This is a genomic window from Clostridium sp. J1101437_171009_A5, from assembly GCF_015547905.1.
GTDB lineage: Bacteria > Bacillota > Clostridia > Oscillospirales > Oscillospiraceae > Pseudoflavonifractor_A > Pseudoflavonifractor_A gallinarum.
In genome coordinates, this window is the sequence record NZ_JADMVY010000010.1 from 55,339 (window position 1) to 111,518 (window position 56,180).

55 protein-coding genes and 1 pseudogene (2 of these 56 only partly in view) are annotated in these 56,180 nt (G+C 60.3%); 34 read left to right on the top strand and 22 right to left on the bottom strand.

All coding sequences use genetic code 11. The annotated features are described in order from the left end of the window. The 4 genes from I2C21_RS13125 to I2C21_RS13140 form a co-directional block, all read left to right on the top strand. Nucleotides 1-1,252 carry the 3' portion of a tripartite tricarboxylate transporter permease gene (locus I2C21_RS13125; RefSeq protein ID WP_101691524.1) on the top strand. It extends 278 nt beyond the left edge of the window, so the window shows 1,252 of its 1,530 coding nt (coding positions 279-1,530); the start codon falls outside the window, past its left edge; its stop codon occupies nt 1,250-1,252. 53 nt (nt 1,253-1,305) lie between these two features. Then, entirely contained in the window at nt 1,306-2,331 is a 1,026-nt protein-coding gene (locus tag I2C21_RS13130) for a Bug family tripartite tricarboxylate transporter substrate binding protein (protein ID WP_235964303.1), read from the top strand. A 127-nt stretch (nt 2,332-2,458) separates the two neighbouring features. After that, complete coding sequence (locus I2C21_RS13135; protein ID WP_193538249.1) at nt 2,459-4,369, top strand: sigma 54-interacting transcriptional regulator; 1,911 nt, start codon at nt 2,459-2,461, stop codon at nt 4,367-4,369. A gap of 196 nt (nt 4,370-4,565) precedes the next feature. Continuing rightward, nucleotides 4,566-4,967, top strand: a complete 402-nt coding sequence (locus tag I2C21_RS13140; protein WP_215655065.1) for a hypothetical protein — start codon at nt 4,566-4,568, stop codon at nt 4,965-4,967. A 45-nt stretch (nt 4,968-5,012) separates the two neighbouring features. Here I2C21_RS13140 and I2C21_RS13145 read toward each other — a convergent pair whose 3' ends face one another. Beyond that, the gene (locus I2C21_RS13145; RefSeq protein WP_193538253.1) at nt 5,013-5,276 is read right to left on the bottom strand and encodes a putative Se/S carrier protein; all 264 of its coding nucleotides are present in this window, start codon (nt 5,274-5,276) and stop codon (nt 5,013-5,015) included. Nucleotides 5,277-5,279: 3 nt separating this feature from the next. Beyond that, entirely contained in the window at nt 5,280-5,879 is a 600-nt protein-coding gene (yedF, locus tag I2C21_RS13150; protein ID WP_195279467.1) for a sulfurtransferase-like selenium metabolism protein YedF, read from the bottom strand. A gap of 30 nt (nt 5,880-5,909) precedes the next feature. Here yedF and I2C21_RS13155 point away from each other — a divergent pair, with 30 nt between their 5' ends. From I2C21_RS13155 to I2C21_RS13205, 11 genes are all read left to right on the top strand, one after another. Then, on the top strand, nt 5,910-6,083 hold the full coding sequence (locus I2C21_RS13155) for a hypothetical protein (protein WP_195279468.1): 174 nt from the start codon (nt 5,910-5,912) through the stop codon (nt 6,081-6,083). A 219-nt stretch (nt 6,084-6,302) separates the two neighbouring features. Beyond that, nucleotides 6,303-7,847: a ribonuclease Y gene (gene rny / locus I2C21_RS13160; protein ID WP_101691518.1), complete on the top strand. Its 1,545-nt coding sequence runs from the start codon at nt 6,303-6,305 to the stop codon at nt 7,845-7,847. Nucleotides 7,848-7,933: 86 nt separating this feature from the next. After that, entirely contained in the window at nt 7,934-8,512 is a 579-nt protein-coding gene (lepB, locus tag I2C21_RS13165; protein WP_101691517.1) for a signal peptidase I, read from the top strand. Nucleotides 8,513-8,658: 146 nt separating this feature from the next. Then, nucleotides 8,659-11,316: a response regulator gene (locus tag I2C21_RS13170; protein ID WP_195279469.1), complete on the top strand. Its 2,658-nt coding sequence runs from the start codon at nt 8,659-8,661 to the stop codon at nt 11,314-11,316. Between the two features lie 125 nt (nt 11,317-11,441). Beyond that, nucleotides 11,442-11,834 carry a hypothetical protein gene (locus I2C21_RS13175; RefSeq protein ID WP_101691515.1) on the top strand — a complete coding sequence of 131 codons (393 nt, stop codon included), beginning with the start codon at nt 11,442-11,444 and terminating at the stop codon, nt 11,832-11,834. 90 nt (nt 11,835-11,924) lie between these two features. Next, nucleotides 11,925-12,749, top strand: coding sequence for a purine-nucleoside phosphorylase (locus I2C21_RS13180; RefSeq protein ID WP_101691514.1), 825 nt, complete (start codon nt 11,925-11,927; stop codon nt 12,747-12,749). An 11-nt stretch (nt 12,750-12,760) separates the two neighbouring features. Further along, nucleotides 12,761-14,062 carry an amidohydrolase family protein gene (locus I2C21_RS13185; protein ID WP_195279470.1) on the top strand — a complete coding sequence of 434 codons (1,302 nt, stop codon included), beginning with the start codon at nt 12,761-12,763 and terminating at the stop codon, nt 14,060-14,062. A 12-nt stretch (nt 14,063-14,074) separates the two neighbouring features. After that, on the top strand, nt 14,075-15,835 hold the full coding sequence (locus tag I2C21_RS13190) for a putative polysaccharide biosynthesis protein (protein ID WP_101691512.1): 1,761 nt from the start codon (nt 14,075-14,077) through the stop codon (nt 15,833-15,835). 37 nt (nt 15,836-15,872) lie between these two features. Continuing rightward, entirely contained in the window at nt 15,873-16,661 is a 789-nt protein-coding gene (gene mazG, locus I2C21_RS13195; RefSeq protein WP_186963935.1) for a nucleoside triphosphate pyrophosphohydrolase, read from the top strand. 72 nt (nt 16,662-16,733) lie between these two features. Then, nucleotides 16,734-17,048, top strand: coding sequence for a non-specific DNA-binding protein Hbs (hbs, locus tag I2C21_RS13200; protein ID WP_328821073.1), 315 nt, complete (start codon nt 16,734-16,736; stop codon nt 17,046-17,048). 70 nt (nt 17,049-17,118) lie between these two features. Next, nucleotides 17,119-17,358 carry an RNA-binding S4 domain-containing protein gene (locus tag I2C21_RS13205; RefSeq protein WP_101691509.1) on the top strand — a complete coding sequence of 80 codons (240 nt, stop codon included), beginning with the start codon at nt 17,119-17,121 and terminating at the stop codon, nt 17,356-17,358. Between the two features lie 58 nt (nt 17,359-17,416). Here I2C21_RS13205 and I2C21_RS13210 read toward each other — a convergent pair whose 3' ends face one another. The 4 genes and pseudogenes from I2C21_RS13210 to yabP form a co-directional block, all read right to left on the bottom strand. Further along, on the bottom strand, nt 17,417-17,878 hold the full coding sequence (locus I2C21_RS13210) for a S1 RNA-binding domain-containing protein (protein ID WP_502709460.1): 462 nt from the start codon (nt 17,876-17,878) through the stop codon (nt 17,417-17,419). A 38-nt stretch (nt 17,879-17,916) separates the two neighbouring features. Beyond that, entirely contained in the window at nt 17,917-18,192 is a 276-nt protein-coding gene (locus I2C21_RS13215) for a septum formation initiator family protein (RefSeq protein ID WP_180956719.1), read from the bottom strand. A gap of 235 nt (nt 18,193-18,427) precedes the next feature. Further along, a pseudogene (yabQ, locus tag I2C21_RS17825) lies at nt 18,428-18,685 on the bottom strand (spore cortex biosynthesis protein YabQ); the annotation flags it as partial. Nucleotides 18,686-18,688: 3 nt separating this feature from the next. Then, nucleotides 18,689-18,976, bottom strand: coding sequence for a sporulation protein YabP (yabP, locus tag I2C21_RS13220; RefSeq protein WP_101691506.1), 288 nt, complete (start codon nt 18,974-18,976; stop codon nt 18,689-18,691). A gap of 135 nt (nt 18,977-19,111) precedes the next feature. Between yabP and I2C21_RS13225 the strand changes: the two genes are divergently transcribed. Next, complete coding sequence (locus I2C21_RS13225) at nt 19,112-20,101, top strand: biotin--[acetyl-CoA-carboxylase] ligase (protein WP_195279471.1); 990 nt, start codon at nt 19,112-19,114, stop codon at nt 20,099-20,101. 67 nt (nt 20,102-20,168) lie between these two features. Here the strand turns inward: I2C21_RS13225 and I2C21_RS13230 are convergent, their stop codons facing one another. The 3 genes from I2C21_RS13230 to rplM all read right to left on the bottom strand — a co-directional run bounded on the left by I2C21_RS13230 (nt 20,169) and on the right by rplM (nt 22,606). Next, on the bottom strand, nt 20,169-21,524 hold the full coding sequence (locus tag I2C21_RS13230) for a diguanylate cyclase domain-containing protein (protein ID WP_195279472.1): 1,356 nt from the start codon (nt 21,522-21,524) through the stop codon (nt 20,169-20,171). Between the two features lie 228 nt (nt 21,525-21,752). Next, nucleotides 21,753-22,157 carry a 30S ribosomal protein S9 gene (gene rpsI / locus I2C21_RS13235; protein WP_101691503.1) on the bottom strand — a complete coding sequence of 135 codons (405 nt, stop codon included), beginning with the start codon at nt 22,155-22,157 and terminating at the stop codon, nt 21,753-21,755. 17 nt (nt 22,158-22,174) lie between these two features. Continuing rightward, on the bottom strand, nt 22,175-22,606 hold the full coding sequence (gene rplM / locus I2C21_RS13240) for a 50S ribosomal protein L13 (protein WP_101691502.1): 432 nt from the start codon (nt 22,604-22,606) through the stop codon (nt 22,175-22,177). Nucleotides 22,607-22,876: 270 nt separating this feature from the next. Between rplM and I2C21_RS13245 the strand changes: the two genes are divergently transcribed. The 4 genes from I2C21_RS13245 to lepB (I2C21_RS13260) are packed head-to-tail and all read left to right on the top strand — an operon-like array spanning nt 22,877 to nt 27,585. Continuing rightward, nucleotides 22,877-23,626 carry a tRNA lysidine(34) synthetase gene (locus I2C21_RS13245; RefSeq protein WP_193538265.1) on the top strand — a complete coding sequence of 250 codons (750 nt, stop codon included), beginning with the start codon at nt 22,877-22,879 and terminating at the stop codon, nt 23,624-23,626. A gap of 1 nt (nt 23,627) precedes the next feature. After that, the gene (locus I2C21_RS13250) at nt 23,628-24,722 is read left to right on the top strand and encodes a metallophosphoesterase family protein (protein ID WP_193538267.1); all 1,095 of its coding nucleotides are present in this window, start codon (nt 23,628-23,630) and stop codon (nt 24,720-24,722) included. Beyond that, nucleotides 24,719-26,980 carry an ATP-binding protein gene (locus tag I2C21_RS13255; protein WP_186963979.1) on the top strand — a complete coding sequence of 754 codons (2,262 nt, stop codon included), beginning with the start codon at nt 24,719-24,721 and terminating at the stop codon, nt 26,978-26,980. The genes I2C21_RS13250 and I2C21_RS13255 overlap by 4 nt, the downstream gene beginning before the upstream one ends. Continuing rightward, nucleotides 26,977-27,585 (top strand): signal peptidase I, encoded by a 609-nt coding sequence (lepB, locus tag I2C21_RS13260; protein ID WP_286167299.1) that lies wholly within the window; start codon nt 26,977-26,979, stop codon nt 27,583-27,585. The genes I2C21_RS13255 and lepB (I2C21_RS13260) overlap by 4 nt, the downstream gene beginning before the upstream one ends. A gap of 72 nt (nt 27,586-27,657) precedes the next feature. Here the strand turns inward: lepB (I2C21_RS13260) and I2C21_RS13265 are convergent, their stop codons facing one another. Further along, nucleotides 27,658-28,311, bottom strand: a complete 654-nt coding sequence (locus I2C21_RS13265; protein ID WP_101691497.1) for a TetR/AcrR family transcriptional regulator — start codon at nt 28,309-28,311, stop codon at nt 27,658-27,660. A gap of 411 nt (nt 28,312-28,722) precedes the next feature. On the opposite strand from I2C21_RS13265, the gene trxB reads away from it, so the two are divergent. The 7 genes from trxB (at nt 28,723) to I2C21_RS13300 (ending at nt 36,760) form a co-directional block, all read left to right on the top strand. Further along, on the top strand, nt 28,723-29,658 hold the full coding sequence (gene trxB / locus I2C21_RS13270; protein ID WP_101691496.1) for a thioredoxin-disulfide reductase: 936 nt from the start codon (nt 28,723-28,725) through the stop codon (nt 29,656-29,658). A 50-nt stretch (nt 29,659-29,708) separates the two neighbouring features. Then, a complete protein-coding gene (gene trxA, locus I2C21_RS13275; RefSeq protein WP_101691495.1) occupies nt 29,709-30,026 on the top strand; it encodes a thioredoxin TrxA in 318 nt (105 codons plus the stop codon). A gap of 63 nt (nt 30,027-30,089) precedes the next feature. After that, entirely contained in the window at nt 30,090-30,560 is a 471-nt protein-coding gene (gene grdA / locus I2C21_RS13280) for a glycine/sarcosine/betaine reductase complex selenoprotein A (RefSeq protein ID WP_101691494.1), read from the top strand. A gap of 167 nt (nt 30,561-30,727) precedes the next feature. After that, nucleotides 30,728-32,266, top strand: coding sequence for a glycine/sarcosine/betaine reductase complex component C subunit beta (grdC, locus tag I2C21_RS13285; protein WP_195279473.1), 1,539 nt, complete (start codon nt 30,728-30,730; stop codon nt 32,264-32,266). A gap of 13 nt (nt 32,267-32,279) precedes the next feature. Continuing rightward, nucleotides 32,280-33,437, top strand: coding sequence for a glycine/sarcosine/betaine reductase complex component C subunit alpha (gene grdD / locus I2C21_RS13290; RefSeq protein WP_101691492.1), 1,158 nt, complete (start codon nt 32,280-32,282; stop codon nt 33,435-33,437). 220 nt (nt 33,438-33,657) lie between these two features. Continuing rightward, a complete protein-coding gene (locus I2C21_RS13295) occupies nt 33,658-35,517 on the top strand; it encodes a purple acid phosphatase family protein (protein WP_193538270.1) in 1,860 nt (619 codons plus the stop codon). An 88-nt stretch (nt 35,518-35,605) separates the two neighbouring features. After that, nucleotides 35,606-36,760: a YibE/F family protein gene (locus tag I2C21_RS13300; protein ID WP_193538272.1), complete on the top strand. Its 1,155-nt coding sequence runs from the start codon at nt 35,606-35,608 to the stop codon at nt 36,758-36,760. Nucleotides 36,761-36,962: 202 nt separating this feature from the next. Here the strand turns inward: I2C21_RS13300 and pyk are convergent, their stop codons facing one another. From pyk to I2C21_RS13340, 8 genes are all read right to left on the bottom strand, one after another. Then, nucleotides 36,963-38,381 carry a pyruvate kinase gene (pyk, locus tag I2C21_RS13305; protein WP_235964306.1) on the bottom strand — a complete coding sequence of 473 codons (1,419 nt, stop codon included), beginning with the start codon at nt 38,379-38,381 and terminating at the stop codon, nt 36,963-36,965. A gap of 180 nt (nt 38,382-38,561) precedes the next feature. After that, on the bottom strand, nt 38,562-39,776 hold the full coding sequence (locus tag I2C21_RS13310) for an alginate O-acetyltransferase AlgX-related protein (RefSeq protein WP_195279474.1): 1,215 nt from the start codon (nt 39,774-39,776) through the stop codon (nt 38,562-38,564). Between the two features lie 12 nt (nt 39,777-39,788). Beyond that, the gene (locus tag I2C21_RS13315; RefSeq protein WP_195279475.1) at nt 39,789-41,216 is read right to left on the bottom strand and encodes an MBOAT family O-acyltransferase; all 1,428 of its coding nucleotides are present in this window, start codon (nt 41,214-41,216) and stop codon (nt 39,789-39,791) included. 28 nt (nt 41,217-41,244) lie between these two features. Further along, nucleotides 41,245-42,309 (bottom strand): acyltransferase, encoded by a 1,065-nt coding sequence (locus I2C21_RS13320; RefSeq protein WP_193538278.1) that lies wholly within the window; start codon nt 42,307-42,309, stop codon nt 41,245-41,247. A 3-nt stretch (nt 42,310-42,312) separates the two neighbouring features. After that, a complete protein-coding gene (locus I2C21_RS13325) occupies nt 42,313-42,681 on the bottom strand; it encodes a VOC family protein (RefSeq protein WP_195279499.1) in 369 nt (122 codons plus the stop codon). A 100-nt stretch (nt 42,682-42,781) separates the two neighbouring features. Then, nucleotides 42,782-43,651 carry an L-serine ammonia-lyase, iron-sulfur-dependent, subunit alpha gene (sdaAA, locus tag I2C21_RS13330; protein ID WP_101691484.1) on the bottom strand — a complete coding sequence of 290 codons (870 nt, stop codon included), beginning with the start codon at nt 43,649-43,651 and terminating at the stop codon, nt 42,782-42,784. 2 nt (nt 43,652-43,653) lie between these two features. Next, nucleotides 43,654-44,325: an L-serine ammonia-lyase, iron-sulfur-dependent subunit beta gene (gene sdaAB / locus I2C21_RS13335; RefSeq protein WP_101691483.1), complete on the bottom strand. Its 672-nt coding sequence runs from the start codon at nt 44,323-44,325 to the stop codon at nt 43,654-43,656. A 62-nt stretch (nt 44,326-44,387) separates the two neighbouring features. Next, complete coding sequence (locus tag I2C21_RS13340) at nt 44,388-45,683, bottom strand: chloride channel protein (protein WP_195279476.1); 1,296 nt, start codon at nt 45,681-45,683, stop codon at nt 44,388-44,390. A 367-nt stretch (nt 45,684-46,050) separates the two neighbouring features. Here I2C21_RS13340 and I2C21_RS13345 point away from each other — a divergent pair, with 367 nt between their 5' ends. After that, complete coding sequence (locus tag I2C21_RS13345) at nt 46,051-47,328, top strand: hemolysin family protein (RefSeq protein WP_195279477.1); 1,278 nt, start codon at nt 46,051-46,053, stop codon at nt 47,326-47,328. A 60-nt stretch (nt 47,329-47,388) separates the two neighbouring features. On the opposite strand, the gene I2C21_RS13350 is transcribed toward I2C21_RS13345, so the two are convergent. The 3 genes from I2C21_RS13350 to I2C21_RS13360 all read right to left on the bottom strand — a co-directional run bounded on the left by I2C21_RS13350 (nt 47,389) and on the right by I2C21_RS13360 (nt 49,575). Next, entirely contained in the window at nt 47,389-48,747 is a 1,359-nt protein-coding gene (locus I2C21_RS13350; protein ID WP_193538283.1) for a PFL family protein, read from the bottom strand. A 16-nt stretch (nt 48,748-48,763) separates the two neighbouring features. Beyond that, the gene (locus tag I2C21_RS13355) at nt 48,764-49,033 is read right to left on the bottom strand and encodes an ACT domain-containing protein (RefSeq protein ID WP_101691479.1); all 270 of its coding nucleotides are present in this window, start codon (nt 49,031-49,033) and stop codon (nt 48,764-48,766) included. Between the two features lie 299 nt (nt 49,034-49,332). Next, a complete protein-coding gene (locus tag I2C21_RS13360) occupies nt 49,333-49,575 on the bottom strand; it encodes an HPr family phosphocarrier protein (protein ID WP_101691478.1) in 243 nt (80 codons plus the stop codon). A gap of 201 nt (nt 49,576-49,776) precedes the next feature. On the opposite strand from I2C21_RS13360, the gene mtaB reads away from it, so the two are divergent. Both mtaB and I2C21_RS13370 read left to right on the top strand, forming a co-directional pair. Beyond that, complete coding sequence (gene mtaB, locus I2C21_RS13365; protein WP_195279478.1) at nt 49,777-51,087, top strand: tRNA (N(6)-L-threonylcarbamoyladenosine(37)-C(2))-methylthiotransferase MtaB; 1,311 nt, start codon at nt 49,777-49,779, stop codon at nt 51,085-51,087. Beyond that, nucleotides 51,088-52,512, top strand: coding sequence for a S41 family peptidase (locus I2C21_RS13370; RefSeq protein WP_195279479.1), 1,425 nt, complete (start codon nt 51,088-51,090; stop codon nt 52,510-52,512). It begins immediately after the preceding gene. A 47-nt stretch (nt 52,513-52,559) separates the two neighbouring features. Here I2C21_RS13370 and I2C21_RS13375 read toward each other — a convergent pair whose 3' ends face one another. Further along, the gene (locus tag I2C21_RS13375) at nt 52,560-53,105 is read right to left on the bottom strand and encodes an FUSC family protein (protein WP_195279480.1); all 546 of its coding nucleotides are present in this window, start codon (nt 53,103-53,105) and stop codon (nt 52,560-52,562) included. A gap of 195 nt (nt 53,106-53,300) precedes the next feature. Between I2C21_RS13375 and thyA the strand changes: the two genes are divergently transcribed. The 4 genes from thyA to I2C21_RS13395 all read left to right on the top strand — a co-directional run. After that, nucleotides 53,301-54,131: a thymidylate synthase gene (thyA, locus tag I2C21_RS13380; protein ID WP_186963985.1), complete on the top strand. Its 831-nt coding sequence runs from the start codon at nt 53,301-53,303 to the stop codon at nt 54,129-54,131. 30 nt (nt 54,132-54,161) lie between these two features. Continuing rightward, nucleotides 54,162-54,638: a dihydrofolate reductase gene (locus tag I2C21_RS13385; protein ID WP_195279481.1), complete on the top strand. Its 477-nt coding sequence runs from the start codon at nt 54,162-54,164 to the stop codon at nt 54,636-54,638. A 2-nt stretch (nt 54,639-54,640) separates the two neighbouring features. Then, nucleotides 54,641-55,207 carry an NUDIX hydrolase gene (locus tag I2C21_RS13390; protein ID WP_101691472.1) on the top strand — a complete coding sequence of 189 codons (567 nt, stop codon included), beginning with the start codon at nt 54,641-54,643 and terminating at the stop codon, nt 55,205-55,207. Between the two features lie 106 nt (nt 55,208-55,313). Then, nucleotides 55,314-56,180 carry the 5' portion of a glucose-6-phosphate isomerase gene (locus tag I2C21_RS13395; protein ID WP_195279482.1) on the top strand. It continues 468 nt past the right edge of the window, so only the first 867 of its 1,335 coding nucleotides appear in the window; it begins with the start codon at nt 55,314-55,316; its stop codon lies off the right edge, out of view.

A 56,180-nucleotide genomic window follows, 5' to 3' on the forward strand; every position in this document is an offset into this window, starting at 1 on the left:
TGCCCTGGACGGCTACCCCATGGCCAAGAAGGGCCGTCCCGGCCAGGCTCTGGTGGCCGCCAACCTCTCCAGCTTCATCGGCGGCACCATCGGCATCCTGATCCTGACCATTACCGCCTCCGGTCTTGCCCAGGTGGGCCTGATGTTCGGCTATGCCGAGATGACCGTGGTGCTGCTCATCGCCATGACCAGCATCAGCTGGCTCATCGGTGAGAACCCCATCAAGGGCATCGTCATCACCATGCTGGGCATTCTGGTGGCCAGCATCGGTATGGACACCCTCTCCGGCGTGCCCCGCTACGACTTCGGCAACATCTACCTGCTGGGCGGCATTACCTTTACTCCCTTTGTCATCGGCTGCGTAGGCTTTGCCCAGGTCATCAAGCTGGTCAATGAGCGCAAGGCTGACGAGGAAAAGCGTCATAGTGAGGAGCAGAAGGTGAAGCTCTCCATCCGTGGCAGCCTCCTCAAGGGCCATGATTTCCGCCGCATCCTGCCCCCCATCCTCCGTTCCGGTGTGCTGGGTACCTTTGTGGGCGTTCTGCCCGGCTCCGGTGCCACCACCGGCTCCATGGTGGGCTATGCCATGCAGAAGAAGTTTAAGAGCGAGGAGCCCATGGGCACCGGTGCCATTGAGGGTATCGCCGCCTCTGAGGCCGGCAACAACGCCGCTGCCGCCGGCGCCTTTGCTCCCCTGCTGGCTCTGGGCATCCCCGGTTCCGGCACCGGCGCCGTTCTACTGGGCGGCCTGATGATGTGGGGCCTGAATCCCGGTCCCCTGCTCTTCGATACCAACCCTGAGTTCTGCTGGAGCCTGATCTCCTCCCTGTATCTGGCCAACGTGTTCACCCTGCTGGTGGCCATCCTGATCATCCCTGTGCTCATCAACATCCTGAGCGTGCCCGTCAAGTACATGATCCCCATCATCACCTGCGTGTGCATCGTGGGCGCTTACAGCACCTCTTACTCCATGTACGGCGTGGTCATCATGTTTATCTCCGGTATCATCGGTTACCTGCTGGAGAAGAATGGCTTCCCCACCGCCCCCATGCTGCTGGCCTTTGTTCTGGCCCCCATGCTGGAGGAGAACATGCGCAAGGCCTTTATCGCCTCTCAGGGCAAACTGGGTATCTTTGTCAACAGCCCCCTGAAGCTGGTCCTGCTGGCCATCTTCCTGGTGCTGGTTCTGACTCCCGTGGTCAAGAGCATCCTGCGCAAGGTCAAGGGCAGCAACACCAAGGCTGCGGTCTGATATTCTCTGGACGTATCCTATATCTATAAGAATTCATAAGGAGAAGATGAATCATGAATATGAAGAAGAAACTGCTCTCCCTGTCTCTGGCGGCCATGATGACCGTCTCTCTGGCGGCCTGCGGCGGTGCCTCCGACATCAATGAAAACGGCGAGTTCAACCCCACCAAGAACATCACCTGGATCTGCACCTCTTCCGCGGGCGGCGGCTCTGACCTCTTTACCCGCAAGCTCAGTGAGATTATGACCAACGAGAAGTTGGTCAATGACCAGACCATCGTGGTCTCCAATGAGACCGACGGCGCCGGTGAGGTGGGCCGCAACAAGATCGCCACCATGAAGAGCGGCGCGGACTACAATCTGCTGACCTTCAACTCCGGCGACCTGATGCCCATGGTGGACAACACCAAGAACCGCGCGGAGAACTTCCGGATCCTGGCCATCATGGCGGTGGATAAGCAGCTGCTCTTCACCAGCGAGACTGCGGCCGAGCACAAGACCGACTATGCCAAGGCTGGCGGCGATCTGACCGACTTTGGCGCTGCCATTGAGGCCGCCAAGAACGGCACCTATGTGGTCATCGGCGGATCCAAGGGCGACGATATCGCCACCTACAACGCCCTCCTGGAGGAGCTGGGCCTGACCCAGGATCAGATGGGCTACATCACCTATGACTCCACCGGCGACGCCATCACCGCTGCTCTGGGCGGCAACCTGGACTTCGTCATCTCCAAGCCCGCCGCCGCCTCCCAGTATGTGGAGTCCGGCGACCTGACCCCCACCCTGGCCCTGTCCACCGAGCGCTTCACCGGCAATCTGGCCGACGCCCCCACTCTCTCTGAGATCGGCGACTATGAGAACGTAGAGAAGCCCGTGTGGCGCGGCGTGGCTGCCCCTGCTGCTATGAGCGATGAGGCAGCGACCTACTGGAGCAACGTTCTGGGCCAGTGCGCCGAGAGCGAGGCCTGGAAGGAGTACCTGGAGCTCAACCAGCTCATCGACGAGTACAAGGCCACCGAGGAGGCCACCCAGTATGTGGCTGACTTCCAGGCTGACTACCTGGCTTCCAAGGAAGGTTGAGCCGAAGGCTAAAATATAGTATCATGGGAGCGGACCTGCGAGATCAGAGGGTTCGCTCCCTATTTTCTGTGAGTGCCTCGGTCGGTGGACCGGGGGGAATCAAAACGGATGGGAAAGGAGAGGTCTGATGGTCAATGTCATCGTATTTGTCCCTGCGCCGGAGATGCTCAAGCCGGTAGAACGCCTGGTGGAACGGATGCAGAGCGATGAGGTCCACATTGACGCCGTCCATTGCTTCGGCACGCCGGAGATCCTGCACCATCTGGAGCGCTATGACGTCATTGTAGCCCGAGGGATCACCTATGGAAAGGTCCAGGAACTCTATCCGGAAAAGCATGTGACCCACCTCAGCTTTGACGGGATGGACATCATGGGCGCGCTGCTCCAATGCCGGGAGGACTTTCACCCGAACCGGATCGGCCTGTGCCTCAAACGGGAAGAGGTACAGAGTATTCTGGGCGGTCTGGAGGAATTGTGCCGGGCAAAGATCCGCATTTATGAGGTGACGGATGAGCAGAGTGCCATTCAGGCGGTGGACGCCTGTCAGAGCGACGGGATGGACGCCGTGGTCTGCGGCGGCACCGTCGGGCACATCTGCCAGGGCAGAGGGATGCCATATACCTATATCCACATTCGCTCCGAGACGCTGGAACATGCTCTGGTGGAGGCCAAGAATACGGCGATCAGCATCAATACAGAGCGGACTAAGAGCAATATCATCCGCATGATCCTGGATGGGAATGAAGACGCTGTGCTGGCCGTGGATGAATCCGGCCGTATTCTGGAGGCCAATGACCAGGCCTACCAGCTCTACCATCTGGCCTTTGTGGCGGACTGGAAGGGCCGGCGGGTGAGCGATATCCACCCGGACCTCACCTTTATTGGAAACCGGGAAAATCCCTGCCGGGACGGCGATGAAAATTTCCTCAATCTGTACGGGCAGCGCTTTCTCGTCAAATACAAGCTCATTTCCGGCGAGACCTCCGGTCTGGGAACGCTGATCACCACCCAGGCAGCGGATAAGATCTTGCAGGAAGAGCGCAAGATCCGCCGGGGCCTGCTCCAGAAGGGACTGAGCGCCAAGTACTCCTTCCGGGACATCATCGCGGTCAGTCCCGCCATGCAGCACAAGGTGGAGATGGCAAAAAAATTCAGCCAGGCCCCATCCAACGTGCTAATCACCGGGGAGACCGGCACCGGAAAGGAGCTCTTTGCCCACAGCATCCATGCCGCCAGCAGCCGGGCGGGCCAGCCCTTTGTGGCGGTCAACTGCGCCACCCTGCCCGAGACCTTGCTGGAGAGCGAGTTGTTCGGCTATGAGCCGGGGGCCTTCTCCGGGGCGTCCCGGGAGGGAAAGACGGGCCTCTTTGAGCTGGCCCACCACGGGACCATTTTCCTGGATGAGATTGGGGAGATCCCCGTCACCCTCCAGGCCAAACTCCTGCGTGTGCTCCAGGAGCGGGAGATCCGTCGTGTGGGAAGTACGGCGGTCATCCCGGTGGATGTGCGGGTCATTGCCGCGACCAATGTCAATATCCAGAGCCAGATCGCCCAGGGGAAGTTCCGCAGCGACCTGCTGCACCGGCTCAACACCCTGGAGATCTATATTCCACCCCTACGGGAGCGGCCGGACGATATTTTGCCTCTGGTAGAGAGCCAGATCCGTGTGTTGGCTGCCGAGCAGGGAAAAAGTCCGCCTCTGCTGACGCCGCAGGCCCGGGACCTGCTGCGCCGCTACGCCTGGCCGGGTAATGTGCGGGAGCTGCGCAATGTCTGTGAGCGGCTGGTGGTGCTCAGCAGCGCCCAGGCGGTGGATGAGGAGGCCCTGCGGGATCTTCACCTCTTTTTCCCGGAGCGGGAGAGTCCGCGGACGGTGGAAGTGGAGCGGCCCATGCAGGAACCCATCACCTTCCAGATTCCAGTCACCATGAAGAAAAAGGACCTTGCCAAGGAGTTGGGGATCAGCCGTACCACCCTCTGGCGTATGACCAAGCGGCAGGAGGCCCTTCGAAAGCAGCAGGAGGAAAAGACACCCTGAGCCCTCCGGCGGCATACCCTGAGGCAGGAGGGGATGCCATATGCCGCCACAGAGACCGCCCGGATGCTGCCTGTGCTGTGTCCCGGGCCCGCCGGGTCCACAGGGGCCAGCAGGCCCGCCGGGTCCAATCGGCCCGACCGGCCCCATCGGGGCAACCGGACCGGCTGGCGCTGCCGGCCCCACCGGCCCCCAGGGGTTGTCTGCCTTTACGGACTATGCCCAGTTTTTGGTCAACCAGGGCAGCTACAGCGATGGGACCTATGTGCGCTTCCATGATTTTTTACCTGGTCAAGGCACCTTTACACTCCAGAACGGAGATACTGTGCTGACTCAGCCCCGGCGGATTGCCTACTGCGCCTGTCATCTGGTGGCGCAGCTGCCGGCCGGGGGAAGCTGTGCGGTGATTCCGGTGACCGGTCTGGCGGAGGAGGATATGCTGCGTGCCGTGATACATGCTGCGGATGAGCAGCCGCTGTCCATGGGAACACAGTTTCTCTTTGTGGTGCCGGTCCAGACCGGACTGCGGTTTCTGGTCCGCAGCAGCGGGCCCGTGACCCTGGATGGCGCACTTTCTCTTTTTTCGGTCACAGAGTACTGAAAATCCCCCGGAGGTATCCTCCGGGGGATTTCAAATGAACATACGTTATCCAAACAGGGGCTGTGCGGTAAGCGTGGGGCCGTGCCCGCTTATGCCATAAAAGGCGTACTCATCTGCCCGCAGCTCCGAATGGGAGAGGAGCGAGCGGGCTTCGTCGGCCGCGTCAGGGGCGAGACGGACGGCAATGCCGCAGCTGGCCGAAATCTCCCGCAGGACCGGCATGGTCTGAAAGGAAAGGTGGCCTTTCAGGGCCCGCTGGGCCTGGATGGCCCCGCTGGAGGAAGAGAAGGTAATCAGACAGTAATCCATGACTTAGAGAGAGATCACCTTGCCCGCTTCCTGCATACGGGTGAGAATGTCATACATATTGCTGACGGTACCGGCGGCGAGCTGATCGGCGATCCCGTAGAAGTTCAGGCAGGTACCGCAGACCAGTACCTCCACGCCGCGGTCAAGCAGGGTCTGGAGGTGCTGGGCCACCTGCTCATCCCCGGCGGGCAGTTTTACGCCGGCGTTCATGAACAGGATGGAGCGGGGGAGATCGTCGGACTGGGCCAGCGTATAGAAAAACATCCGCATGAGATTGGTGCCGAGCTCCTGGTCACCGTCGCCAATGATGTCCCGGCCCACAAAGATGGCGTAGCCGGCAGAGGGAGCGGGCGCGCAGACCGGCTCCTCCGCAGAGGCAACAGGCAGGGAACCATTTTTCAAAAAGGACAGGCAGTAAGCCCCGTCCTTCTCCTCCACCGAGGCGTCAAAACCCTGATTTGCGGCAAGACGCTGGAGGTTTCCAACGGCAGTGGTATTGTCCACCAGAACGGTGAACTGACTCTCGCCCGCGGAGATGGCCTCCTTGGCCATGAGCACCGGCATGGGACAGGCCTTTCCCTTGGCGTCAATGATACGAGACATAGTAAAATCTCCTTCAAATGGTTTCTTTTTGTGAAAAATATTATAGATTTGAAGCGGGAAACTGTCAACTGGAGTGGAACGGCAGAGGGAGAAGAAAGCGGTTTTCTTCCGGAAAAACCGGACTGGAGAGGAGCACTTTCCGGGAAAATAGAGGGATATGATCCCTTTATAAAAAAAATCAATATTAGCTCGCGACTTTATTGAATAAATGACGTGAAATGGACACTGGAAACTGTTGTGTCGGATACGAAACTTCTTGACAGGGGAAGCGCTTGGTTCTAAAATAGATTCGGTGTAATATTTTGAAAAACAAGAGGGGAAGTTTTTCGAATTTTGTGTGGATTGGCCAAAGGAAACCGATTCCACAGACATCATAACAACAAAAATTACAAATAAACTATATGGAGGTGTGTTCAAACCTTGATGCAGACAATCATTGCCTGTGTGATCACAGCCGTGGTCGCACTTGCCATAGGAATCCCCGCCGGCATTCAGTGGCGGAAAAACGTGGCCGAGAAGGAGATCTCCAGCGCGGAAGAGGAAGCCAAGCGCATTATCAACGAGGCCATCAAAGGCGCGGAAGCGAAAAAGCGCGAGGCCCTGGTGGAAGCCAAGGAGGAGATCCTGCAGGCCCGCAACGAGTACGAGCGCGAAGTAAAGGAGCGCCGTGCCGACCTGCAGAAGCAGGAGCGCCGGCTCCAGCAGAAGGAAGAGAACCTGGACCGCAAGACCGAAAATATGGAGAAGAAGGAAGAAAACCTTCAGAACAAGCTGACCGAGCTGGAGAATGCTCGGGAAGAGGTGGCTGTGGTCAAAAAGACCCAGATGGAAGTTCTGGAGCGGATCTCCGGCTTTACCGCGGAGGAGGCCAAGGCTTACCTCATCCATCAGATCGAGGATGATGTGACCCACGAGGCCGCCATGAAGGTCAAGGAGATCGAGACCCGCTATAAGGAAGAGGCCGACACCAAGGCCAAGGAGATCCTCTCGCTGGCGATTCAGCGCTGTGCGGCTGACCATGTGGCCGAGGCCACCGTCTCTGTGGTTCCCCTGCCCAATGATGAGATGAAGGGCCGCATCATCGGCCGTGAGGGCCGCAACATCCGCACGCTGGAGACCCTGACCGGTGTGGACCTGATCATCGACGATACCCCCGAGGCCATCACGGTCTCCTGCTTTGACCCGGTCCGCCGGGAGATCGCCCGCATCGCCCTGGAGAAGCTGATCCAGGACGGCCGGATCCATCCCGCCCGCATCGAGGAGATGGTGGAGAAGGCCAAGCGCGAGGTGGACGCCACCATCAAGGCCGAGGGCGAGCGCGCCGTGTTCGAGACCAATGTGCACGGCCTGCACCCCGAGCTCATCAAGCTCCTGGGCCGCATGAAGTACCGCACCAGCTACGGCCAGAACGTGCTCAACCACTCCATCGAAGTGGCGCATCTCTCGGGTCTGCTGGCTGCCGAGATCGGCGCCAATGTGGCGGAAGCCAAGCGCGCCGGCCTGCTGCATGATCTGGGCAAGTCCATCGACCACGAGGTGGAGGGCTCCCATGTCCAGATCGGCGTGGAGCTGGCCCGGAAGTACCGGGAGAATGAAAACGTGGTCCACGCCATTGAGGCGCACCACAACGATGTGGAGCCCCGGACCATCGTGGCCTGCCTGGTGCAGGCGGCCGACGCCATCTCCGCGGCCCGTCCTGGCGCCCGGAGAGAGAACCTGGAAAACTACATCAAGCGTCTGGAGAAGCTGGAGGAGGTCACCTCTTCCTTCCCCGGGGTGGAGAAGTCCTTTGCCATCCAGGCCGGACGTGAGGTGCGCATCATGGTCAAGCCGGATCAGGTGTCTGAGGATCAGATGGTCCTCCTGGCCCGGGACATTGCCAAGAAGATCGAGGACGAGCTGGAATATCCCGGACAGATTAAGGTTAACATGATCCGGGAGACCAAAGTCGTCGAGTATGCCAAATAAGCCGCGGCGGACAGTCGCTGCGGGACACCAGGCGGAGGCCCCGGCGGTAAACGCCGGGGCCTCCCCGCGCAGAAGGAGAAAATACTATGGCAGACACACAGGCAGTCAAGAAGGAGAATGAGCCGGAGGAGCAGGCGACCCTGGGGCAGAGTCTGTACAGCTGGCTTCAGGCAGTGGCGCCTGTCATCATCGGGATCGTGCTGGTCTTCACCTTTGTGGGACGGCTGACCCCCGTGGACGGACCGTCCATGGAACCGACCCTGTGGCATGGGGATATGATGGTCGTGCGTAGTCTGGGGTATACCCCCAAGCAGGGGGATGTGGTGGTCCTCACCAAGCCCTTTGAGAATATCACCGGGCCCATTGTCAAGCGTGTCATTGCCGTGGGCGGACAGACGGTGGAGATCGACTATGCGGCCAATACGATCTATGTGGATGGCGAGGAGATCCCCCAGGACTATATTCTGGAGCCCATGGAGCAGAAATCCTGGCAGACCATCTCCACCATTACGGTGCCGGAGGGAGAGGTCTTTGTGATGGGAGATAACCGCAATGTCTCCAATGACAGCCGAAATCCCGATCTGGGTACGGTGGATACCCGCTATATCCTGGGAAAGGCGGAGCTGGTCCTCTTCCCCTTTGGAGATCTGGGACTGATTCGCTGAGCCACAGAATCATTCATCCATAAAAGCGGCAGAGCGTCCCCGGAGCCATCGGCTCCGGGGACGCTTTCTTTTCCAATCCGGGACGATGTTGCCAGTTTTCGTGCCATCCGCTATAATAAAAACATATTTGTTCCACGCAATTGGGCATGGCGGAAAGGCGGGAATGCAAGGTGGAGTGGAAGGGGAAAGAGAAGAAGATCATGCCATGGGAAGGCCGGGTGACCCTGGTTTCGGGTCTGGTGCTGGTGCTTCTTCTCGTCGCGTTCGTATTTATGACCATTCTGAACACCTATCGTCTGATGGAGCAGTTGGAGCAGATCTCCGAGCATCCCTTCCGGGTGCTGGACTCCGCCTCCATCCTGCAAAATGACCTGGAGCGGATACAGTTCTATACGGAACGCCTGCAATATAACAACGATCCCGACATGGTGGCCGAGGTCCGTGAACAGATCGAAACGATCTATTTGGAGGTGGAGGAGCATCTTCAGATAGTGGAAGAGCGCTATCTGGGAGAACATTCGGAGGTCGCCGCCCTGCGCGAGCAGCTGGAGCGGCTGAAAACAGCCAACGAACAGCTCTTCCAATATGCCGCCGCAGAGGAGCGCAGCGAATCCGAGATCGTTGCTTTCACACAGCAGGAGATTACATCCAGCCAGGCCGAGATGGAGGAGATCCTCTTGGGCATCATGGACTATGCCAGAGACCGTTTTGATTACTATTATAGCGCGGCGGGAGACATCCGTACCGAGGGTACGATCTTTGTCATCCTTATTACGGCCGCAGTGGTAGCGGTATTGAATTTTTACCGCACGCGGATCCGCCGTCAGACCAGAGAAATCCTGCGGCAGAACCGGCTCTTTGATCTGCTGGGCAGAACCGTGGATACCGTCTTCTTCATCAGCTCTCCCAGAAGCGGCCGGGAGGACTATATTTCCCCCAATGCGGAGCGCATTCTGGGCGTACCCGTGGAACAACTGATGAAAGACCCCTATGTCCTCAGACCCTATATTACCGAGAAGGAGCGGGAGAGCATTGCGGCCGCGCTGAAAGACGGCGGGGAGAGCTGCTGGAAGAGCACCGTGTGTTACCGCCATCCTCATACCGGTGAGGAGCGGGATCTGTTGATTCAGGTCTACCGGGTATCCGGTGGAGAAAAAGAGGATGAGCCCCAGTATATCACGGTCTTTACCGACGAGACCCAGCTGCTGCGTACCCAGCGGGAGCTGGAAGAGGCCACCGCCCGGGCGGAGCAGGCCAGCCGGGCCAAGAGTGAGTTCCTCTCCCGCATGTCCCATGAGATCCGCACGCCTATGAACGGCATCATCGGCATGACCCTCATCGCGCTGCAAAAATCCGATGACCGGGAAAAGGTGGTGGAGTGCCTGCGGAAGATCAGCATGTCCTCCAAGCACCTATTGGTGCTCATCAATGATGTGCTGGACATGTCCAAGATCGAGAGCGGAAAGCTGGAACTCAAGCGGGAGCCCTTTGATCTCCGGCGGCTGCTGGAAGGCGTGGCGGATCTGGCCTATGGACAGGCGGCCCAGCGGGAGATCACCTTTGGAATGCAGCTGGTGGGGGATATGGACGAGCAGCTCATCGGCGATTCGCTCCGGGTGAACCAGATCCTGATGAATCTCCTCTCAAACGCGCTGAAATTCACGCCGCGTGGCGGAAAGGTTGCTCTGCGTGTGGAGCTGCTGGAGAGCAATGTCCAGACCCAGCAGATCCGCTTTGAAGTGCAGGACACCGGGTGCGGCATCGCGGAAGAGAACTTTGGAAAGATCTTTGAGACCTTTGAACAGGAGAGCGCCGGAGTGGCCCACCAGTATGGCGGGACCGGCCTGGGCCTTGCCATCTGCAAACGCTTTGTGGAGATGATGGGGGGCCGGATCGGGTTGAGCAGTACCCTGGGGAAGGGGAGCACCTTCTTTGTCCACATTCCCTTCCAGCGTGTGGAGAGTGCTGGCACACCGCCGCGGGAGGAGTACCGACAGCTGCGGGCTCTGGTGGCAGATGACGATCTGGAGAGCTGTGAGCACATCGCCCTGCTCCTGCGCAAGCTGGGCGCCCGGTGCGACTGGGTGGACAACGGCTATGAGGCCCTGGCCCGGGTGGAGCGCGCCCGGGATGAGAGCGATCCCTACGGTCTGGTACTGGTGGATTGGAAAATGCCCTTCCTGGACGGCGTGGAGACCGCTCGCAGACTGCACGGAGAGGCCCCGGAAACGGCGGTCGTACTCATCACGGCCTTTGATGAGGATGAGGTGCGGGAGAAAGCAAAGAACGTGGGTGCCCGGGATGTGCTGAACAAGCCGGTATTTGAGTCGGCTCTGGTGGACCTGCTGGACCGGCTGTGGTCGGAGCGGGGGGCCTTTCCGGCCCGGGAAGAGGGCCCGGCCGACTATGATTTCCGGGACAAGTGCATTTTGATCGTAGAAGATAACGATTTGAACCGGGAGATCGCCGTGGAGCTGCTGGGACCATCCGGCGCCCGGCTGGAGACGGCCTGCGACGGCCAGGAGGCGGTAGAGCAGTTTGCGGCCTCCCGTCCGGGACACTATGATCTGATCCTGATGGATGTGCAGATGCCCCGGATGGACGGATATGCGGCCACCCGGGCCATCCGCGCCATGGAGCGGCCCGACGGAAAGCGCATCCCCATTCTGGCTATGACGGCGAATGCTTTCTCTGAGGATGTGGAAAAGAGCCGGGAGGCCGGGATGAACGGGCACATCTCCAAGCCCATCGACCTGGCTGAGGTGTACCGCACTCTCTCTGCTGCGCTGGGCGGCGGAATGTGAACGCCCCTTCCGGGAAGAATGAAAACTGTGTGCCTTTTCAATTGCTTTTTCCCACGTCATGGTGTAAAATGAGGAGAAATCAGACTTGAAAGCGCTGCGATTGCCGCGTGAAAGGAGACTTCCGCATGGACGAGCGTATGCAAGAATTCCTGGACCGAACGAAAGCGGCGGCGGCCACGATGGGAACAGCAGCCCAGGCGGCGGCGTGCTATGCCGGGAAAAAGACCGGGGAAGCCCTCGGCGCGGCCAAACTGAATATGAAGGCGCTGGAGTTGGAGCGGGAGTGTAAGGGCCTGCTGCGTGACATCGGAGAAAAGGTCTATGAGTCTCTCCAGACCGGGGAAGACCACAGCGATTTTCTGGAGGAGCGCATGGAAGAGCTGGAAAAACGCTACGCCCAGATCGAGCATCTGCGGGAGCAGGCTGCCGCGCTGCGGGATGTCAAGGTGTGCCCGGCCTGCGAAAAGCACTGCGGTTTACAGGATCGATACTGCAAACACTGTGGAGCGGTTCTATAAGAGACCAACCAACACAATCAAGAGGGGAGGACGCCGGACGGAAGTTCCGTCCGGCGTCCTGTTCCCCCATCCATTAGGAGGACTTGAACGATGAACTATACCTTTGCACAGTACCAGGAGAGCGCCGACTACATCCGCGGAAAGATCGGAGATTTTAAGCCCCAGGTCGCCATGGTGCTGGGTTCCGGTCTGGGCTTTATGGGCGATGTGGTGGAAAATCCCATCGTGGTCTCCTACCGGGATATCCCCCACTTCAAGGCGTCCACCGCGCCCGGCCACAAGGGCCAGCTGGTCTTCGGTACCCTGGAGGGACGCCGGGTGGCGGTCATGCAGGGACGGATGCACCACTATGAGGGCTACTCCTACGAGGAGGTGTCCTATGCCGTGCGGGTGCTGCGTCTGCTGGGCTGCGACACCTTGGTGGTTACCAATGCCGCCGGCTGCGTGAACATGGACTGGAAGGCGGGTGACCTGATGCTCATCACCGACCAGATCAAGATCTTTATGGAGTCTCCTCTGCGCGGCGAGAACCTGCCCGAGTTCGGCGTCCGCTTCCCCGACGCCTCCAAGCTCTATACCCCCGCCCTGCGCCAGGTGGCCCGCAATGCGGCCAAGAACCTGGGCATCGAGCTGAAGGAGGGCGTGTATATGTACTTCCCCGGCCCGCAGTATGAGACCCCTGCCGAGGTTCGGTTTGCCCGCATCGCCGGGGCCGACGCGGTGGGCATGTCCACCGCGCCCGAGGTCATTACGGCCGGCCACTGCGGCATGCAGGTGCTGGGCTTTACCCTGCTGTCCAACATGGCGGCCGGTATTCTGGACCAGCCCCTGAGTGAGCAGGAGGTGCTCGAGGCGGCCGAGGCCTGCAAGGATAAGTTCTCCCGCCTGGTGCTGGAGTGCCTGAAGCAGATGTAAGGGGGCGCGGTATGAAGACCCTGATTTCCAATGTCCGTGCCGTGCTCATGGATGCGGCAGACACCGTTCTCTCCGGCGCCTTTGTGGCGGTAGAGGACGGCAAGATCTGCTCTGTGGGCACCCAGCGCCCCGACGGTCCCTTTGACCGGGAGATCGACGGTGGCAACAACGTCCTGATGCCCGGCTTCGTCAACGCCCACACCCATGTGCCCATGATGGCCATGCGTGGCTACGGCGACGGCAACAACCTTCAGGACTGGCTGGAGAAGTATATTTTCCCCACCGAGGCCAGATGGGATGACCGGGCGGTAGCATGCTGCACCGATCTGGGACTGGCCGAGATGATCGCCTCCGGCGTGACATGCATTGCCGATATGTATATGCGCACCGGGGTTATCGCCCAGCGGGTGGCCCAGTCCGGCATCAGCGCCAATCTGTGCTGCGGCGGGGTGCTTTTCTCCGATACCTTTGACCCGGAGACCGACCATGAGTGCCAGGTGCAGCGTGCCCTGACCGAGGAGTGGCACGGCTACAACGACGGCCAGATCCGGATCGACGCCTCCATCCACGGGGAGTACACCTCCCGGGCCGACCTGTGGGAGTGGATGGCGGCCTATGCCCGGGAAAAGGACCTGGGCATGCACGTGCATATCTCTGAGACCCGCACGGAGCATGAGGCCTGCAAGGGGCGCCATAACGGCCTTACGCCCATCCAGACCCTGAACCAGTACGGCGTGTGGGATACCCGGGCCATCGCGGCCCACTGTGTCTGGACCACCCCTGAGGATTGGGCCATCATGGCCGAGAAGGGGATCTCGGCCATTCACAATCCCATGTCCAACCTGAAGCTGGGCTCCGGCATCGCGCCGGTGTCCGCCATGCAGAAGGCGGGGGTCAACGTGGCACTGGGGACCGACGGCGTCTCCTCCAACAACTGCACCGATCTCTTTGCGGAGATGAAGCTGGCGGCCATTCTCCAGAACGGCGCCAACTGCGACCCGCTGGCCGTTCTGCCCGCACAGGCCCTGCGCATGGCCACCGCCAACGGCGCCGCCGCTCTGGGCCGCAAGACGGGGCGCATCGAGGCGGGCTATGACGCCGACCTTATCCTGATCAACTTTGACGCGCTCAACCTCACGCCCTGTCACGACGTGATCTCCAATCTGGTCTACGCCGCCCGTGGATGCGACGTCATCATGAATATGGCTCGCGGTCAGGTCATATACCAGAATGGTGAGTTCCTCACCATCGACATTGAGCGGGTCAAGCGGGAGGTCCAGGACTACGCCCTGCCCCTGCTGTTCCAAAAGTAAGGGGGAGAACCGTTGTCCAGTCAGCAGAAAAAAAATACCTTTTTCGGCGGTGTGGCCGTGCTGATGGTGAGTACCATCATCATCAAGGTCATCGGTGCCATTTATAAGATCCCGCTGGGCATCATCCTGTCCGATGAGGCCTACGGCGATTTTGGCGCGGCCTACAACATCTATTCCTTTTTCCTGACGATCTCTACCGCAGGACTGCCCGTGGCCCTCTCCAAGACCGTGTCGGAGGCCAATGCTCTGGGCCGGTATAATCAGGTGCAGAAGGTCTTCAAGGTGGCCTTCTTTGCCTTCCTGACCATGGGCCTGTTCAGCTTTATCTGTATGTCGGTCTTTGCGCTGCCCGTGGCCACCTATGCCCTTCAGAACGAGAAGGCCGTGTGGTGTGTGGTGGCCCTCTCGCCGGCGGTGCTCTGTACCTGCTGCTGCTCGGCCTTCCGGGGCTATGCCCAGGGGCATATGAATATGATGCCGACGGCCATCTCCCAGGTCACCGAGAACCTCTCCAAGCTGATCATCGGCATGGGGCTGGCCCTCTTCATCGGCTCGCTGGCCATCCAGCCCGCCGATCTGGGCGACCGGATGATGGCGGTGGGCGCCATTGCGGGCGTGTCGGTGGGCAGCATCCTGTCGGTCTTTTATCTGTTCTTCAACCACCGGCGCACCAATCGGCTGCGCCCCGGCCCCTTTACCGACCGGGCGGACAGCTCCAAGGTGATCCTGGGGCGGCTTCTGAAGCTGGCCATCCCCATCACCATCAGCTCTTCCACCAGCGCCATTGTGACGCTCATTGACACCAACCTGGTCAACGGACAGCTTCAGAATGTGTTCCAGAGCATCCAGGACGCGGGGCCCACGGTCACCGAGGGCGTGCGCGGACTCTTTGACATCGGCAACAAGGCGGTCCTGATCCTCCAGCAGAACATGCAGGCTGCCCTGACCGATCCCAGCGTAGTCCCGGTGCTGGACTCTGCCCGCGGACTGTACGGCGCCTATCAGAAGTGTATGAGCATCTACAACCTGCCCTTCAATCTGATGGTGCCCCTCACCGCCAGCATCATCCCCGCCGTGTCGGCGGCCCGTGCCCGCCGCAATGACCTGGAGGCCCGGAAGGTCTCCGAGTCGGCTCTGCGCTTTGCCGCGCTCCTGGCCCTTCCGGCCGGCGCCGGACTCTTTGTCCTGGGTGAGCCCATCATCCGCCTGCTCACCGGCGGCAGCACGGACTACACCATTGCTGGTCCTCTGCTGTCCATCCTGGGACTGGCGTCCATCTTCGTGTGCGTGCAGCTCATTGCCACCTCCATCCTGCAGGCCAACGGCATTGTGAACCTGCCCATCGTCACGGTGGTGATCGGCGGCGTGGTGAAGATCCTGGTCAACTATACGCTGGTGGGCAACCCCAACATCATGATCTACGGCGCGCCGGTGGGCACCCTGTGCTGCTTTGCCATTGCGGCAGTGCTCAACCTGCTCATCATCAAGGCGCGGGTCCCCAGCGCACCCAGCTATACAAAAGTCTTTGTGAAGCCGGTCATCGCGGCGGCCATTATGGGCGGCGGCGTATGGGCAGTCTACGGAATGATGGAGCGCATCCTGGGCGGCGATCAGCTCGGCTTCCTGGACAATGCCGTGGCGGTGGCCGTGGCCATCGGCGTGGGCGTGGTGCTCTATCTGGTGCTGGTACTGGCCCTGCGTGTGATTTCCAGGGAAGATTTGGAACTCATGCCCAAGGGAGAGAAACTTGCAAAGATTCTGCACATTCATTAAAATGAAGTGTGGGAGCTGTTGCAGGAGGAATGAAAATATGGTAGATTTTGAATACAAGCAGCACTATACGGTAAAAGATTTAGAAGAGATCGTGCGCATCCTCCGGGCACCCGGAGGATGCCCCTGGGATGCCGAGCAGACCCACGAGTCCATCCGCCGCAACTTCCTGGAGGAAGCCTATGAGGCGGTGGAGGCCATCGACGAGGGCAGCGCCGAGCACCTGCGGGAAGAGCTGGGAGATGTCCTGCTCCAGATCGTTCTCCACGCCCGTATGGAGGAGGAGCAGGGACGCTTCGACCTGGACGGTGTGGCGGATGGGATCTGTCAGAAGCTCATCTACCGCCATCCCCATGTCTTTGGGGATGTGAAGGTATCGGGCACCGGGGAGGTCCTCTCCAACTGGGAGGATCTCAAGCGCAAGGAGAAGGGCCAGAAGACCAACACGGACGCCCTCTCTGCCGTGGCCCGGAGCCTGCCCGCCCTGTGGCGGGCCGAGAAGGTCCAGAAGAAGGCGAAGAAGGCCGGATTTGACTGGCCGGATGTCTCCGGTGCGCTGGACAAGCTCTCCGAGGAGATCGAGGAGCTCAAGACCGCCGTGGCCGAGGGCTCCAACATCGAGGAGGAGCTGGGGGACCTGCTCTTTTCCGCAGTCAATGTCTCCCGTTTTGTGAAGGTGGACACGGAGCAGGCGCTCACAAAGGCAACCGATAAATTCATCGACCGGTTCCGCAAGGTGGAGGCTCAGGCCAAGGCCGAGGGACGCCCCATGGAGGAGATGTCCCTGGCGGAGCTGGACGCGCTCTGGGAGCGCGCGAAACACGCATAAAAGCGGGAGACTTCCGGCCCAGAGAGGGAACGGCGCGATTCGCGCACCTGGAAGCCGCTTTTAGGATACAGGGTGAAACCCGCCCGCAACAATGCACAGGAGGAAAAAACCATGAATAAAACTGAACTCATCGCCGCCGCTGCCGAGAAGTCCGGCCTGTCCAAGAAGGATACGGAGAGCGCTCTGAACGCTGCCATCGACGTCATCACCGCCGCCCTGACCGAGGGCGACAAGATCCAGCTGGTGGGCTTTGGTTCCTTCGAGGTGAAGAACCGCGCCGCCCGTACCGGCCGCAACCCCAAGACCAAGGAGCCCATTGAGATCCCTGCCTCCAAGCTGCCCATGTTCAAGCCCGGCAAGGCCCTCAAGGACGCTGTTTCCAAGTAAGCATTGAAACGGATCGCGGCCCCGGGCATCTGCCCGGGGCCGCTGTGCAGCTGGAAGAGGAGGTATGCGGATGCGTCTGGACAAATGGCTGAAGGTCTCCCGTCTCATCAAGCGCCGTACCGTGGCCAATGAGGCCTGTGACAACCAGCGTGTCACAGCCAATGGCCGCCCCGTCAAGGCGTCTTACGACGTGAAGGAGGGGGATGTGCTGGAGCTGCGGTTTGGAGAGCGCACCGTAAAGGTGCAGGTCCTCACCGTGGCCGAGCACGTGGGTAAGGCCGATGCCCCCGCCATGTACCGGGAGCTGTAAGAAGCGCACCTGAAACAAAATATCCCGCTCCGGTAGAGCCGGAGCGGGATATATTTTTTTACTTTCGGCCACCGCGGCGGGAACCACGCTTGTCCATGTAGCGCAGCTCAGAGAGCTTGCTGTCCGAAGCCTGCATGAACTGCTTGAGGCGATCCTCAAAAGAAGTGGGCTCCTGGGGAGCCGCACGGCGGAATCCGGCGCCTCCGCCGGCCGCCCGAGGGGCACCATTGGGCCGTCCGCCGGGACGGGGACCACCGGCGGGACGGGGAGGAGGATCCATAGCCTTCTTGATGGAGAGATTGATCCGGCCGTTCTCGTCGATCCCGATGACCTTGACCTTGACCTCCTGTCCCTCCTTCAGATGGTCCTTGACATCACTGACATAGGAATAAGCGATTTCCGAGATGTGGACCAGACCGGACTTGTTCTCCGGCAGGGACACGAACGCACCGAACTTTGTGATACCTGTTACTTTACCTTCCAGAATCGAACCAACACCGAACTCCATACTGACTGAAATATCCTCCTTTAAGTTAAAACGGGGACACAAGGCCCGCGTCAGTCGGTGAACAGGATGACCTGATCGCCGGGAGCAGCCAGCCCAAGCTTGGTGCGGGCCATGTCAGCCTGACGGTCGGGATCGTCGCTGTTGTCTACGGCGTCCTGCAGATCGGCGTTGATCTGAAGCTGAGCATCCCGCTCCGCCTGCAGTGCGTCCCGCTCCGCCTGGGCGCTGAGAATCTGGGTGCGCAGATTGAGCAGTGCGCTTGCGGTGACCACCAACAGGGCAAACACGACCAGTTTGGTCAGAAATCCCGCCGGTTTTGTCTTCATGGGCTCCGCCCCCCTTTCGCTGCGCGGCCCCGCGGGGCACGGCATCATCCATTTCACCGATTAGTAGCTTTATTCTATACCATTTCCGGCGATAATGGAAGTTCTTTTTTGTGTTCTGTACTATTTTTTTACGGATCCGCCGCAGAAGGATCAGAGGAGAGACCGCCAGACGAAAGAGAATGCCGGCAAAATCAGCCATCCGGTAACCCAGAAAGAGAAACAGAGGACTGAGCAGCAGGAAGTAGCCGATGGCGCCGCCCAGTACGGCGGCCACCATGTAGAAGCGGAGGACCCCGCCGCCGGTATCCAGAGCGTGGAGGAAGAGGCCAAGGGTCACCAGAAGCCAAAAGAGAAAATCCAGCAGACCGCCCAGCCAGCGCCACCGGCACCGGCATCGGAGGATGCGGAAGCAGTCATACACCATCCCGGTCCCCAGGCCCAGGCCCAGGGCCGAGAGGAGGGCGGTGAGCTGGCCGGAAATGGAGACACCCATGGCTCAGCGGAACAGGCGGGCAAAGAGACCGCCCTGTGCATTCCGGCGTTCTTCGTAGGTCAGGGAGTCAATGCTGCCCTCTACTTTCAGATCGCCCCCGTCCAGACTGAGCTTTTCAATGTGGAGGTTTTCCCCCCGCACGATCAGAACACCCTTGATGGTATCCATTACAATGCTGTTTTCGTCAAAGCTCTCCACCTCTTCCACGCCGGAGACGGTAAGCTGCTCCCGCCCTTCGAGAATGATGTGGTGGAGCACATCCGCACCGGGGCGTGCTTCGTCATATGCCATGGTACATCCCGCCTTTCCCAAATCTTGCTACTATGTATATGGAACGACAGGAGAGGATATGCCCGGGAGGGAGTTGACGTAAGTCCCTGCCAGCAGGTACAATGGGAGCAATGGAAACGAGAAGGAGGAACCGATATGCTCCGGGAAGATGTGCTGAAACTGCTGAAAGAGGGGGAGGGGCCCCAGTCCGGGGAGGAGATGAGCCAGCGGCTTGGTGTGAGCCGGGCGGCCGTCTGGAAGGCTGTGAGCGCCCTCCGGGACGAGGGCTATCTCATCTCGTCCGCGCCCAATCGGGGCTATCGGCTGGAGGCCTCTCCCGACCGGATCTCTGCGGGAGAGCTGGCCGGAAGTCTGGCGGGATGCGTTCTGGGCCGGGAACTAATATGCTTGGATACGGTGGACTCCACCAACAGTGAGATCAAGCGCCGGGCGCTGGAGGGCGCCGCGGAAGGCCTGACCGTGCTGGCAGATCAGCAGACGGCGGGCCGCGGACGGCGGGGCCGTGGATTTGTCTCCCCGGCGGGGAAGGGGTTATACCTCTCGGTCCTCCTGCGGCCGGAGAGTGCCCTGCGGGAGCTGCTCTGGCTCACGGCCTGGACCGGCGTGGCGGTCTGCGATGCGGTGGAGGAGGTCTGCGGCTTCCGTCCGGGCATCAAATGGACCAATGACATCGTCTGGAATGGGCGGAAGCTGTGCGGCATCCTCACGGAGCTGGGGATGGAGGGCGAGGGCGTCCAGCCCCAGTATGTGGTCATCGGCGTGGGGATCAATGTCTCCCAGACCGCCGAGGACTTCGGGCCGGAGGTGGCGCCTCTGGCCGTGTCGCTGGGAGAGATCCTGGAACATCCACCCCGCCGGGCGGAGCTGGCAGCGGCGCTGCTCCGGTCGCTGGACACCCTGCGGGCGGAGTTTCCCCGGAGCAGGGAGCGTTATTTGGAGCAGTACCGGAGGGACTGTGTGACCTTGGGGAAAGAGGTGCGGATCCTCCGGGGCAGCGAGAGCTGGACCGGTGTGGCGGAAGAGATCGACGAGGATTTCCAGCTGGTGGTCCGCCGGAGCGACGGACGGCGGGAGGTCGTCAACGCGGGCGAAGTCTCTGTGCGGGGCATGCTTGGTTATGTATGAGAAGAGCCGGCAGGCCGGAATTATTCCGGCCTGCCGGCTTTTGTATCGCATATCGCGGGGCAGGAGCTCAGGGGAGGGAGTGGATGCAGATCCCATCCTTCCGGTGGTGTTTGACCTGATAGAGCAGCTGATCCGCCTGGACATACAGGGAAGAAAAGGAACGAGACTGGTGGAAGAAGAGTCCTCCAATACTCATGCCGGCCTGATGGCCTGCACAGAGGGTGGACAGACTCTTCCGATAGGCCTCACAGAGAGACTGGGTGCGAAGCTGAAAGACTTCAAGCTCGGAGAGGTTGGGGACCAGGACCACAAATTCATCCCCGCCCAGACGGGCACAGATGCCATCCGGGAAATGGGCCCGCAGCTGTGCCGCAGCCATCTGGAGTACCCGGTCTCCGGTCGCATGGCCAAAGCGGTCATTGATCTGCTTGAAATCGTCCAGATCCAGCAGCAGGAAACCATAGGACGCCCGCTCTGCCGCCAGGAGGGCGGACATGCATTCCTCTGCACCCCGGCGGTTATAGATCCCGGTCAGGAAATCCCGGATGGAATTGTCCTTCAGAAGGGTTTGATAGGCCACCCGTTCCGAAATATCCACCAGGACGCTGATGATCGCGGGGCGCCCTTCCTCTGTGACGATCTTTCGCCCCACGTCGTGGACCCAAAGATAGGAGCCGTCTTTTTTGCGCAGGCGGTATTCCACATCGTACTTGTCACTGGCGGCAAAACTATCCGCGATGGCCCGGATCACGCCGGGGAGGTCATCGGGATGGATCGTGTTGGCGATCTTTTCCTCTGTGTCGGCGCAGAATTCCGAATAAGTATAGCCCAACATATCCAGGGCGTGGTCGTTGATGATGTAGAGGGGAAAATCCGGCTCCAGATAGCCGCCCATGATGCCGCCCGGTACGATTTCATTGAAGAGCTCGGCGAGTTTGCTCTGGGAGTCGGCATTCATTTTTTTCAGTTCCTGAGCGGCGTAATGGAGCGGGAAAAATTCCCGCTCCTGCTGAATGGGATTGGCGCAGGACATGTGCAGGCTGAAGGCCCGGTATTTGCCCTCCTCGGCCCGAAAGCCGGCCGTAAGGCGGGTGGAAAAGTAGGCGCGGCCCTCACCGGGGACCTCGGCGGAAACCTCGATTTGACAGAGGCAGCTGTAAATCCCCGGGGCAACTTCTTTTTCCCAATAGGAATGGATCTGATAATGATTGGGGTTTGGTTCCGAGTGCAATTCCTCCTGGAGCAGGGCGGCAAATTCGGCCCGGCCATGGGCTTCCTCGTGAACACCGGTTCCAAGACTGTAAATATCCTCTGTGACCTGGGCAAGGGCGGCATCCAGATCGCGGCGGACAAGATAGGCGTCAAAAAACGCGCAGAGAGACTGATATACGGGGGAGGAGGTCGATAAGTTGGTTCCCAGCATGATATGGCTCTCCTAATAATGAATGGTAGATGCGCGAAACGCAAGAGTTTATTTACAATTATACTAAATACAGATAGGAAAAGCAAGTTTATATGGAAGGTCGGGAAACGGGAAAGCAAACTGCCTGCACGGTTACTGCCTCCATACGATCTTGCGGTACCCCAATCCAGGAAATGCAAAAAATGCCGCCCAGAATGGGCGGCATTTTTGAAAATCCAAAGGGAAAAATCAGCGCTTGCTGAACTGGGGAGCGCGGCGGGCAGCCTTCAGGCCGTACTTCTTGCGCTCCTTCATGCGAGGATCGCGGGTGAGGAAACCGGCGCTCTTCAGAGCGGCGCGGAACTCGGGGTTCATCTCCAGCAGAGCGCGGGAGACGCCGTGACGGATGGCGCCGGCCTGGCCGGTCACGCCGCCGCCGGTGACGGTAGCAACGATGTCCACCTTGCCCAGGGTGTCGGTGGTAGCCAGAGGCTGACGGACCAGGAGCTTCAGGGTCTCCAGGCCGAAGTACTCGTCGATGTCACGGCCGTTGATGGTGATGGAGCCGGTGCCGTTGGGGAACAGGTGCACACGGGCCACGGAGGACTTACGGCGGCCGGTGCCGTACAGGTAAGGCTTCTTGCTCTTATACATTCTCGTTTACCTCCTGCTTAGTTGAAAGCCCAGGGCTCGGGCTTCTGAGCGGTCTGCTGGTGCTCCGCGCCGCGGTAGATGTGCAGGCGGGTCAGGCTGTCCTTGGTCACGATGTTGCGGGGCATCATGCCGCGGATGGCCAGCTTCATGGCCAGCTCAGGCTTGTCCTGCATCAGCAGGCGGTACTTGGTCTCCTTGAGGCCGCCGGGATAACCGGAGTGAGTGCGATAGTACTTCTGCTCCAGCTTCTTGCCGGTCAGGATGGCCTTCTCGGCGTTGATGATGACCACGAAATCACCGCAGTCGGCGTGGGGGGTGTACTCGGGCTTGTGCTTGCCGCGCAGCAGGGTGGCAGCGGCGGCAGCGGTCTTACCCAGGGGCTTACCGGCCGCGTCGAGGATATACCACTTGCGGACGATGTTTCCCTTGTTGGCCATAAAAGTGGACATGGTGAAACCTCCAATTTGCTTTCAAGTTCTATGATGAAATTTGGCTTTACAGAACACATGCCCCGCGTGTAGAATAGAACCTACGAACGGAGCGTATTGCATTATATTACAGTGTTTGGCCGGTGTCAAGGCGTTTTTGGGCAGTTTTTATTTAAAAAGTAAAAAGCTCTTTTTTTCTCTTGAAAGCTCTCGAAATCTCTTGATTGCTTACTTTCGATTTTTCTTTTAATGCGCGCGAAAAGTTCTGCATTTTCATCCGGGAGGGACATTATGAACAAAATCCTATCCTATGTCCGCCGCTGTGTGGAGGATTATGACATGATACAGCCGGGGGACAAGGTCGCGGTGGGTGTGTCGGGGGGAAAGGACTCCCTGGTGCTCCTGGCCGCCCTGGCCCGGCTGCGGGAATTCTACCCCAAGCCCTTTACCGTGGAGGCCATTACGCTGGACATGGGGACCGGCATGGACTTTGCGCCGGTGGCGGAATACTGCAAGCGGATCGATGTGCCCTATACCTGCATTCCGACGGAGATCGCCCATGTCATCTTTGATGTGCGGAAAGAAAAAAATCCCTGCTCCATGTGCGCCAAGATGCGCCGGGGGGCCCTTCACACCGCCCTGCTGGAGCGGGACATCCATAAGATCGCGCTGGGACACCACTTCGACGATGCGGTGGAGACCTTCTTCCTCTCTCTGTTCTATGAGGGGCGGCTGTCCTGCTTTCAGCCGGTGACCTGGCTGGACCGGACGGGGATCTCCCAGATCCGCCCCCTGCTCTACTGCGGGGAGGGGCATATCCGCCATGTGGCCCAGCGGGAGGGGCTCCCGGTGGTGCACAATCCCTGTCCCGCCAACGGATTCACCAAGCGGCAGGAGGTCAAGGATCTGGTGAAGGAGCTGGGGGAGCGCTATCCCAATCTGAAGAGCCGGGTATTCGGGGCCATGCAGCGGCTGCCCCTGCCCGAGTGGGGCCCGGTGGAGCACCGGAGAATGCCGCCGCTGGAGGAGGACGAGGACTGACATGCTGAAAGTGATCCACGGGGCGGATTTCCACCTGGACGCCCCTTTCCACGCGCTGCCGCCGGAGAAGGCGGCGGGCCGCCGGGCGGAGCAGCGGGAGTTGCTCTTCCGCCTGGCCGATCTGGCCAACCGGGAGGGAGCCGATCTGGTCCTCCTGTCGGGGGATCTCTTTGACGGAGCGGAGATCTACGGGGAGACCCTGGAGGCCCTGGAGAAGGCCCTGGGCTCCATCCGGGGACAGGTATTCATTGCCCCCGGCAACCACGATTTCTGGTCGGCCCGCTCCCCCTACGCGGCGCTGGAATGGCCGGAGAATGTCCATATCTTCACCGAGCCGCACCTGGAGACCGTGGAGCTCCCGGAACTGGGATGTACGGTCTACGGTGCGGCCTTTACCGGGGCGCACCGTAGTGACCGGGTGCTGGAGGGATTCCATGCGCCGGAGGACGGGAAGATCCACCTGCTGGTCCTCCACGCCGACGGCACACCCAACAGTACCTACGGCCCCATTACCGAGGAGGATCTGGCCGGGAGCGGGCTGGACTATGCCGCGCTGGGGCACATCCATGCCCGGATCGGTCCCCGCCGCGCCGGAGCCACCGTCTGGGCCTATCCCGGCTGTCCGGAGGGACGGGGTTTTGACGAGCTGGGAGACAAGGGTGTCCTCTGCGGCAGCGTGGAGCAGGGGAATGTACAGATGGATTTTGTGCCGCTATGTTCCCGGCGCTATCTGATCCGGGAGGTGGATGTGACCGCCCGGATGCCGGAGGAGGCCCTGCGGGAGGCCCTTCCGGAGGGGGAGAGCCCGGACTTCTGCCGCATCCTCCTCACCGGAGAGCGGGGCATGGAGGGGCTGGACCTGGAGAAGCTGGGGGCCCTGGCCCGCCCCCACTATTACAGTGTTTCCGTCCGGGACAAGACCCGGATGCGCCAGGACCTGTGGGCCCGGGCAGAGGAGGATACCCTGACCGGGCTCTTCCTGCGCGCCATGCGCCGCCGGCTGGAGGAGGCCCATGACGAGGAGGCCCGGGCCGCTGTGGAGCGGGCAGCCCGCTTTGGCCTGGCCGCACTGGAGAATCGGGAGGAGCCGCAATGAAGATCAAACGAATGACAGCCACCTTTGGGCGGCTTCAGAACGAGACGCTGGAGCTGGGAGAGGGGCTCAACCTGATCCAGGCCCCCAATGAGGCGGGAAAATCCACCTGGTCGGCCTTTATCCGGGCCATGCTCTACGGTATCCCCACCAAGGAGCGGGACCGGCAGGGCTTCATCGCCGAGAAAAACCGCTATCAGCCCTGGAATGGCTCGGCCATGGAGGGGCGTATGGAGATCGAGTGGAACGGGCGTCTCATCACTCTTCTGCGCAGCCAGAACCGCACGGTGCCCTTCGGCAAGTTTGAGGCGGTGGACACCCGGACGGGGGAGCCCATTCCCGAGCTGACGGCGGAAAATGTGGGAGAGACCCTCATCGGGGCGCCCCGGGAGGTCTTTGAGCGCTCGGCCTTTGTGGGACAGGGAGCCACTGCGGTGGACGGCTCTCCGGCGCTGGAAAAGCGCATCTCCGCGCTGGTCTCCTCGGGAGAGGAGGATGTGTCGGGGGCCCAGGTGGAGCGGAAGCTCAAGGACTGGCTCAACCGGCGCAAGCACAACAAGACCGGCTGGATCCCCGAGCTGGAGCAGACCATCACAGAGTTGAACGAGGCCGCCGGGCGGCAGTCCAAGGCCCATCGCACCGCGGAGGAGGCCCTGCTGAGTCTGGACGGGCTCCGGCGGGAGCGGGACACCCTGGCGGTGGAGTTGGCCTATCACAAGGCGGCGGCGGAGCAAAAGAAACGTACTGCCTGGGAGCAGGCCCAGTCAGAGCTCTCTCAGGCCCGTGCCGAGGAGGAGAAGTACCGCGCGGAATTGCGCAGGGACGGAATGACCCCCGACCGGGAGGTCCTGCGCCGGACCCAGGAGGAGCTCAACCTGCTGCGCAATGTGGAGCAGAAGCTCAAGCAGGCCGAGCGGGACTATGAGGCGGCCATCCAGGCCGCCAATCAGGCCCGGCAGGAGGCCTCCGACCCCCTCTTTGCGGGGATGTCGCCCCAGGAGGCATGGGACAAAGCCAATCTGGACGCCGACGAGGTGGATCTGGAGGAGCCGGCCTCCGGGGGAACCCTTGCTGCGGGGCTTCTGCTGCTGGCCGGAGCCCTTGCAACGGCTGCCGCAGGGGTATTGCTGACCCCCTTTGCTTTCCTGGGCACGGCGCTGCTGCTCGTGGGGGGGATCATTCTGCTGGTCCAGAATGTCCGGCTCAAGCGGCAGGCTGCCACCATCCAGGAGGAGCGGGAAGAGATCCTCACCTGGTACGGCGTGGAGGATTCGGAGGAAATCCTGGCCCTGGCGCGGGAATACCGTGCCGGGTGGGAGAGCGCCCATGAGGCGGAGCGGGAGCGGCAGAATGCCGAGCAGACGCTCATTGATCTGAAAAATGAGCGGGAGCGCCTGCGGGCCCAGGTCCTGCCGCTGGTGCAGGGATTTGCGCCTGGGGCGAAGGATGCCTTTACCCTCTCGGCGGCCATCTCCAAGGCCCTCTTCCTCCAGGAGAAGCTGGAACAGGCGGCCATCCGGCGGGAAGGGGCGGAAAAATTGGTCCAGCGCCTGCCCGCTCCCCAGGAGGTCCCGGAAGCGGTCCCCGATGTGGAGCCCCGATATGACGGCACCTATACCGCCGTGCGGCTGAGCGCGGTGGAGGGCGAGATCGGGCGGCTCAACAGCGTGCTGGCCATGGCCCAGGGAGAGCTCAAGACCCTGGGCGATCCTGCCCAGACCCAGGCAGATCTGGAGCGGGCCCAGGAGACGCTGGCCCTGCGCCGGCAGGAGTATGAGGCCATCACTCTGGCCCTGGAGGGACTGGAGGAGGCCAACCGCTCCATGCAGGCGCGCTTTGCCCCCGCCCTCAACGAGCGCGCCGGGGAGCTGATGGAACGCCTGACCGGCGGCCGCTATGACCGGGTGACCCTCACCCGGGAATTTGAGGCCATGGCGGAGGAGCGGGATGGGATGCTGCCCCGGCGGGTGCTCTCCCTCTCCCGGGGAACGGCCGATCAGCTCTACCTGGCGGTACGCCTGGCGGTGTGTGAGCTGGCGCTGCCCGATGCCAATGCCGCGCCCCTGGTGCTGGACGACGCGCTGGCCAACTTTGATGACGGGCGGATGAAGCTGGCCCTGGATGTGCTCCGCTCTCTGGGCAGAGAGCGGCAGATCCTTCTCTTTACCTGCCACAGCCGGGAGGGAAATTATCTCTCCGACGCCTACGACGTCCAGCATATTCCCTTGTCTTCGCGGGGCGAAGGGAGTAATCTGGTATGAACGGCGCAGAAGGAGGGGAGGCCATGATGAACCAGGCTGGCCAGGAGGAGGGGCTGACCAATGGTCAGGCACTTCGGCTGGACCTGTATTTCTGGCTCCAGGCGCTGGTCATGGCGCTCATTGCCCTGATTTTGGTCTTTACCTTTGTGGGCCGGGTCGTGGGCGTGGACGGCAGCTCCATGGAGCCCACCCTCCGGGACGGAGATATGGTCCTGCTCCAGAGTATCGGCTATCAGCCCCGGCAGCACGATGTGGTGGTGCTGACAAAGCCCTTTGGGAAGGTCAACGGTCCCATTGTCAAACGGGTCATTGCGGTGGGCGGACAGCATGTAGCCATCGACTACGATGCCGGTACGGTCACAGTGGACGGGGAGACCCTGGAGGAGCCCTATCTCAATGAGGCGATGGAGCGCCCGCCGGAGGGATCCCTGCGCACCATCACAGAGGTCACGGTCCCCGAGGGGAGTATTTTTGTGATGGGGGACAACCGCAATCACTCCGATGACAGCCGCAATGAGCTGCTGGGCGTAGTGGATGAGCGGTATGTTCTGGGGCGGGTCATCGCGGTGGTGCTGCCCCTGTCCGACTTCGGTCTATTGGAATAGAAATCGAAAAGATGCGCCTGTCGGCCTTGGCCGGCGGGCGCATCTTGGCGCATACGGACAGAATCAGCAACATCAGCGACGGAGGATCACATGGATGTAGCTGAGCTGCCGCTCAATCAGGGTCTGGTTATCCAGGGCGTCTCCCATCTGGATCTTCTGGGTGAGCAGCTCCTTGAAGCAGTAGAGAATGATCTCATTCATGGACTCCCGCTCCTCCAGCGAGAGGGAGGCCCCCTCCAGAACGGGCTGGAGCATCTGCCAGTTGCGCTCCACCAGAGAGCCGCAGGTGAGCATCTCCAGCACGCTGTCATCCAGTTCGCCCAACTCCTCCGGGAAGACCTCGTAATAGGCGTGGATGATTTCGGTGAGCTCTCCGCTGTACTTTCCATAAAAGAGGTTATAATAGGCGTGGGGATGGCGGAATGCCGAGGCGCAGAAGAAGCGCCACATGAACAGAAAACGCTGGAAGGCATCCTGCTCGTCGGCCAGATAGCGGGCCAGGTTCCGGTTGTAATCCTCAAAATATTTCATTGAGGCGTAGACCGTCAGATGGTCCAGGTCCTTGAAGTAGTTGTAGAGCGTGGCGCTGTTGTAGCCCGCCCGCTTGGCTACCCGGCGCAGGGTGAGGGATTCCATACCCTCATTTTCCATTAACTCGCTGGCCGCATTGATAAAACAGGCGAAAATTTGATTGCGCTGTTCGGCCCGGTAAGGGGGTCTTGCCATGATAATGCCTCCTTAAAGTTCACCAGTGGCGCACAAAATTGCGCATGGTATCGTTCTGCCTTGATGGGATAGAAAATGAACTTATAAGTATGATTCCGGAGAGCGGAGCACTTTCCAATTCATTATACCGCGCCAATCAAATATAATCAAGATGATTATTCATTTATTTTTTTAATAACCGCGATTTAAAAGGGGTTTTTGCCATTGGGGGCAAAAAAATAGCTCTTGACTTTCTTGAAAAAGCATTATAAAATCACGCTGAAAGAATTGATCGTTTCAATAAAATGCGTGATGGGGAAAGAAACATTTTTAGGCATTTTACTTAAGTAGAGTGATGCCTTCTTGTGCGCCGTCCACACACGTTTATGTCCCGCAGGATCCAAAATGGAAGTTTGTAGGAGGCATCATACCATGGATAAGATTTATGACGTGATCGTTCTGGGTGCCGGCCCCGCCGGCCTGGCCGCCGGTCTGTACGCCGGTCGCAGCCGTCTGAGCACTCTCATTATTGAGAAGGGCAAGGATGGCGGTCAGATCGCCATCACCGATGAGATTGAGAACTATCCCGGCCAGATGGTCGAGGGTGAGAGCGGCCCCAGCCTGATCGCCCGTATGACCGAGCAGGCCAAGAAGTTCGGCGCTGAGCGCGCCAACGACACCATTCTCAGCGTGGAGCTGGAGGGCGATGTGAAGGTCCTCAAGAGCGCCAAGAATGAGTATCGTGCCAAGGCCGTCATCGTGGCCACCGGCGCGTTCCCCAAGCCCATCGGCTGTGAGAACGAGGCCAAGTTTATCGGTAAGGGCATCTCCTTCTGCGCCACCTGTGACGCTGCCTTCTTTGAGGACTTTGAGGTCTTCGTGGTGGGCGGCGGCGACTCTGCCGTGGAAGAGGCCATGTACCTGACCAAGTTTGCCCGCAAGGTCACCATCATCCATCGCCGCGACGAGCTGCGTGCCGCCAAGAGCATCCAGGAGAAGGCCTTTGCCAATCCCAAGCTCCACTTCCTGTGGGACACCGTGGTGCAGTCCGTGGACGGCGACGAGCTGCTGAGCAAGATGGTCGTGAAGAACGTCAAGACCGGCGAGCTCACCACCATCGAGGCCGATCCCGAGGACGGCCTGTTCGGTGTGTTCGGCTTCATCGGCTACAACCCCAACTCCAAGCTGTTTGACGGCATCCTGGAGATGGAGAACGGCTACATCAAGACCGACGACAACATGCACACCAACATCCCCGGCGTCTTCGCCGCCGGCGACATCCGTGTCAAGAGCCTGCGCCAGGTGGTCACCGCCGCTGCGGACGGCGCTATCGCCGCCATGCAGGCTGAGAAGTTCATCAACGAGTAAATGAACGGCGCGGCAGCCGCCGCACCGAACAATGAAAGGGGTATATTACCATGCTGGAACTGACTAAGGAAACCTTCGAGGAAGAAGTGCTGAAGGCCGAGGGCAAGGTCCTCGTTGACTTTTACGGCGACGGCTGCGTGCCCTGCCAGGCTCTGATGCCCCACGTGCATGAGCTGGCCGAGCAGTATGGCGACAAGATCAAGTTCTGCGCCCTGAACACCACCAAGGCCCGCCGTCTGGCCATTGCCCAGAAGGTGCTGGGTCTGCCCGTGATCGCCATCTACGAGAACGGCGCTCAGATCGCTTCCTGCGTGAAGGAAGAGGCTACTCCCGAGGCTGTCAAGGCCATGGTCGAGGCCAACATCTAATTTTCTTGTGTAGTATGGGCATCCGCCCTTGCTATAAATCTACAAAGGAAGGAGAGAAACACCATGGGAATGCTGGAAGGCAAGAAGGCCATCATCATTGGTGACCGCGACGGTATCCCCGGTCCTGCCATCGCCGAGTGCGTGAAGACCGCCGGTGCTGAGGTCGTGTTCAGCTCCACCGAGTGCTTTGTGTGAACCAGCGCTGGTGCAATGGATCTGGAGAATCAGAAGCGGGTTAAGGACTTCTCCGAGGAATTCGGCCCCGAGAACGTTATCGTTATTCTGGGCGCTTCCGAGGCGGAGGCCTCCGGTCTGGCGGCTGAGACCGTCACCGCAGGCGACCCCACTTTCGCCGGTCCGTTGACTGGAGTCTCGTTGGGACTCAAGGTTTATCATGTGTGCGAGCCCGAGATCAAAGATGAAGTTGATCCCGCCGTATACGATGAGCAGGTCAGCATGATGGAAATGGTTCTGGACGTGGATGAGATCATCAATGAGATGAAGTCCATCCGTGATCAGTACTGCAAGTACTAATTGCGCTGTGAACACAAAAGTGGTGGTAGGACGCGGCGCGCCCTGTCACCACTTTTGTCGTTATTCCGGCAGTTTCCGGGTATCTCTCATCCCGAAACGCAAACGACGTATCCCCGCGCGAAACGATGCGCATTATTACAGCCATAGATGGAAAGGCGGTTATTCACATGAACAGTGTTGTCAAGGGAACCGGCTATATCCTGGTTCATACTCCCGACATGGTGATCCACAACGGCACCACCCAGACCACCGAGCGCGTGGTCAATCCTGAGAGCGAGTACCTCAAGGAGCTGCCCAGCCACCTGCGCAGCTTCCAGGATGTGCTGGCCTACTGGCCCAACCAGACCTATATCGGCAATGTGACCCCCGCTCAGCTGGCTGAGCAGGGCACCTCCTGGGTGGACATGAAGTGCCCCGTTACCGATCGCCACGGCAAGTACGGCGAGATCATGCCCCAGGCCGAGTTCCTGCTGCTGATGCAGATCTGTGACTGCTTTGACGTGGTCAAGCTGGAGAAGGCTTTTGTGGCCGAGCACAAGGCTGCCATCGCCGAGCATCCCCTCTTTGACGAGGAGATGGTGGGCCGCCTGAACGAGGGCGTGGAGATCAGCGAGATCGAGCACCTGGTGAACGAGGAGCACGCTGAGGGCCTGTACCACAACAACAAGCTGGTGGGCTGTGTTAAGCGCGCCCACGACATCGACGTGAACCTGTCCGCCCATGTCATGCACGAGAACCTGGTGTCCAAGGCCTCCAGCGTGCTGGCTCTGCTGCATGCCGTGAAGAACGCCGGCATCGACAAGTCCGAGGTCGAGTACGTCATCGACTGCTGTGAGGAGGCCTGCGGCGACATGAACCAGCGCGGCGGCGGCAACTTCGCAAAGGCGGCTGCTGAGATCGCCGGCCTGCCCAACGCCACCGGTTCCGATACCCGCGGCTTCTGTGCCGGTCCTGCTCACGCCATTGTGGAGGCCGCCTCTCTGGTCAAGGCCGGCACCTACAAGACCGTTATCGTCACCGCTGGCGGCTGCACCGCTAAGCTGGGCATGAACGGTAAGGACCACGTCAAGAAGGGCCTGCCCATCCTGGAGGACATGCTGGGCGGCTTCGCCGTGGTCATCTCCCAGAACGACGGCGTGAACCCCGAGATCGACCTGTCCATCCTGGGCCGCCACACCGTGGGCACCGGTTCCGCTCCTCAGGCCGTCATCGGCTCTCTGGTGGCCGATCCTCTGGCCCGCGCCGGTCTGAAGATCACCGACATCGACAAGTACTCCCCCGAGATGCAGAACCCCGACATCACCAAGCCCGCCGGCGCCGGTGATGTGCCTCTGGCCAACTACAAGATGATCGCCGCTCTGGCGGTCAAGAACGGCGACCTGGACAAGAAGGCCATGCCCGAGTTCCTGACCAAGCACGGTCTGGTGGGCTGGGCTCCCACCCAGGGCCACATCCCCTCCGGCGTGCCCTTCATCGGCCCCGCCCGCGACGAGATGCTCGCCGGCGAGCTGAACACCGCCATGATCATCGGCAAGGGCTCCCTGTTCCTGGGCCGCATGACCAACCTCTTCGACGGCGTGTCCTTCGTCATCCGCAAGAACAGCGGTGAAGTGGAAGAGGGCGGCGTATCCACCGAGAAGGTGAAGAAGCTCATCGCCGAGTCCTTCCGTCAGTTCGCCGCCACTCTGGCTGTGGACGACGAGTAAGGAGGGAGACGCAATGGCTGACAAGACGAAAAAGCTGATTGCCGACACCTTCCTGGCCATCGCCGAGGGCCTGGAGACCGGCACGTTCGGCGCCAAGCCCAAGATCGCCGTCACCGCCATGGGCAGTGAGCACGGCGAAGAGACCGTGATGGAGGGCGCCGTCAAGGCCGCCCGCGCCGGCGCCGATGTGTATTTCATCGGAACCATCACCCATCCTGAGGTCACCACCGTTCCCGTGGCCGACGAGGACGAGGCCCACAAGAAGATGGAAGAGCTGCTGGAGACCGGCGCCGTGGACGGCGCTGTGACCATGCACTATCCCTTCCCCATCGGTGTGTCCACCGTGGGCCGCGCCGTCACCCCCGGCAAGGGCCATGAGATGTTCATCGCCAACACCACCGGCACCTCCTCCACCGACCGGATCGAGGGCATGATCAAGAATGCCATCTACGGCATCATCGCTGCCAAGGCCTGCGGCGTGGCTGACCCCACCGTGGGTATCCTGAACGTGGACGGCGCCCGTCAGACCGAGGGTGCCCTCAAGACCCTGAAGGAAAACGGCTACCCCATCACCTTTGCCGAGTCTGCCCGTGCTGATGGCGGCTGCGTGATGCGCGGCAACGACGTGCTCATGGGTTCCGCCGACGTGATGGTCACCGACTCCCTCACCGGCAACATCCTCTCCAAGATGCTCTCCTCCGCCTGCACCGGCGGCAGCTACGAGGCCGTGGGCTACGGCTACGGCCCCGGCATCGGCAAGGGCTATGACCGTCTGGTCATGATTATCTCCCGTGCCTCCGGCGCTCCCGTGATCGCCGGCGCCATCAACTACGCCGCCCAGCTGGTGCGGGGCAAGGTGTTCGAGGTGGCTGCCGCCGAGTTCGCCGCCGCCGAGAAGGCCGGCCTGGAGAAGCTCCTGGCTGAGCGCAAGGCCGCTGCCAACAAGTCCGCCGCTCCCGCGGAGGACGTTGTGGCTCCTCCCAAGGAGATCGTCACCGCCCAGATCCCCGGCATCGAGGTCATGGACCTGGAGGATGCTGTGAAGGCTCTGTGGAAGGAGAAGATCTACGCCGAGGACGGCATGGGTTGCACTGGTCCCATCGTCCGCGTGTCCGAGGCCAACAAGGACCGCGCCGTGGAGATCCTCAAGGCCGCCGGCTTCGTGTCCTGAATTTAATTGCATAGTTTATTCACAGATTGAGGGATTCCAACCGACCCCTGGGCGTAAATGCCTAGGGGTCGGTTTTTGTTTCTAAGAAATGAAAAAACTGTGTAAAATACGTGAAAAGATTCTGAAACTATTCTTGAAAAGGTGAAAATGGGGTGCTATACTGCCAATTGCAGTTGCAAAATAAGCTGTATACTTGAGAAAAGAAGGAAGTAATCTGGACATGAATATGAGCAAAAAGGTCCTGGCCGGCGTCCTGACCGGCTCTCTTCTGATGGGGGCGGCCCCTCTGGCCCTGGCCTCTCCCTACAATGACTCCAGCGTGACCGGCGGCAGCGAGGCCTGGAACGCATGGGTCGCCCAGTGGGACGCCGTCGCCACCGATTACACCAAGGTCTCCCTGACCCCCGGCGCCGATGAGACCGAGCTGAACTTCGCCTGGTACAGCAAGGTGGAGGACGGCAAAGCCGCCACTCCCGTGGTCCACTTTGGCACCGACAAGGAGAATCTGAAGACCTTTACCGGTACGGCGGATGCGGTGGACACCGCGCTCACCGACGGCGTGGCCTACCAGTACAACCATGTCACCGTCACCGGGCTTCAGGCCAACAGCACCTATTACTACACCGTGGAGCGCAATGGCGTCCAGTCCGACGTGGTTACCTATCAGACCCAGGACTTCTCCACCTTGAAGATTCTCTATGTGGGCGATCCCCAGGTGGGCGCCTCCAAGGGTCAGACCCAGGGAGATGTGACGCTCACTGCCGACTCCGGTGCGGGTAATTTGGCGGCCCGCAATGACAGCTTTGCCTGGGACCGTACCCTGGATATTGCCACTGCCCAGAACCCTGACCTCAACTTCATCATCTCCGCCGGCGACCAGGTCAACAAGACCGGTAAGGCCAAGGAGGAGGAATATGCTGGCTACCTGAGCGCCAGCGCTCTGGCCAGCCTGCCTGTGGCGACCACCATCGGCAACCATGATTCTCTGAACGCCGACTATATGTACCATTTCAATAACCCCAACACCACGGAGTATGGCAAGACGCAGGCCGGCGGCGACTACTACTATTCTTATGGTGCGGGTCTGTTCATCGTCCTCAACACCAATAACTACAACGTGGCCGAGCACGAGAAGGCCATCCAGGAGGCGATCGCCTCTAACCCTGATGCCAAGTGGCGCATCGTGACCATCCACCAGGACATCTATGGCTCCGGCCTGGATCACTCCGACACGGATGGCATGATCCTGCGCACCCAGCTGACCCCCATCTTCGATGAGTACGACATCGACGTGGTGCTCCAGGGCCATGACCATACCTACAGCCGTACCAAGATGCTCTACGGTGACGGTCAGACCCACGGCACTTATGAGTTCCGTCTGAACGACGAGGGCACCGACTACGATTGGGACAACGCCTACAACACCCAGACTGACGAGAAGATCCCTCTGTACCCCGAGGAGGGTGACACCACCGGTACCGCCGCTCACGATGCCTTCCAGGCCGACAACGGTTGCTATACCATTGAGAGCACCAGCGGCAACACCGTGACGAACCCCAAGGGAATCCTCTACATGACCGCGAACTCGGCCTCTGGCTCGAAGTTCTATGAGCTCATTGCCTCCCAGCAGGACTATGTGGCCGAGCGCAGCCAGAACTGGCTGCCCAGCTATTCCGTCATTTCCCTGAGTGAGGACACCTTCACCATCGATACTTACCAGATCACCGACGACGGCAAGACAGAGAAGATCGACGATACCTTCACCATCCGCAAGACTGCGGACGGTGTGTCCGCCGCCACTCTGGATGTGGAGGGAGAGACCTACTACCGCCTGCGCGACGTGGCTGCCTCCGTTTCCGGCACCGACAACCAGTTTGATGTACAGTGGGACAACGGCGTGGTCGTCAATACCGGTAAGGCCTACACCGGCGCTGTGCCCACCGGGACCCCCGCTTCCGGCGCTGCTTCTGCGCTGAATATCACGGTGGACGGCAAGACTGTCTCCACCAACGCCGTGCTGGCCGAGGGCAACTACTACGTGTCTGCGTCCTTCCTGGCGACTCTGGGTGTAAACCTGTAAAAAACGCCAAGCCCTGAATCAACCGACAGACAGCGGCCTCCGCGCCTGGTGCGCAGAGGCCGCTGTGCTACAAGAACGGAGTTTTGCCATGAAACAGAGAACCTTTTCCCACTTCCTGCTCCGCTGGGGCGTGCCACTTCTCCTTTTGGCAGTCTTTGTGGCTTTTGTTGTATCGATCAACCGGGTAGACAAAGTGCCGCTGGTCTCCCGGGAGGGTCAGACCTTTGAGAAGGGTGTAGTCACCCAGATTCTCCAGGATAATCTCATGCCTGACGGCAGCCGGGTGGGCGAACAGCGGGTGATGGTGCGCATGACGACCGGCGTCCGGGCTGGACAGGAGCTGGAGACAACCAGTTCTTCCGGCTATCTCTTCGGCGCGGGCTGCACTGTAGGTATGAAAGTGGTGGTCCTGCAGAGTGTGGCAGGGGAGTCCACCATTACCAGCGTGTACAGCCAGGATCGCGAGGGGGTCCTGTACCTCTTTGCCGCCCTCTATCTGGTGGTGCTGGTGCTGGTTGGCGGGAAACAGGGCCTTAAGGGCGCTCTGGGGTTGATTTTCACCTTTTTGTGTATCCTCTTTTTCTACTTGCCCCTGGTGTACAGAGGGTATTCCCCCTTCTGGGTGTCGGTGGGGCTGTGTGTGGTGACCACCGTGGTGACCATGTATCTGATCGGAGGACCCACCAAAAAAACACTGGTCGCCACCGGTGGTACGGTAGCCGGGGTGGTCATCGCAGGGGTGGCGGCCACATGCTTCAGCTGGGCCAGCGGCATCAGCGGCTGGAACGTGTCCGACATTGAGAGTCTCCTTACCCTCTGGAATGTGAACGGCATTCAAGTGGGAGGGCTCCTCTTCTCGGGGCTTCTCATTTCCAGTTTGGGGGCGGTAATGGATGTGGCTATGTCCATTGCCAGCGCGATTTCCGAGATCCATCAACAAAATCCCTCCCTGTCTAAACGGGCACTTTTTAAGGCTGGGATGCATGTGGGGCGGGATATGATGGGCACGGACTCCAACACGTTGATTTTGGCCTTTGCAGGCGGCAGCGTTTCGATGCTGCTGCTGGACTATGCCTATGATCTGCCCTATCAGCAAATCATAAACTCCAACAACATTGGAATCGCTATCATGCAGGGCCTTTCTGGCAGCTTTGGCATCGTACTGAGCGTACCAGTGACGGTGTGCCTGGCAGTTCTCCTCTATACCTGGAGAGAAAAAAAGCGCGGAACGGAGCAGCCGTAAAACAGATCTGATTATATCCCCCTCCCATGCTGGGTGGGGGATATATTTTGGCAGCAGAAAAGGCGGTAACATTAAAAAATCCCTTAAGAAGGACCCGGGAAAGAATGCAATCGCCTGGGTCCCCTTAAGGGATTTTATTTATATTCAGCTTATAATACGGGCCTGATCCAACCGCTGCCGAACCGGCAGAGGTGATGGATGTTTAGACGGTCTGGGCCTTGATCAGGTTGGTGGAGCCGCTCTTGCCGATGGGCACGCCGGCGGTGATGACCACGGTGTCGCCCTTCTGCACGGCGTCCTCCTTCACGGCCACTTCCACGGCCATGGAGAAGAGGCGGTCGGTGGAGTCCACGTCGCCGGTCAGGTAGGAGTGCACGCCCCAGGAGATGGCCAGCTGGCGGCGGGTGCGCTCATTGGGGCACATGGCCAGGATGGGGCAGGCCGGACGGTAGCGGGAGATCACCCGGGCGGTATGGCCGGACTGGGTGGGGGTCAGGATGGCAGTGGCGTCCAGATCCATGGCGGTCAGGCAGCAGGAGTGGGTGATGGCGTCGTTGATGCCCTGAATGCCGGTGAGCACGTGGCGCTGACGGAAGCGGTTCCAGTAGTTGATGGAGCCCTCGGCAGCGGTGACGGTGTCGATCATGGTCTGGAGGGCCTCCACGGGGTATTTACCGGAGGCGGTCTCACCGGAGAGCATCACGCAGGAGGTGCCGTCAAACACGGCGTTGGCCACGTCGGAGACCTCGGCGCGGGTGGGACGGGGATTGCGGATCATGGAATCCAGCATCTGGGTGGCAGTGATGACGGGCTTGCCCTGGCGGATGGTGGCCTTGATCATCTTCTTCTGGAGGATGGGCACCTCGTGGGCGGGGATCTCCACGCCCAGGTCGCCGCGGGCCACCATGATGCCGTCGGAGGCCGCAATGATCTCCTCCAGGTTGTCCACGCCCTCCCGGTTCTCGATCTTGGAGATGATGCGCACGTGCTCGCCGCCGTACTCCTTCAGGCAGGCACGGATGTCCTCCACGTCGCTGGCCTTCCGCACAAAGGAGGCGGCCACAAAGTCAAAGTCGTTCTCAGCGGCGAACTTCAGGTCGGACTTGTCCTTTTCGGTGAGAGAGGGGAGCAGGATGCTCACATTGGGGATGTTGATGCTCTTGTTGTTGGACAGCGGGCCGCCGTTTTCCACGGTGCAGACGATGTCGTGGCCCTCCACCTTCTCCACCAGCAGCTCGATGAGGCCGTCGTCCACCAGAATGCGGCAGCCGGGGCCCACTTCGTTGTGCAGGTTGGTGTAGGTGACAGAGACACGCTCGGCATTGCCCACGATCTCATCGGTGGTAAGGGTAAAGGTCTGGCCGCGCTCCAGCTGCACGGGATACTGCTCAAAGCTCTTGATGCGGATCTCAGGGCCCTTGGTGTCCAGAATGGTGGCCACGGGGACGCACATCTCGTCCCGGACATGCTTGAGCATATTCAGCTGGGCCAGGTGGCTCTCGTGGGTGCCGTGGGAGAAGTTGAACCGGGCGGCATTCATGCCGGTCTCGATCAGCTTGCGGATCATCTCCGCGTTGGAAACGGCGGGGCCGAGGGTGCAGATCACTTTGGTCTTTCTCAAAGCAGTTACCTCCAAACCATGTAAATGGCAGTTCAATTCCAAAAAAACAGTCTATCTATTCTTGCTTATCTTGATTATACCTTAGAATACGCGCGCGTGAGAAGCGTCAAAAATCACAAGAAACGGGGGGCGGACGCAGAATACTCCCCACGGCGTGACAAAAGAGAGGGAAAATGTTCCTTAAGTTTCTCCTTGCTGAAATGTGAAGAGATCTTGGTTGCTGATAGAGCTCACGCAGTAGAGGGTCAGGACCAGATCTGGGTCGATTTCACGCAGCGTATCCAGCAGATCCCCGTCAAAATAGCGCAGATCAATGGTGGTCAGCTCCGAACAGGAGAGGGCCAGGAAGGGGGCCAGGGCGCAGGAGAAGGACTCCCGCAGCAAAACGATCTTCTTTCCGTCCGGGTTGAGGTGGTTGGTCATAGTGGCGATGCCGTAATCCCCGCCGGAGTAGAGGGTGTAGGGATTGCCGCCAAACCAGTCCCGCTCCGCCACGCGCTCGGGGAACAGGAGGGACTGGGAAAAAGTGCCGGTCCGTTCCTGGGCGAAGGAGGGAGAGGCATAGGTAAAGTTTGTCTCAAAGCGCGGGATATATTCCGTAATATCGTCGGTACCCGCGTAAAGTGTGCCGGTTCGCTTTCCCTGGCTGCCTAAAAAGTAATCCTCATAGACCCTAGTTTCATAATTGGCGGGGTCGGTGTACTCGCTCGGGGTATGGATGCCGTAGTCCTGAGCGAGAATGCCGGTCAGCTCCTGCCAGGCCAGGAAGGCGCCCTCGGGCTTCCAGTGGTGATCGGTGCGGAAGAAGAGGGAGGCATAGTCCTCCTGCTGTGCAAAGAGCGGGCGCAGGTCCCAGGTATCCGTGCCATGGGCCTGGAGACCGGCGAGCAGGCGGTCGGCGTTGTCGTTGGCGTAATCGTAGATACCGGGGGGCAGGAGCGCCTCCTCCTGTCCGTCCTGGATCTTCTGAGGGGCGGCCACATAGAGGAGAGGGATGTCCCACTGTGCCAGGACATCGTGGAGGTCATTGACAGCCTGGATTTGGGGAGAGACATCCAGCGGCTGAGCATCCGGATAGGAGAAATTCAGCGTTCCGTTGGAGAGCCGGACCACCCGGGCCGCCTGGTTCACATCCTCCAGCATCCGCCGTCCGGACAGACGCTGAAAGCCGCCGTAGAGCTGGATAAAGCCGTGGCTTTGGTCCAGGTCCTCATTGAGGGCGGACTCGGCCTGTTCCACAAATTCCAGCACATAGCCCGGGTCCCGGCGGAGTTTGCCCAATTCCTCGCGCAGGGAGCTCTGGCCGGAGAGAAAGAGAAAGGCAATGTAGCACAGTCCCATGGCCAGCAGGAGAAAGAAGAGGACGGCAGTGATGGTCTCTTTCCGGTGTTTCATAGCGCGTCCTCCTTAGAAGTTGGAATAGATAAAGGGATTATAGGTTCCCTTGACAATGAAGCTGGCCGAGATCACCAGCAGCAGAAGCAGGGCCGCAGAGCAGCACAGATCCCGTGCCAGTGCGGCGCCGCCCTTCCAGTGGGCGGTCCGCGCCCCCAGCCAGGGGAGCAACGGGGCACAGCCCAGGACGGCCGCCAGAAGAATGGGGAGGTTGTCCGTGAGGAAGAGGGAGGCGTAGCCGTCCCACACACCGGCCGCGGGCGTAAACATGGCGTGGAGATAGGGCAGAGCCACGCTCAGCTGTTCTGCCCGGAAAAAGACCCAACCCAGATTGACCAGGAAGAAAGTAAAGAGCCACTGAGTCCACTTGGGCCAGCCGCGGCCCAGGCCGCAGAATTTCTCCAGAAATTGGAGGGCAAAATAGTACAGACCCCACAGCAGGAAGGTCCACGCGGCCCCGTGCCAGATCCCGGTGAGGAGCCACACCACAAAGAGATTGCGGATGTGCTTCCAGCGCCGGTCCACCCGGCTTCCGCCCAGAGGGAAGTAGACATAATCCCGGAACCAGGTGGACAGGGAGATGTGCCACCGATGCCAGAACTCGGTGACCGAGCGGGAGATGTAGGGGTAGTTGAAGTTTTCGAGGAAATGGAAGCCGAACATACGCCCCATGCCGATGGCCATATCGGAGTAGCCCGAGAAATCGTAGTAGATCTGGAGGGTGTAGCAGAGGGAGCCCAGCCAGGCCATCCCGGTGGAGAGGGCGTGGGGGGAGAGGCCGTAGGCAAAGTCGGCTACCACCGCCAACTGGTTTGCCAGGATGACCTTCTTGCCCAGGCCCACCAGGAAGCGGCATACCCCGGCGGAGCAGTCCTCCCAGGTCTCCCGGCGGCTGTCGATCTCTTCCGCCACCGTCTCGTACTTGACGATGGGACCGGCGATGAGCTGGGGGAAGAAGGAGATGTACAGGGCCACTTTCAGCGGATTGCGCTGGACCTGGCCCCGATCCCGGTTCACATCCAGCACATAGCTCATGGCCTGGAAGGTGAAAAAGGAGATGCCGAGGGGGAGCTCGATCACCGGGACGGTGAGGGAGAGCCCCAGCCGTCCCAGCTCGCCCAGCACAAAGGCGAGGTACTTGAAGACAAACATCAGTCCCAGGTTGGAGGCCACCGAGAGGACCAACGATACACGGGTGGACTTTCCACGGCTCTTTTGGGCGTGGACCCACAGGCCGAAGGCATAGTTGACCAGGATAGAGGCCATCATCACCAGGACGAACCAGGGCTCACCCCAGGCGTAGAAGAGAAGGGAGCCCACCAGCAGCAGCAGATTCTGGGCAGGGCGGCTCCACCGGCCCAGCAGGCGGCAGGGACCGTAGTAGCCCAGCAGCATCAGAGGCAGGAAGAGGAAGAGAAAGATGGAACTGGAAAACAGCACGCTTCAGGACTCCTTTTCAGCGAAAATCTCAGGTGATGAACCGCCCCACTGCCGGGATCTTGGACAGGAGCCAGGCCAACACAGCGGCACAGAGGAACACCAGCAGGGACAGCGCGGGCACGGCGGCCACCGGAGCAAAGGAGAGGGTGGAGATGCCGAAGTGGCGCAGCAGCATGATAAACAGATCGTGGCACAGGTAGATACCGAAGGTAATGGCGGAGAGCCCTGCCATCTGCTGGCGGCGGGAGCGCTCGTCACTCATGCCCAGGAGATAGCGGAAGAGCACAAAGACCGCCACGGCCATGGCGCACACCGTGGGAGAGAAATAGCTGTACAGGGTAAAATCCGAACTTCCGCTCCGGAGGGAGAGCCACTCGGTGCCCCATACGGTGACCGCGCCGCCCAGCAGACCCAGCAAATAGAGCAGCAGCTCCGTAATACGGCCCAGGGTGTAGGTTTTCAGATAGTAGCCTAGCACATAGTAGCCCGTGTAGCCCAGTACCAATTCCAGCTGCAGCTTGTCCATCCAGGTGGAGAGGGTCGCGCTGGGACGGATGCGCAGCAGGGTGGGCAGGAGCATGGCAAAGACAAAGACCAGCAGGAAGAAGAAGTGGAAGTCCGAGCGGGAGGCCCCCCGCACGAAGGCGCGCAGGAAGGGGGTGACCAGGTAGAGCCCCACGATCATGGGGAGGAACCAGAGATGATAGTGCAGCTTGCCCCACACCAGCTCCCGCAGGATTTGCATGAGTGCAGAGAGGGTGAGGGGCGTCCCGTTCAGGAACAGGGCAAAGAGCCCATATACCACGCTCCACACCACCAGTGCCACCACGATGCGCAGGATCTGCCGGAAGAAGAGGGAGCGGTAGGAGAGAGACTTCTTGGGATCCAGCAAAAACATCCCGGAGAGCATGACAAAAACCGGGACACACCAGCGGGTCAGGCCATCGTAGACGTTAAAGACCCGCCAGGCGCCGGAGGCCACCGGCACCTCGGAGATCCACCCGCCGGAGAGATGGAGGATCACCACCGCCAGGGTGGCGGCCACACGCAGCAGGTCGGCGTAGACCAGCCGCCCGCCCTCGCCCCGGGCCATGGCTCAGCTCCGCTGGGGGACGATCTCGATCCAGTACCCATCCGGGTCCTCGATGAAATATACCCCCATATCGCGGTTTTCAAAGCAGATGCAGCCCATATCCCGATGGCGCTGGTACATGCCGTCGAAATCGTCGGTGGTAAAGGCCAGATGGAACTCACACTCGCCCAGGTCGTAGGGCTCGGTCCGGCCCTTGACCTCGGTCAGCTCCAGGGTGAAGGAAGAGGAGTCGTCGCCCAGAAAGAGCAGACGGAAGGAACCGTCGGGGCCCTCTTTGGTACGGACGGGACGGAGATCCAGCGCCTTCTCATAGAAGTCCAGAGAGCGGCCCAGATCGAGCACATTGAAGTTGAAGTGGTTGAACTGAAGAATGGGAAACACCTCTTTGCAAAAGTGAAACTGCCCGCTCCCGATGGAGAAAGCGGGCAGTTTATCATATCATATGGGACGCTTCCGCGCAAGGGAAGGGGGGTTATGCCCGGTCCCGACTGCGCATGAATTCGGCCACCCGGCGTCCCGTGGGGGTGGCGGCCAGGCCGCCCTCGCCGGTCTCCCGCAGGGAGGAGGGGAGACTGGCGCCCACGGCGCCCATGGCGTCGATGACCTCATCGCAGGGAATCTGGCTGACCAGACCGGAGAGGGCCATCTCCGCGCAGGAGAGGGCGTTGACCGCGCCCATCACATTGCGCTTGACACAGGGGACCTCCACCAGACCGGCCACGGGATCACAGGCCAGCCCCAGGGTGTTGGCCAGTGCCATGGCACAGGCGTGGGCCATCTGCTCGGGAGAACCGCCCATCAGATAGACGATGGCGGCGGCGGCCATGCCGGAGGCGGAGCCCACCTCGGCCTGACACCCGCCCTCCGCGCCGGAGATGGAGGCGCGGCTGGCGATAACCTGTCCAAAGCCGGCGGCCACATACAGCGCCTCGATAAACCGGTCGTCGGGCAGGTCATAGCGCCGCTTCATGGGCAGAAGGACGGCCGGAAGCACGCCGCAGGAGCCGGCGGTGGGGGCGGCCACGATGCGGCGCATACAGGCGTTGCACTCCCCCATCTTGAGGGCGGTGGCGATGATGTCGCGCAGGAAGGGGCTGCACAGGCCCGGGCCATCCCCGTCCAGCCGGGCGCCCTCGCCGCCCACCAGTCCGCTGGCGGAGCGGCGCTCGGGGTCATAGTCCTGCTCGGCGGCCTGCATGGCCTTCCAAAGGGAGGCCATCTTTGCCTTGGAGGACCAGGCCTTGACGCTGCGGTCGGCCACATCGTCCTCCAGAATGACCTGCCAGAGGGGCTTTTCCTCCTTCATGGCGATCAGAAGCATGGAATCCACGGAAGTAAACATACTTATTCTCCTCCTCCGCCCACATCCAGGTAGGTCACGCTCTTAATGCCGGGGTAGGCACGGATGCGCTCCACGGTGGCGGGTGTGATGGGTTCATCGCTCTCGATGGTAATAATGGCGTCGCTCCCCCGGGCATTGCGGTAGAGCTGCATGGAGGCAATATTGACGTTGTAGGCCGAGAGGGTATTGCTCACGGCGGCCACCTCGCCTACGCGGTCCTCATTGCGGATAATGAGGGTATTTTTTTCGCCGGAAAAGACGGTGCGGATGCCGTCCACGGAGGAGACCTGAATGCGCCCGCCCCCCAGAGAGGCGGCCACCACCGCGATGCGGTGCAGATCCTGGTCCATGGCACGGATCTGTACGGAATTGGGGTGGGCGTCCTTGAGCACCCCGTGCCGGAAATGGAAGGAAAGACCCGCCTCTTCCGCCAGCTCAAAGCTCTGGGGGATGCGGGGATCGTCGGGCTCCATCCCCAGCAGGCCGGCGATCAGGGCGCGGTCGGTACCGTGGCCGCTGCCGGTGGCGGCAAAGGAGCCGTGAAGGGTCAGCTCCGCGCCGATGGGCGCGCTGCCCAGCAGCTTGCGGGCGATCAGGCCGATCCGCACGGCGCCCGCTGTGTGAGAACTGGAGGGACCCACCATGATGGGTCCCATGATGTCAAAGATCGTCATACCGTCAAAGTGCCTCCTTAGTTTTGGGACGGAGCGTGCCGCCCGACTTCATGCGGGCTGGGTCAGTCCGCTTTTTTATTGATAAATTCCGGCCGGAACTTACTATACACGATTTTTTGTTCCTTATACAGGCCGTAATAACCGGAGAGGGTGTAGGAGATCGCGATGCAAACGGCAAAGAGCCCCATGCTCTGGCCGGTGAACATGGCGCTGCTCCCCTCGCCGAAGAGCTCCAGGGCCATGAGCAGAGAGGTGATGGGGCAGTTGGTCACGCCGCAGAACACACAGACCATACCCAGTCCCGCGCCAAAGGAGGGGGAGAGGCCCAGCAGCGGCGCCACCGTACAGCCGAAGGTGGCGCCGGTGAAGAAGACCGGTACGATTTCTCCGCCCTTAAAGCCGGCCCCCAGGGTCAGCGCAGTGAAGAGCATTTTCAGCAGAAAGGCCTCCGGGCGGGCGTGGCCCTCCACAGCGGCATGGATGATACTCTCGCCCGCGCCGTTATAGTCGAAGGTGAAGGGGTTCCACAGCCAGACCAGCAGCGTGAGGGCAATGACCAGAAAGCCGCCCACCGCCGCCCGCAAAAAGGAATTTGGAAAAAACCGCTGGTAGAGGTGGGGAACCGTATGCATGATGCGGCAAAAGAGAATGGAGAGCAGGGCAAACAGTACGCCCAGGACGATCACCTGAAGAAGTGCCACCGGACTCAGGTCGGGAATGCCGGTCAGTGGGAAGGCGGTGGCCGGAACGTGAAAGAGCTTGGCCACCCACAGGCCCATGATGGAAGAGATAGCACAGGGGACGATGGCCGCGTAATAGAGCACCCCCACGCTGACCACCTCCATGGCAAACATGGCCGCTGTGATGGGGGTGCCGAACAGGGCGGAGAAAGCCGCGGCCATGCCGCACATGGTGATGATACGGCTGTCCTTGTCATCCAGCTTCATCCACTGGCCCACCTTGGAGGAAATGGAGCCGCCGATCTGGAGGATGGCGCCCTCCCGGCCAGAGGAGCCGCCCACCAGGTGGGTGAGGATGGTGGAGAAAAAGACCAGCGGCGCGGTACGCAGACGAAGGGGGACATTTTCCCGTACCGCCACCAGCACAAAGTTGGTGCCCTGGTCCTTTTCCAGGCCGCACAGGCGGTAGAGGGCCACAATACAGATGCCCCCCAGCGGCAGCAATCCGATCAGCCATAGGTGGGTGGTGCGGGCAGACGTCGCCCAGAAAAAGGCATGGTAGAAAGCGGCGCTCACACAGCCTACGATCAGTCCGATCAGGCCGGAAAAGATCAGCCATTTCAGCACACTTGCCGGTTCCGCCACCAGAGCGGAGAGCCGGTTCTTCCAGTCTTCCATGAAACAGACTCCTTTCCTGCGCGGGTGCAGGGAGGCTTCAAATTTGCCGGAATGTGATGCTATACCGCACAGTCTGTCAGTTGCCCTCATTATAACATAGGAGCGGGAGGAAGAAAAAGTTTTTTGCGGTTTTTCGTGGAAATATTCCTCTATTGTGCTATAATGGTACCGATTGAATAGACTGCAGCATAGGTTGCCTACGTGTGAAAGGGCCTATGATTCGATAAAGAGATGTCCTTTCCGAAAGGGGGAGGACCGCAGTCTGTGCAGAGCGCAGCGTTTCCGATTCGAGGGAAAATGCTGTGCCGGTCTGATTTGAGAGAAAGAGGAGGAATCATCCTTGCAGCCGCCTATATGGATCAGTTTGTTGCTGGGAACTCTTTTGGCGGAAATACCCTTATCGGCCTGTTCCGCCGCACTGGATGAAGTCAGCTCAGAGAGCCTTCGCCGTCAGGCGGAGGAGGGAGAGCCGCGGGCGGTCCGGGTGCTGCGGTGCCTGACCCACCCCACCGTTTTTCTGCGGGGCGTGGCGCTGTGGCGGATGCTGTGTATGGGAACGGCAGGGGCCGCGGCCTGGAATCTGAGCGCAATCTTCTGTACGGGAGAGACCATGTGGGCGGCACAGGCCAAACGGGCAGCCGTTTTGCTGGTGGTGCTGCTGGGCTTTTATGTACTGACCTGGCTGACGCCGAGACGGGTCGCGCTGCACGATCCGCTGGGGGTATTGCGCACGCTCTGCCCCTGTCTGCTGCCCTTCGTGACGGCGGTGCGTCCCATTACCGGAGGGCTGGCCTGGGTGGTGCGGCAGATCCTGCGCCGCTTCGGCATTGACCCGGCGGCGGAGGGCGGAGCCATCTCAGAGGAGAATATCCGCCTCCTGATGGACATTGGAGAGGAACGGGGAGCCATTGACTCCACCGAAAAGGAAATGATCGAAAACGTCTTCGATTTCAACGACCTCACCGCGGAGGACGTGATGATCCACCGCACCGAGATCGTGAGCCTCTGGGTGGAGGACACGGACGAGGAGATCCTGCATACCATCGAGGAGAGCGGACTCTCCCGCTTCCCGGTCTATGACGAGGACCTGGACGATGTGATCGGCATTTTGTACAGCCGGGACTATTTCCTCAACAGCCGGAAGGAGCACCCCCTCCCCCTGCGGGAGCTGCTGCGCAAGGCCTATTTTGTGCCCGGTTCCGTGGCGGCAGGCAATCTCTTCCGGGATATGCAGAGCAAGAAGATCCACATGGCCATGGTGGTGGATGAATACGGCGGTACCTCCGGCCTCATCACCATGGAAGACCTCCTGGAGGAGATCGTGGGCAAGATCTATGACGAATTCGACCCCCAGGACGAGCAGGAGATCATCCGCTTGGAGGAAAATCTGTGGCGGGTGGCCGGTTCGGCCGAGCTGGATGACCTGGCGGAGGCGCTGGATGTGGAATTTCCGCCGGATGAGGAGGCGGAGACGCTGGGCGGCCTGGTCTTTGCCCAGCTGTCGGTCATTCCGGAGGACGGCGGCTGTCCCGTGGTGGATACCGTGGGACTGCACATTCAGGTGGAACGGCTCTCGGAGCGCCGGGTGGAGTGGGCATTGGTCTCCAAACTGCCCCCGGAGGATACCGAGGAAGAGGAAAAATAGGATTGCAAAAAAGAGAGCCCCGGATGTTTTCCACATCCGGGGCCTTTTTTGTGCAAAACTTTAGTTCTTCAGGCTCTGCATGGGGGCGGGGATACGGCCGCCGCGCGCCACAAAGGCATGGCTGGAGAAGGGGTGCACCGGCATGACCGGAGCGGAGCCCAACAGTCCGCCGAACTCCACCATGTCGCCCACCTTCTTGCCGGGGGCGGGGATGATGCGCACCGCAGTGGTCTTGGAGTTGACCATGCCGATGGCGGCCTCGTCGGCGATGATGGCGGAAATGGTGTCGGAGCTGGTGTCGCCGGGTACGGCGATCATGTCCAGACCCACCGAGCAGACGCAGGTCATGGCCTCCAGCTTATCGAGGGTGAGCGCGCCGCTCTGGGCGGCCGCGATCATACCCTCGTCCTCGGATACGGGGATGAAGGCGCCGGACAGGCCGCCCACGTGGGAGGAGGCCATGACGCCGCCCTTCTTCACCGCGTCGTTGAGGAGGGCCAGAGCGGCGGTGGTGCCGTGAGTGCCGCAGGCTTCCAGGCCCATCTCCTCCAGAATACGGGCCACGCTGTCGCCGATGGCAGGGGTGGGAGCCAGGGAGAGGTCCACGATACCGAAGGGGACACCCAGACGGCGGCTGGCCTCCTGGGCCACCAGCTGGCCCATACGGGTGATGCGGAAAGCGGTCTTTTTGATGGTCTCGGCCACCTCATCAAAGGGCATACCCTTGACCGACTGAAGGGCGTGATGGACCACGCCGGGGCCAGAGACGCCCACGTTGATGACACAGTCGCCCTCGCCCACGCCGTGGAAAGCGCCGGCCATAAAGGGGTTATCCTCCACCGCATTGCAGAAGACCACCAGCTTGGCGCAGCCAAAACCGGCCTGGTCGGCGGTGAGCTCGGCGCACTCCTTGATGATCCGGCCCATGACGCCCACGGCGTTCATGTTGATGCCGGCCTTGGTGGAGCCCACGTTGACCGAGGAGCAGACATACTGCGTGCGGGCCAGAGCCTCGGGGATGGAGGCGATGAGCTTCCGGTCGGCGGGGGTAGCGCCCTTCTGAACCAGGGCGGAGAAGCCGCCGATGAAGTTGACGCCGGTGGCCTTGGCCGCGTCATCCATGGCCACCGCGAAGGGAACGTAGTCCTTGGCCTCGGAGGCCCCGGCCACCAGGGCCATGGGCGTGACCGAGATGCGCTTGTTTACAATGGGGATGCCATACTCCCGCTCGATGTCCTCGCCGGTGGAGACCAGGCGGTCGGCATAGCGGGTGATTTTATCATAGATCTTCCGGCAGGCGATCTTGGGATCGGAGTCGGCGCAGTCCAGGAGGGAGATTCCCATGGTGATGGTGCGCACATCCAGGTGCTGCTGGTCGATCATGTGGATGGTATCCAGGATTTCGTTGGTATTGATCATGTGCCCGGCTCCCTTCTTAAATGCGGTGCATGGCGTTGAAGATGTCCTCACGCTGGATGTGGATGGACAGGTTGTGCTCTTTGCCCTGGCCCTCCATCAGAGCAACCAGCTCCGCAAAGGGAAGGTCGATCTGGGCGCAGTCCACCAGCATGACCATGGTGAAGTACTCCCGCATGATGGTCTGGCTGATATCCAGAACGCTGACCTTGTGCTCCGCCAGGAGAGCGGTGACAAAAGACAGGATGCCCACGTCATCTTTTCCCAAAACAGTTACAATTGCGCGCATAATTTGTTTCCTCCTCAATATCTCACGCGGTCTGCGCTTTACTCTATGTCGGATCATAAGCCCATGTGAACTACGCTCTCTTTCCGGCTTCTCCAAGTAAGGAAAACAGGGAAAGGGTTTGACGGAAAAGTGTTCGGCTATGGCGGTCACTTTCCGAAAAAAGGCTTACAGCGGGATTATTATAGCATAGCATAATTTTGCTTGTAAACTGCATTTTCTACGAAAAACATGAAAAAATAAAGAAAAAATGGTGCGCACGGGAGAAATCCATGCGCACCGCTCATGTGTCTTTCTATGGATTACATTTCGGAAATGACCAGGGAGCCCAGCTCTCTGCGGAAATCGGCGCACTGGGCGTCGCTGCCATGAAACTCCACCGTGGCGGGCTGGTCCCGGTCGATGGAAAACAGGCCCATAATGGACTTGGCATTGACCACATAGCGGCCGGAACAGACATCGATCTCACACTCATGCTGATTGGCCAGATTACAGAAACGCTTTACGTCGTCCAGTGAGGGCAGGTTGATCTGAAAACGACTCACTTGTCTCATCTCCCCAATAAAATTACGGCGGCGCGGATGCAGACTCCCGCGCCTTTTTTCTTTACGCTGGGGCATCCATGCCGTATAATAAAAAGATACGGGAATCCCCGCGTGTGCTGTCGAGCTGATATTAGGATATTATACGTACTTTACGCCCAAATGACAAGATAAAATATGAAAAGATAAAGCGAAGGAGATACCATGAAGATCGCCATTTATACCTTGGGCTGCAAGGTCAATCAATATGAGACCCAGGCGATGGAGGCTGAGCTCTCCGGCAGAGGGCATACTCTGGTCCCGTTTGAGGGACATGCGGACGCCTATATCATCAACACCTGTACCGTCACGGCGGTGAGCGACAAAAAGTCCCGCCAGATCATCCGCCGGGCCCGGAAGGAAAATCCGGATGCCGTGATCGGGGTCTGCGGCTGTTATGCCCAGACCAATCCCGAGGCGGTCCGTGCGCTGGAGGTGGACCTGATCTCGGGTACCGCCGGACGCATGGCTTTTCTGGACGATCTGGAGGAACTGCTGGAGGACCGCCGGGCCGCCCGGATGGCAGGGGAAGAGCCCCGGGTGACGGTGGACAATGCCCTGCGCCGGCGCGCCTTTGAGGTCCTGCCCGCCGGCGGGCTGGAGGGGCGCACCCGCGCCATGCTGAAGGTGGAGGACGGCTGCGTCAACTTCTGCACCTACTGTATCATTCCCTATGCCCGTGGACCCATCCGCTCCCTCTCCATCCCGGAGGCGGAGGAGCAGTGCCGCCGTCTGGGGGCGGAGGGATACCGGGAGGTGGTCCTCACCGGCATTGAGATCTCCTCCTGGGGTGCCGAGTGGAAGGACGGTCCCACCCTCATTGATCTGGTGGAGGCGGTCTGCCGTGCGCTGCCCGAGGGCACACGGGTGCGTCTGGGCAGTCTGGAGCCCCGCACCATTACGGAAGAATTCTGCCGCCGGGCCTCTGTCCTGCCCAATCTGTGTCCCCATTTCCACCTGTCCATGCAGAGCGGCTGCGACAGTGTGCTCCGGCGGATGAACCGGAAATATGATACCGCACGGTATTATGAGAGCGTACAATTACTCCGGGAATACTTTGACCGCCCCGGCATCACCACTGATCTCATTGTAGGCTTCCCCGGGGAGACCGAGGAAGAGTTTGCGCAGACCCTGGCCTTTGTGGAGAAGTGCGCCTTTTCCGCCATGCACATCTTCCCCTACTCCCGCCGCTCCGGGACGCCGGCGGCCGCCATGCCCGACCAGGTACCCAATGCGGTCAAGGAGGAGCGGGCTCACCGGGCCGGGGAGCTGGCCCGCCGTCTGGAGGCGGCCTATCTGGAGCAGTGGGTGGGGAAGTCCCTCCCTGTGCTCTTTGAGGAGGAGCGGGACGGCCTCTGGCGGGGCCACGCTCCCAACTATGTGGAGGTCCTTGCCCCGGGAGAGGGACTCCATAATGTAGAAAAAGAGGTTAAAATTACGGATTGGAGTGAAAATTATCTGATTGGAGTGGTATAAATGAAACGGCGCGCCCTCTCTCTCAGCCTGTCCCTTCTGCTGCTGGCCGGATGTGCTCCTGCCCCGGAGCCATCCCCGACCCCTGTGCCCACCGTCAGCCAAAGTCCGGAGCCGGTCTCTTTTGATGCATTTTTAGCCGGGGTGAATGAGGCACGGCGCTCTGCCCTGGAGGGTGGAGAGCCCATGGACATCTCGGCCTGGACATCGGACTTCCGGGAACAGAATGACACCTTTACCGAGGCGGAGATGGAGCGGCTGCTCACCCCTCACAATCTGGAGAAGGCCCTCACAATGGAGACGGCCCGGGAGGACATCGAGACCTTTTTCACCCTCCTGCGCACCACATACGGTGCGTATGACTATTTCGGCGGGGATGAGGTCTTTGGCCCGCTGGAAGAACAGGCCATCGCGGCGCTGGAGAGCGGGAAAGAAGAGGGAGACATCCTGTATTCCAAGGAGATCCGGGACATCCTCTATGACACGGTGAGTCCGGTCATCCGGGACGGACACTTTATGATTGGTGAAAAGCACCTCATCGAAGAGGTCCGGCAGGAGCCCTACTATGTGCCGGACCAGTACATTGCCGACCCGGAGGCGGAGGGATTGGACCCGGCCTATGTGAAGCCCACCATTGGACCGGACGGCGCCATCACCTACGGCTTTTTTGCCCTGAGCCATGACGGGAGCGATCTGCCCGAGACGCTGGGTGGGTATACCCTGGACTGGCAGCCCTGCGGCATGGCCGATCTGGAGGAGCCGGAGCCTTTTGTGTTTGCTGAGCGGGCGTATGAGGGCCTGCCCATGCTGGTGTCTCGGAAGATGAGCCCTTATGAAATGCTGCCAGAGAGCGAAGCGGAGCTGGAGCGGTTTGCGTCCTGCGGCGGGGAGTATGCCGACGCGCCGGTGCTGCTCTTTGATGTGCGGCGGAATTCCGGCGGAAGCGACCGGTGGATCATGGATTGGTTTGAGGGGTGGACCGGCCAGCCGTGCGCTTCCAGATGGGTTTTTGGACAACGGTACAGCCAGCTCTCCTGTAAGGCGTTCTCCTATCCGGAAGAACAGATGGGGAATTGGCGTGTCGCTCAGGAGGAGGGGACCTGGGTACCCCGGGAGGGGGTCACCTTCCTGCTCACGGATAAGGGAACGGCCTCCTCCGGTGAGACGGTGGTGGAATTTCTGCACTCCGTGGAGAATGTGCTGGTGGTAGGGGCCCCGTCGTCAGGATGCGCACTGGTACCAAACAACTGGCATTTCTATCTCCCCAATACCGGGATCGAGGTGTATTTCGGCACCGGGCTGAACTTCTGTGAAACGATGGAGAACCGGGATGGCACGGGGTATCTCCCCGACCTGTGGGTGAACCCCACGGAGGTCCCGGCGGCGGTGGCCCGCCTGTGTGCCTATTACGGCTTGAACCCACAGTAAAAAATATCCCGCGGAGCCGATCGGCTCCGCGGGATATTTTGCTTGATTCAATACCGTTCCGGCCAACCCAGCGCCCGGCAGCACACATTGATCCAGCTCACCAGGCGCTCCCGGGGAAGCAGATAGTTGATGAGCAGGGACATGGCCACCCCTGCGCCGGTGTCGATCATACGGTTCAGGGCATAGCTCACATAGGTATCCACCGGGGTGTTGAAGAGTACAATGCACAGCACCACGCCGCCGGGCTGAACAGCCCCCACCCAGAAGACCTGTGCCAGAATAATCAGGATCACGACGCCCACAAAGAGGAGAGGTACCAGCAGGAGGCGGTTGCTTCCATCCGGGACAAAGATAATGTAGATCCGAAAGAGTCCCATTCCCAGAAAGCCGCCGATGATGGTGCCGAAGAGGCGGTTGCCGCCGTGCAGCTTGGAATGGTCCATGTTGGCGCCCATACCGAAGATGGCACCGATGCAGGCAAAGGTGGGGTTCCGGTTGATGAAATAGTAGATCAGGGCACAAAGCGAGGCAGAGAGGGCGGTCTTGAGATTGCGCAGACCCACGTGGGGAAGTGGGACGGGGGGCTTGTTCATGACAGACACTCCTGTGGAGAACACGGTGGTTCTCATATTTTGTTGACAAGACAAGAATACCATAGAACGGAATAGGATTCCATATTGCAGGAGAAAACTATGCAGTTTTTTGCATAAAGTTGTATAGACAAGAGAGCTAGTAGGATGTCGTGGACTGTGCTATAATAGCGGGAAATGAGAGTGAGGAGGAACACTATGAGCCGAGCCGACGAACTGTTTATCCAAAATTGCAAAGAGATTCTGGCCCACGGAGTCTGGGACACCGATCAGAATGTCCGGCCCCGCTGGGAGGACGGAACGCCTGCCCATACCATCAAAGCATTCGGGATCGTCAACCGCTATGATCTGCGGGAGGAATTTCCCGTCCAGACCATCCGGAAGATGGCCTTCCGCAATGCGCTGGATGAGCTGCTCTGGATCTGGCAGAAGAAATCCAATCAGATTCAGGACCTGAACAGCCACATCTGGGATGCCTGGGCCGATGAGAGCGGTTCGATCGGAAAAGCCTACGGCTATCAGCTGGGCGTAAAGCACCGCTATCCTGAGGGGGAGTTTGACCAGGTGGACCGGGTGCTCTATGACCTGAAGCACAACCCGGCCTCCCGGCGCATTCTGACCAACCTTTATAACCATGCGGACCTGCATGAGATGCACCTGTATCCCTGCGCCTGGTCCATGACCTTCAATGTGAGCGGGCGCACCCTCAACGCTATTTTGAACCAGCGCAGCCAGGACATGCTCACCGCCAACGGCTGGAATGTGATGCAGTATGCCGCCCTAGTCCACATGCTGGCCCAGGTGTCCGGCCTGGAGGCCGGGGAGCTCATCCATGTCATCGCGGACGCCCACATCTACGACCGCCATGTGCCCATTGTGGAGGAGTTGCTGGAACGAAAGCCCTATGACGCCCCCAAGCTGTGGATCGACCCGGCAGTGGAGGATTTTTATGCCTTCACACCGGAGAGCCTGCGCCTGGAGGGATATCAGGCCCATCCGCTGGCCGGGAAGATCCCGGTGGCGGTATAACCAATCCGAAAGAAGAAAGCGGGGAGAGCCATGTACGCCATCGTAGCAGTGGATGAAAACTGGGGGATCGGCCGGGACGGGGACCAGCTGCTCTACCTCTCGGAGGACCTGAAACGCTTTAAGGCCCTGACCATGGGGCATGCGGTGATCCTGGGCCGCAAGACCCTGGCCACCTTTCCGGGAGGGAGGCCCCTGCCCAAGCGGCGGAATCTGATCCTCTCCCGAAACAAGGCATTTTGCTGTGAGGGGGCGGAGGTCTTTTCCAGTCTGGAGGACCTGTGCGCCGCCGCGCCGGAGGACGCCTTTGTGATCGGCGGAGGGAGCGTGTACCAAGCCCTCCTGGAGAAGTGCGACACCGTCTATGTAACCAAGATCCAGGCGGCCTTTTCTGCGGATACCTTTTTCCCGAACCTGGATCGCCTGCCGGAGTGGCATGTGTCCGAAGAGGGGGAGATGCTGGAGCAGGACGGCATCCGCTACCGCTATGTGACCTACCGGAGGAAATAAGCATGTATCTGGACGACATCCGGGCCTACCGTCCGGAAAATGCCCAGGAGGAGGCCGACCAGCGCATGATGCTGGAGTATGCCAGGCTCTTCCCAGGGCGGCTTCTGACCCGGGAAAATGAGGTGGCCCATATCACCAGCTCCGGCTTTGTGGTCAATGCCGACGGCTCCAAGGTCCTGATGGCCCACCACAATATCTATCGGGTCTGGGCCTGGACCGGCGGCCATGCGGACGGGGAGGAGGATCTGCTCTCCGTGGCCCTGCGGGAGGCCCGGGAGGAGACCGGCGTAACCCATGTACTCCCCCTCTCCTCTGATATCATGTCTCTGGACATCCTGCCGGTGTGGGGGCATGTGAAGCGAGGGCGGTATGTGCCGGCCCATCAGCACCTCAACGTGACCTATCTGCTGGTGGCCGACGAGGGGGATGCCCTCACCGTCCGGGAGGGAGAAAACACCCGGGTGGGCTGGCTTCCGGCGGCCGACCTGCTCTCCTATACCAATGAGTGGCAGATGGACGGGGTGTATACCAAGCTCCTCCGCCGGGCCCAGGCCCTGTTGGCACGGTAAGGCGCGGAAAAATGGATTGCCTTTTTCCACAAAATAGGCTAGGAATAGACCGGGTGGTGGTGTATAATATGGACAGCACCCATGTCTGCAAAGGAGGCAATCTGATATGATTCAACTTGATGTGTCCAACGCCACCGGTTTTCTTCCGGAGGACTGGCTGACATCCCGTACCGAGCGGCTGGAGCAGGCCCGCGGCTGGCTGGAGAACGGCAGCGGAGCCGGCGGCTCGTTTACCGGATGGGTCCACCTGCCCCGGGATTATGATAAAGAGGAGTTTGCCCGCATCCGCTGCGCGGCGAAAAAAATCCAGTCCGACTCCCAGGCCCTGGTGGTCGTGGGAATCGGCGGCTCCTATCTGGGCGCCCGCGCGGTGATCGAACTGCTCAGATCCCCCAACTATAACCTGAAGAAAAAAGACACGCCCGACATCTTCTTTGCCGGAAACGGGCTGTCCACCGACGCGCTGCTGGAGATCATCGACCTGGTCAAGGACCGGGATTTTTCTGTCAATGTGATCTCCAAGTCGGGCACGACCACTGAGCCCGCCGTGGCCTTCCGGATCTTTAAGAATCTGCTGGAGGAGAAGTACGGGAAGGAAGAGGCCCGTCGGCGCATCTATGCCACCACCGACGCCCACAAGGGAGCCCTCAAGGGACTGGCTGACTCGGAGGGGTATGAGACCTTTGTGGTACCCGACGCGGTGGGTGGACGCTACTCGGTCCTCACGGCTGTGGGCCTTCTGCCCATCGCGGTGGCCGGTATCGATCTGGAGAAGCTGATGGAGGGCGCGGCCCAGGCGATGGAGGCCCTCTCCGTGCCGGGGATGGACAACCCTGCCTGGCAGTATGCCGCCGCCCGCCACGCTCTGTACACCCTGGGCAAGCGCACCGAGATTTTGGTTGGCTATGAGCCCGCCTTCCGCTTCTTTGCCGAGTGGTGGAAGCAGCTCTACGGCGAGAGCGAGGGCAAGGAC

What these genes read in the sequence shown, in the direction of transcription:
- mtaB (WP_195279478.1), top strand. Translation starts at nt 49,777, where the DNA reads ATGAAGATCGCCATTTATACCTTGGGCTGCAAGGTCAATCAATATGAG.
- sdaAA (WP_101691484.1), bottom strand. Translation starts at nt 43,651, where the DNA reads ATGTTTACTTCCGTGGATTCCATGCTTCTGATCGCCATGAAGGAGGAA.
- I2C21_RS13340 (WP_195279476.1), bottom strand. Translation starts at nt 45,683, where the DNA reads ATGGAAGACTGGAAGAACCGGCTCTCCGCTCTGGTGGCGGAACCGGCA.
- I2C21_RS13320 (WP_193538278.1), bottom strand. Translation starts at nt 42,309, where the DNA reads ATGGCCCGGGGCGAGGGCGGGCGGCTGGTCTACGCCGACCTGCTGCGT.
- I2C21_RS13245 (WP_193538265.1), top strand. Translation starts at nt 22,877, where the DNA reads ATGAACAAAATCCTATCCTATGTCCGCCGCTGTGTGGAGGATTATGAC.
- trxB (WP_101691496.1), top strand. Translation starts at nt 28,723, where the DNA reads ATGGATAAGATTTATGACGTGATCGTTCTGGGTGCCGGCCCCGCCGGC.
- I2C21_RS13230 (WP_195279472.1), bottom strand. Translation starts at nt 21,524, where the DNA reads ATGCTGGGAACCAACTTATCGACCTCCTCCCCCGTATATCAGTCTCTC.
- I2C21_RS13205 (WP_101691509.1), top strand. Translation starts at nt 17,119, where the DNA reads ATGCGTCTGGACAAATGGCTGAAGGTCTCCCGTCTCATCAAGCGCCGT.
- I2C21_RS13295 (WP_193538270.1), top strand. Translation starts at nt 33,658, where the DNA reads ATGAATATGAGCAAAAAGGTCCTGGCCGGCGTCCTGACCGGCTCTCTT.
- mazG (WP_186963935.1), top strand. Translation starts at nt 15,873, where the DNA reads ATGGTAGATTTTGAATACAAGCAGCACTATACGGTAAAAGATTTAGAA.
- I2C21_RS13215 (WP_180956719.1), bottom strand. Translation starts at nt 18,192, where the DNA reads ATGAAGACAAAACCGGCGGGATTTCTGACCAAACTGGTCGTGTTTGCC.
- rny (WP_101691518.1), top strand. Translation starts at nt 6,303, where the DNA reads ATGCAGACAATCATTGCCTGTGTGATCACAGCCGTGGTCGCACTTGCC.
- I2C21_RS13310 (WP_195279474.1), bottom strand. Translation starts at nt 39,776, where the DNA reads ATGAAACACCGGAAAGAGACCATCACTGCCGTCCTCTTCTTTCTCCTG.
- I2C21_RS13225 (WP_195279471.1), top strand. Translation starts at nt 19,112, where the DNA reads ATGCTCCGGGAAGATGTGCTGAAACTGCTGAAAGAGGGGGAGGGGCCC.
- I2C21_RS13375 (WP_195279480.1), bottom strand. Translation starts at nt 53,105, where the DNA reads ATGAACAAGCCCCCCGTCCCACTTCCCCACGTGGGTCTGCGCAATCTC.
- I2C21_RS13300 (WP_193538272.1), top strand. Translation starts at nt 35,606, where the DNA reads ATGAAACAGAGAACCTTTTCCCACTTCCTGCTCCGCTGGGGCGTGCCA.
- grdD (WP_101691492.1), top strand. Translation starts at nt 32,280, where the DNA reads ATGGCTGACAAGACGAAAAAGCTGATTGCCGACACCTTCCTGGCCATC.
- I2C21_RS13185 (WP_195279470.1), top strand. Translation starts at nt 12,761, where the DNA reads ATGAAGACCCTGATTTCCAATGTCCGTGCCGTGCTCATGGATGCGGCA.
- rplM (WP_101691502.1), bottom strand. Translation starts at nt 22,606, where the DNA reads ATGTCCACTTTTATGGCCAACAAGGGAAACATCGTCCGCAAGTGGTAT.
- I2C21_RS13265 (WP_101691497.1), bottom strand. Translation starts at nt 28,311, where the DNA reads ATGGCAAGACCCCCTTACCGGGCCGAACAGCGCAATCAAATTTTCGCC.
- I2C21_RS13145 (WP_193538253.1), bottom strand. Translation starts at nt 5,276, where the DNA reads ATGGATTACTGTCTGATTACCTTCTCTTCCTCCAGCGGGGCCATCCAG.
- sdaAB (WP_101691483.1), bottom strand. Translation starts at nt 44,325, where the DNA reads ATGACGATCTTTGACATCATGGGACCCATCATGGTGGGTCCCTCCAGT.
- I2C21_RS13350 (WP_193538283.1), bottom strand. Translation starts at nt 48,747, where the DNA reads ATGATCAATACCAACGAAATCCTGGATACCATCCACATGATCGACCAG.
- I2C21_RS13175 (WP_101691515.1), top strand. Translation starts at nt 11,442, where the DNA reads ATGGACGAGCGTATGCAAGAATTCCTGGACCGAACGAAAGCGGCGGCG.
- I2C21_RS13390 (WP_101691472.1), top strand. Translation starts at nt 54,641, where the DNA reads ATGTATCTGGACGACATCCGGGCCTACCGTCCGGAAAATGCCCAGGAG.
- trxA (WP_101691495.1), top strand. Translation starts at nt 29,709, where the DNA reads ATGCTGGAACTGACTAAGGAAACCTTCGAGGAAGAAGTGCTGAAGGCC.
- I2C21_RS13135 (WP_193538249.1), top strand. Translation starts at nt 2,459, where the DNA reads ATGGTCAATGTCATCGTATTTGTCCCTGCGCCGGAGATGCTCAAGCCG.
- I2C21_RS13180 (WP_101691514.1), top strand. Translation starts at nt 11,925, where the DNA reads ATGAACTATACCTTTGCACAGTACCAGGAGAGCGCCGACTACATCCGC.
- grdC (WP_195279473.1), top strand. Translation starts at nt 30,728, where the DNA reads ATGAACAGTGTTGTCAAGGGAACCGGCTATATCCTGGTTCATACTCCC.
- thyA (WP_186963985.1), top strand. Translation starts at nt 53,301, where the DNA reads ATGAGCCGAGCCGACGAACTGTTTATCCAAAATTGCAAAGAGATTCTG.
- I2C21_RS13255 (WP_186963979.1), top strand. Translation starts at nt 24,719, where the DNA reads ATGAAGATCAAACGAATGACAGCCACCTTTGGGCGGCTTCAGAACGAG.
- rpsI (WP_101691503.1), bottom strand. Translation starts at nt 22,157, where the DNA reads ATGTATAAGAGCAAGAAGCCTTACCTGTACGGCACCGGCCGCCGTAAG.
- I2C21_RS13170 (WP_195279469.1), top strand. Translation starts at nt 8,659, where the DNA reads ATGGCGGAAAGGCGGGAATGCAAGGTGGAGTGGAAGGGGAAAGAGAAG.
- I2C21_RS13370 (WP_195279479.1), top strand. Translation starts at nt 51,088, where the DNA reads ATGAAACGGCGCGCCCTCTCTCTCAGCCTGTCCCTTCTGCTGCTGGCC.
- lepB (WP_101691517.1), top strand. Translation starts at nt 7,934, where the DNA reads ATGGCAGACACACAGGCAGTCAAGAAGGAGAATGAGCCGGAGGAGCAG.
- yedF (WP_195279467.1), bottom strand. Translation starts at nt 5,879, where the DNA reads ATGTCTCGTATCATTGACGCCAAGGGAAAGGCCTGTCCCATGCCGGTG.
- I2C21_RS13130 (WP_235964303.1), top strand. Translation starts at nt 1,306, where the DNA reads ATGAATATGAAGAAGAAACTGCTCTCCCTGTCTCTGGCGGCCATGATG.
- lepB (WP_286167299.1), top strand. Translation starts at nt 26,977, where the DNA reads ATGAACGGCGCAGAAGGAGGGGAGGCCATGATGAACCAGGCTGGCCAG.
- yabP (WP_101691506.1), bottom strand. Translation starts at nt 18,976, where the DNA reads ATGGCATATGACGAAGCACGCCCCGGTGCGGATGTGCTCCACCACATC.
- I2C21_RS13355 (WP_101691479.1), bottom strand. Translation starts at nt 49,033, where the DNA reads ATGCGCGCAATTGTAACTGTTTTGGGAAAAGATGACGTGGGCATCCTG.
- I2C21_RS13250 (WP_193538267.1), top strand. Translation starts at nt 23,628, where the DNA reads ATGCTGAAAGTGATCCACGGGGCGGATTTCCACCTGGACGCCCCTTTC.
- I2C21_RS13385 (WP_195279481.1), top strand. Translation starts at nt 54,162, where the DNA reads ATGTACGCCATCGTAGCAGTGGATGAAAACTGGGGGATCGGCCGGGAC.